The sequence below is a fragment of the Streptomyces blastmyceticus genome (genome assembly GCF_039521185.1).
GTDB lineage: Bacteria > Actinomycetota > Actinomycetes > Streptomycetales > Streptomycetaceae > Streptomyces > Streptomyces blastmyceticus.
In genome coordinates this window covers 1-56642 of the sequence record NZ_BAAABW010000024.1, presented here as the reverse complement: position 1 = coordinate 56642, position 56642 = coordinate 1, and the positions used below count along the sequence as shown (strand labels likewise).

Sequence of the window (56642 nt, the reverse complement as noted above, 5' to 3'; positions counted from 1 at the left end):
CACGAAGCGCTACGGCGCCAAGACGGCCGTGCACAATCTGTCGTTCCAAGTGCGGCCCGGGACCGTCACCGGCTTCCTGGGTCCCAACGGATCCGGCAAGTCGACCACGATGCGCATGATCCTCGGCCTGGACGTGCCGACGTCCGGCAGTGTCACCATCGGCGGCTACCCCTTCGCCAAGCTGCCCAACGCGCCCCGCCAGGTCGGCGCCCTCCTCGACGCGAAGGCGGTGCACGGCGGGCGCAGCGCCCGGCTGCACCTGCTCTCGCTCGCCCAGCTCGCGGGCCTGCCCGCGCGCCGCGTGGACGAGGTGCTCGGCGTCGTCGGCCTCCAGGACGTGGCCCGCAAGCGCTCCAAGGGCTTCTCCCTGGGCATGGGCCAGCGCCTGGGCATCGCGGCCGCGCTGCTGGGCGACCCGCAGGTGCTGCTCTTCGACGAGCCGGTCAACGGCCTCGACCCCGAGGGCATCCTGTGGGTCCGCAACCTGATGAAGCAGCTCGCGGCGGAGGGCCGTACGGTCTTCGTCTCCTCGCACCTGATGAGCGAGATGGCCCTCACCGCCGAGCACCTGATCGTCATCGGCCGCGGCCAGTTGCTCGCCGACATGAGCGTCAAGGACTTCATCTCCGCGAACTCCGCGGACTTCGCGCGCGTGCGGACCGCGGACACCGAGCCCGAGGGCCGCGAGAAGCTGACGGCCGCGCTGGTCGAGGCGGGCGGCCAGGTGCTGGCCGAGCCGGGCGGCGCCCTGCGCGTCACCGGTGTGCCGCTCCCCCGGATCAGCGACCTCGCGCACGACGCGGACGTCCGCCTCTGGGAGCTCTCCCCGCACCAGGCGTCCCTGGAGGAGGCGTACATGCGGATGACCCAGGGCGCGGTCGACTACCGCTCGACCGCCGACCAGCGCGCGGGTCTGCTGCAGGCCGACCCGTACGCCCAGGGGTACGGATACGGCGCGACGCCCCCGCAGGGCCAGGGCTGGGGCCAGCCCGCGCAGGGCTGGAACCAGCCGGGCCAGGGCCAGGGCTGGGGTCAGCCGGCGCAGGGCAACCCCTACCCCGCGCTGACGGGCGAGCAGCCGAATCCGTACGCCCCGCCGCAGCCCGCCCAGGCCCCGGCGGCGCCGCCCGCCGAGCCTTCCGCGCCCGCCACCGCCCCCGCCGACCTGACCAAGCGTGACAGCGAGGACGCCCGATGACCGCCCCCCAGCACCCGCAGCCGCCCGCGCCGCAGGCACCGGCCTTCGCGCCGGAGGCACCTCAGTGGACCGGCGGGTACCTCTCCCCGATCCCGGTGCGGAAGGCGACCCTCGCCGACGCGCTCGCCTCCGAGTGGACCAAGATCCGCTCCCTGCGGTCCACGATGTGGACGCTGGGCGTCATGGTCGTGCTCGTCTTCGGCATCGGCTGCGCGATCGCGGCGGCGGCCACCACCGTCGACAACAACGGCAGCGAGCGGGACATGTCGGCGCTGAGCTTCGGCGTCTTCGGCGTGCTGCTCGGCGTCATCTGCGTCATCACGCTCGGCGTGCTGACGATCACCTCCGAGTTCGGCACGGGGATGATCCGCACCACGCTGACCGCCTGCCCGAACCGCGCCCGCGTGCTGACGGCGAAGGCGATCGTCTTCTTCCTGCTGGTGTTCACGATCACCCTGGTGTCGACGACGCTGGTCGGCATGGTCGCCGAGTCGATGCTCCAGGGGCAGTGGACCGACCGCACGACGGGCGAGATGTGGCTGCGCGCGACGGTCGGCGTCAGCCTGTTCGTGGCGCTGATCGGGCTGCTGGCGCTGGCCGTGGGCACGCTCGTGCGGCACTCCGCGGGCGCGATCACGGCGATGCTCGGCCTGATGCTGCTGCCGCTGGTCATGTCGATGTTCATGTACGCGAGCGCGCTGTCGGAGATCAAGAAGTACCTGATCCAGTACTCGATCCCGTACGAGCTGTTCGTGCTCTTCGCGTCGGGTTCCGACGGGCCCGACTCCTCGGGCCCCATGGGCTGGGACCCGGTCTGGATCATGATGGGTGTGGTGGCGGTCGCCATGGGCGGCGCGTACGCGGCCCTGATGAAGCGCGACGCGTAGAACCGGGCCGACCGCGAGCAGCGACCGCCTCAATACCTGGGTGCATTACGGGACCGCTGGAGCCGCGCGCTCCGGCGGTCCTTCGCGTTCCAGCACGCCTTGTGCCAGTGCCGCCGGTCCTCCACGCCGCCGCCGTACAGCGGCCACGCGACGAGGTGCGGGACGCCGGGCGGGATCTCCTGGTCGCACCCCGGGCACCGGTAGTGCTTCGCCGCCGCGCCGCCGCCGACCGTGCGGACGGCCCAGTCCTCGCCCTGCCAGCTCTCGCTGCGCTCCAGGCCGTAGCGGTCGCCGACGAACTCGCGCGGGGCGTCGGCTTGATGGTCTGCGCCGCCTCGCGGGCGGTTTCGGCGCGGGGACACGGGGCACCTCGGAGGTCTGGGGAGCTACGGGCCGTAACCAGGTTACGCGTCACCGTCACCGTCCCGGGCGGGCATCTCCCAAGCACCACCCGAGCGCTCTCCGATCATCGTTAAAACTTAACGCGAGGCCGTGCCCATGGCACGTGTCAGCCGTTGATTCCGGTGGGGGATGCCGCGTCGGTCGCCAGCAAGGAGATTGAGAGCGATGCGCGTTGGAGCATTCGTCCTGGCCGCGCAGTTCCCCGGCCAGGGGCATGGGGAGGCACTGCACCGGGCCGTCCGGACGGCGGTGGTCGCCGAGGAGGCCGGGCTCGACGCGGTCTGGCTCGCGGAGCACCACTTCATTCCGTACGGGGTCTGTCCGTCGGCGGTGACGCTGGCCGGGCTGATGCTGGGGCGCACCCGGCGGATCGAGGTGGGCACGGCGGTCAGCGTGCTGCCCACCGTGCACCCCGTGGCGCTGGGCGAGCAGGCGGCGCTGCTGCACCTCGCCTCCGAGGGCCGGTTCACGCTGGGGGTGGGCCGCGGCGGCCCCTGGGTCGACCTGGAGGTCTTCGGCACCGGCCTGGAGGCGTACGAGGAGGGGTTCCCCGAGTCGCTCGACCTGCTGATGCGGTGGCTGCGCACGCCCCGGGTGAGCGCGTCCGGGCCCCGCTTCCACTTCCGCGAAGTGCCCGTCGTGCCCCGCCCGGACGATCTGGAGGATCGTTCCGGCCCGCCGGTGCTCCTCGCCTGCACCTCGCCCGCGAGCGTCCGGCTGGCGGCCGCGCACGGGCTGCCGATGCTGCTCGGGATGCACAGCGCCGACGAGGAGAAGGCGGAGATGGTCGCCTTCTGGCGCAAGTGCGCACTGGAGGCCGGGAGTTCACCCGAGGAGGTGGCGGCGGCCGCCCATGTGTCGGCCGGTGTCGCCCAGGTCGGGGACCGGCGGCAGGAGGCGGCGGAGACCCTCGCCAAGGCCATGCCGGGCTGGTTCCACCACGGGCTCGCCGCCTATGAGACGGTCGACGGCAGGCCGCGTCGGATGCGCGACCCGCTCGCGTACACCCAGCGGCTCTGCGAGCTCCACCCCGTGGGCCCGCCGCGGCTGTGCGCGGACCGTCTCGCGGCCACCTCCGAGCGCACGGGCATCACCCGCTTCGCCCTGCTGGCCGAGGGCTCCGGCGACCTAGCCGCCACCGAGGAGAACCTCCGCCGCCTCGGCTCCGAAGTACTCCCACTGCTCACCTGACCGCCCGGCCGGGCTTTGCCGGCAGTGAACCCGCACCAGGCGACGCACCGTCCCCAGAGCTGCCGCCCGGCACTGATCGCACCTCCCGCGTGCGGAGCGGCAGCACGGATGCGTCAGCAGTCCCGGAGGAGCGGGGACTGATTCAGCAGCTGGCCGCGGATCGAGGTGAAGCGGGCGAGGCGGTCGTCGGCCGACGGGTCGAGCGGGAAGACCGCCACCCGGTGGCAGTTCTGGAACGCCAGGCGCACGCCGAAGTGCCGCTCAAGCGCACCGCGGATCGCGTCACTCGCCAGGGCCCGCAGCAGCTGGCCGCGGGCCTGCTCGTCCGGCGGAGGCGTCTGGTTGTCGGCGAACTCGCCACCGTCGATCTTGAGCCGGGCCACCAGGGAGCTGATCATCTCCCACGCGTACGGCAGGGAGGTCCGGACGCAGTCGACGAATTCCGCTTCGTCGACCTCGCCTCGCTCGGCCTGTTCAAGGAGGGCCGGTGAGACGTCGAGCGACATGAGTTCTCCTCTCGCGACCCCGCGAGCGGGGTCTCAGGGATGGGCGAGCGGACGACGACGCCCTGTGCCCGTACGACGACCGCCCGCTTCAACGGTAAATCGGCCACTGCGGGGGCACCAGGAGAACGGCACAACAACCGGCCACGGCCCAGGGCGTTCGGCGGTACCGCCGAAGGGGTTCAACAAGGGCGAATCGCGCCGAGGGGCGGGTGTCGAGTAGCGTGACTCACCATGCGTCTCGTCATCGCCCGTTGCTCCGTGGACTACGCGGGCCGGCTCACCGCCCACCTCCCCTCCGCCCCGCGACTGATCCTCGTCAAGGCGGACGGCAGTGTCTCCATCCACGCGGACGACAGGGCCTACAAACCCCTCAACTGGATGTCCCCGCCGTGCACCCTCAAGGAGGGGGACGGCTCGGTATGGACGGTGGTCAACAAGGCGGGCGAGAAGCTGATCATCACGATGGAGGAAGTGCTGCACGATTCCTCCCACGAACTCGGCGTCGACCCCGGCCTGATCAAGGACGGCGTGGAAGCGCACCTCCAGGAGCTGCTGGCCGACCGGATCGAGACGCTCGGCGAGGGCTACACCCTGATCCGCCGGGAGTACCCGACGGCGATCGGCCCCGTGGACATCCTCTGCCGCGACGCGGACGGCGCGACGGTGGCCGTGGAGCTGAAGCGGCGCGGCGACATCGATGGTGTGGAACAGCTCACGCGCTATCTGGAGCTGCTCAACCGCGACCCGCATCTCGCGCCCGTCCGGGGCGTCTTCGCCGCACAGGAGATCAAGCCGCAGGCCCGCGTCCTGGCGACGGACCGCGGCATCGGCTGCCTCGTCCTCGACTACGACGCGATGCGCGGCATCGAGGACGACAAGCTTCGTCTGTTCTGACCTGGGGGCATTGCCCTCAGGTGCCGACGGGCTCGGTGGTACGGAACGTGATCCGTACCACCGAGCCCGTCCGGCGTTCAACGGCTACGCCGACGGGCTGCCCGCGCCCCCGTCCGACGGCCGGCTGCCCGAAGAGCCCGAGTGCCCACCGGTCGGCGCCCCGGCCACCGAGCTCGACCCGCCCCCACCCGTCGGCGGCTGCGACGGAGTCACCGGCGGAGAGGTGGGGCCCTTCGTCGGATCCTTCGTCGGATCCTTGGACGGAACGGGCGGCGTGGTCGGGTCCTTCGTGGGCTGCTTGGAAGGCGACTCCGACGGAGTCGAAGGCTGCGACGGCCCACCGGACGGCTTGCCGCCGCCGCTCGGCCCCGTGCTCGGAGCGGAGCTTCCGGACGCGCCGGGGGACGCGCTGCCCGACGCCCCCGGGGAGGCCGACTGGCCGGGCTTCCCCGGCTGTCCCGGCACCTGCGCGTGCCCCGCCTCGCCCGGCCCCGGCCGATCCGCGGTGAGGCCGCTGTCGCCGTCCTGCTGCGACGCGGACCGGTCGGGCGTCACCTTGCCGTCGGAGGCGTCCCCGTCGTGGCTGCGGGACGTGGCGCCGAGCGTCACGACGGTGCCGAGCACGGCGGCGAGGAGCGCCCCGGCGCCCGCCGCGGCGAGGTTGCGCCGGGTGCCGCTCACCATCAGCTTCCTCGCCCACGGCTGGGACGGCAGGCGCTTGCCCGCGCCGCCGCCCGAACCCGCGCCCGCGCCCAGCCTGTTGATGGCCTCGGTCGTGACGCGGTCCTGGTCGACGGGCGTGGCGAACGGCGCGGCGAAGGGCGCCGCCGGCATCGCGGAGGGCGGCGTGGCCGACTCCTCGCGGCGCGCGTCGGGGATCTCCTCACCGGCGGTCGGCCGGGCCGCCGGTGGCACCGGCGGCGGGAAGGCGGGGGTCGGCGCGGACGGCACGGCTGCCGCCGGGGTCGCACCGGGCTCGGTCCGTGGCGCCGCGGGCCCGTTCGGCGTCCGACCGGAGCGGTCGGCGACGAGGGCGAGGGCGCGACGGCCCGCTATGGCACCGCGTTTGTCCGCCAGCACCCCGCGCATCCCGACGGACGCCTCCAGCTCGGCGCGCGCCCGGTCGATGTTGCCGGTGCACAGGGCCAGCACGCCCAACTCGTGGTGGAAGTACGCCTCTTCGCCGACGTCACCGGTCCGCCGGGCCGCGGCCTGACCGTGCCGCAGGCAGCGCTCCCAGGCGCTCCAGTGCAGGGCCGCCGCGAAGGCGGGTGCGGCCGTGCGGGCCAGCCGCACCGCCGCTTCCGCATGCGCGGCCTCGCCGTCGGCGGCCGGGGCCGCCAGCGCGGCGAGGATCGCGTCGGCCTCCTGGGCGGCCCGCTCGGGGGTGACGGAGGGGTGCCCGGTCCACCAGGCGTAGTGCTGGGCGGCGGAGTGCGCGAGGTCGGCGGAGTCCCGTCCGTACCCCTCGGCGAGCAGCTGGTCGGCGACGCCCGCCGCCAGCCGGTAGTGCGCGCCGGTGGCGGTGATCAGCCCGGCGGCGAGGAGTTCGCCGAGGGCGGCGTCGGCGTGGGTGTCGCCCACGAGGGCGGGCAGGTGCGCCTGGTGCGGGACCTCGCCGCCGAGGGCGACGGCGAAGCGCAGGGTGTCGCGGGCGGCCTCGCCGAGCCGGGAGGCGAGCCGGGGTGCAGGGGCCGTGGCCGAGGCGAGGGCGGGCAGCGGCACGTCGGACCGGTCGGCCGCGGCGGCGGGCTCCGGTTCGGCGGTCTCGGCGGCGGCGACGTAGGGCCGCTCGGCGACGACGCCGAACTCGTCGGCCGCGGCGGCCTCCGCGCCCGGCGGGTTGTCGCGCTGCCGCAGCAGCGCCCCGGCCTGGACGAAGCGCAGCGGCAGACCCTCGGACGCGAACCACAGGTCCGCGGCCCAGTCGGCCTCCTCGTCGGTGAGCGGGCGGCCGACGGCGTGCTCCAGCAGTTCCAGGCAGCCGGTGCGGTCGAGCCCGCCGAGGAAGACCTCTTCGAGGTGCGAGTCGGCGGAGGGCGCGGCGATCTCGGGCGTGGCCGAGAGGAGGAACGCGCACTCGGGGGTGGCGTCGAGGAGCTCGTCGAGCGCACTGCCGCCGAATTCGAGGTCGTCCAGGACGACGACCGCGCCGATCTCGTGGACCAGCGCCAGGAGTTCGGCCCGGTCGGGCCGGTGCAGCGGCGCGTCGTGGACGGCGGCGAAGAGCTCGTACAGCAGGTCGGTGGTGGTGCGGTGGTGGCCGCTGAGGCGTACGACACCGTCCGGCGCGAGGTCCGCGCAGTCCGCGGCGACGGCGTCGAGCAGGGCACTGCGGCCGGAGCCGGACGGTCCCGTCAGGCGTACCGAGCGGCCGCGCGAGAGCAGCCGGACGAGCCGCTCGCGCTCCTCCTGCCGTTCCAGCAGGGGGAGTTCGGGGCCGGCCGCGCGGGCGGGCGGCGGCGGGCCCGCGGCGCGGAGCCGCTCGGCACGCTCGGCGGGGCCGTGCTTGCCGGGGCGGCCGGGCCGCTGTCCGGGCAGGCAGGGTTCGATCTCGCTGCCGTCGACCGGGTTGACGGTGAGGACGTAGTCGCCGGCGACGAGCCGGACGACGCGGACGGGCGCGGGCCCCTGCCCGCCGCTCTCCTGACCCGGCGTCTCCCGCGCCGGGCCGCCGTCGGTGGCGGGCTCGTGGGCGCCGTCGCCGAATTCCTCGGATCGGTTCGTCGGGTCCATGGTGAAAGCCCCCAAATGCGTGGCGTGCCGTCGTGCCCTCCCGGCCTGTCCGCACTCCCTCGACTTCGGCCGGGTGCCGCCCGGCCGGCGCTCAGGGTCCGGTGCCCGCCGTGTGGGCATGGTTGTACGGCCTTATGCGGCGGGAAAACCGAACCTCAGACCTCCGCACAGTATCCATGAATCCGGTGGGGCCCCGCCGCCCGGGGGACGTCACAGTCTCATGAGGATCGGCGGACGAAGCGGGCGAAAGCCGGAGCGGGGCACGGACGCCCCAACGGCCCCGGGCCGGGCCCTTCCTCGCAATTCCCCCGCTTCCCCCACGCGCCCCTGCGGCGTCTCACACCCTGGGCAGGGACTCGGCCTCGATGCCGCCCTCGATGGCGAGGATGCGGTGCAGCCGGGTGGCGACCAGCAGCCGCTGCATCCGGTCGGGCACTCCGCGCAGGACCAGCCGCCGGCCGGTGCGCCCGGCGCGGCGGTGGGCGCCCATGATGACGCCCAGCCCCGTGGCGTCCCAGGAGTCCAGCTCGGTGAGGTCGAGCACCAGGTCACCGCGGCCCGCGTCGAGCGCGGAGTGCAGGACCGTACGGGCGTCCGCCGCACTGCGGACGTCGAGGCGCCCCCCGACGACCAGTTCGGCGTGGTCGCCCCTGATGTGCATATGCGCTCCCGGGAGTGGTGCGTGATGTGGATGAGGTTCTAAAGAACTGACTGCCTCTCACACGACAAGGTTGCCGCTTATTGGCGAACCGATACCTAATTCACCCTGGCGGGTGAACCGGATAGCGGATGTCCCGTCAGTGCTGGTAGAAGCCCTGACCGCTCTTGCGGCCGAGGTCTCCCGCGTCGACCATGCGGCGCATGATCTCCGGCGGCGCGAACTTCTCGTCCTGGCACTCGGCGTAGATGTTCCCGGTGGCGTGCGTCAGGATGTCGACGCCGGTCAGGTCGGCGGTGGCCAGCGGGCCCATCGCGTGGCCGAAGCCCAGCTTGCAGGCGATGTCGATGTCCTCGGCGGTGGCCACGCCCGACTCGTAGAGCTTCGCCGCCTCGACGACGAGCGCCGAGATCAGGCGGGTGGTGACGAAGCCCGCGACGTCGCGGTTGACGACGATGCACGTCTTGCCGACGCCCTCCGCGAACTCCCGTGCGGTGGCGAGGGTTTCGTCGCTGGTCTTGTGGCCGCGGACCAGCTCGCAGAGCTGCATCATGGGCACCGGCGAGAAGAAGTGCGTGCCGACGACCCGCTCGGGCCGCCGCGTGGCGGCGGCGATCTTGGTGATCGGGATGGCGGAGGTGTTGGAGGCGAGGACCGTCTCGTCCTTCACCAGGCCGTCCAGGGTGCGGAAGATGTCCCGCTTGGTGTCGACGTCCTCGAAGACCGCCTCGACGACGATGTCCGCGTCGGCGGCAGCGTCGAGGTCGGTTGTGGTGGTGATCCGGGAGAGGGCCAGCCCGGCCGCGTCCGCGTCGAGCCTGCCCTTGGCGACGAACCGGTCGTACGACGCCTTGATGCCGTCCGTGCCCCGCTGCAGCGCCGCGTCGGTGACGTCCCGCAGGACGACGTCCCAGCCGGCCTGGGCGGAGACCTGGGCGATGCCCGATCCCATCAGTCCGGCACCGATGACGGCGAGCTTCTTGGCCACGGTTGTCCCCTTACTCCCTGTGCACAACGCTGTTCTGTTCCGTACGCACTCTCTCGGCGGACATTAGCGCCCGTGGGGGCCGCTTTGGGCGGTTAGAGATGCGCGTCACGTCCCACATGACGGACATCACATCGAGACGGCTACGAGCCGCGCCCCACGCAGCAGTTGAGCCCCTCGCGCACCACCGATCACATGTCGCGCGCCATGGCGGGGCTCTGCCCGGAACCTCCGCGCGGCGCATACGCTCGTCCCCATGGTCAATCTGACGCGCATCTACACCCGCACCGGAGACAGTGGCACCACCGCCCTCGGCGACATGAGCCGCACGGTGAAGACCGACACCCGGATCGCCGCCTACGCCGACGCCAACGAGGCCAACGCCGCCATCGGCGTCGCCATCGCGCTCGGGCAGCTGCCGGAGGAGGTCGTCAAGGTGCTCGTCCGCATCCAGAACGACCTCTTCGACGTGGGCGCGGACCTGGCGACCCCGGTGGCGGAGAACCCCAAGTACCCACCGCTGCGCGTCGAGCAGTCCTACATCGACAAGCTGGAGGCGGACTGCGACCGCTTCCTTGAGGACCTGGAGAAGCTCCGCAGCTTCATCCTCCCCGGCGGCACCCCGGGCGCGGCCCTCCTCCACCAGGCCTGCACGGTGGTCCGCCGCGCGGAGCGCTCCACCTGGGCGGCGATGGAGCTCCACGCCGACATCATGAACCCGCTGGCGGCGACCTACCTCAACCGCCTCTCGGACCTGCTCTTCATCCTGGCGCGCACGGCGAACAAGGAGCTGGGCGACATCCTCTGGGTGCCGGGCGAGAACCGTTGAGGTGAGGCCCGGTCAGAGCTTCTCGTACGTCCGGGGCGACTCCTCCACCGCCCCGGGCTTCGGCTGCTTGGGCCAGATCGTGTAGCTCACCGCGATCACCACGTTGACGCCGATCACCAGCAGCATCTTCGTCTGCCACGCCCGCAGCGAGCTGGTGTCGCCGGAGTCCCCGACGTACCAGGTCGCGATCTGCAGCAGCCCCGCGGCGACGGCCGCCGCCAGGCACCACCGCGCCGCCGTCTTCCACTCGTGCAGCGTGCGCGCGCGCCCGTACTTCGGCGGCTTGACCGGGGGCGGGCCGCCCGCGAAGCGGTGGGCGAAGCGCTGGTCGGCCCAGGTGATGGTGGAGTGGCCGAGGCCGACCGAGAAGCCGATGTAGACCGCGGCCAGGCCGTGCTTCCAGTCGGCCTGGGCGCCGTTCTTCAGGTCGATCGCGGTGACCACCAGCAGGACCAGCTCCAGCACGGGCTCCAGCAGCAGCACCGCGAGGCCCGCGCGCGGCTTCCGGGCCAGGTAGCGCAGGCTCAGCCCGACGGCCAGCAGCACCCAGAAGCCGACCTCACACGCGACGATCAACGCGACGATCACGGGGGCCTCCCTTCCCTCCCCACCAGCGTCACCCGCGCCCGCGCCCGTTTCCTCGTCGGCGGCGACGATCCTCCACTGCATCCTTCGATGTACCGCGGCCGCCCGCACCACCCCCGGCAAGGGACGCCCGCACCCTCTCCGACGTGCTGTGATGGATCCATGGCCCGACCCCACCGCGAAGAAGCGCTCATCGCCGCCGCCGGGCTGCTCGGCGGAGCCGCGCTGTACGCGCTGGGGCTGAGCAGCTCGCCGGCCTCGGCGCTGCCCCGGCAGCTCGCGCTGGTGGCGCTGGCCGTGATGGCGGGCGCCGAGCTGCTGCGCCGCAGGGCCCCGCTGACGGGCCTCGCCATCGGGGTGGCCGCCCTGACGCTCGACGTGCTCTCTGGCAGCCTCATGGCGAACGTCGCGATGTTCACCGACCTCGTCTACGCGGCGGTGCTCTACGGCTCCCCGGCCGCGTACCGCCTCATCCCGCGCGCCACCGAGGTGCTCACCGTCGCCGGGACGCTGCTGGCCGTCGCACTGATCCGCGAGCCGCCGGCACTCCTGGTCGGCATCGGGCTCGGCGTGATCACCATCGTCCCCGCGTGGACCGGGGTGGGGGTCCGGGTGCACCGGGACGCCGCCCAGGCGGCCCGGCTGGAGGCCGAGCGGACCGCGCTGCTGGCCGAGTTGGACCGCCGGGAGGCGGTCGGCGCGGAGCGCGCCCGGATGGCGCGGGAGCTGCACGACGTGGTGGCCGGGCACCTGTCCGCCATCGCGATCCACTCCACGGCCGCACTGTCGATCGGCGATCCGAAGGCGTCCGACGAGGCGCTGGCCGTCATCCGGGAGAACAGCGTGCAGGGCCTCGCCGAGATGCGCCGTCTCATCGGCATCCTGCGGGACGCGGGCGCGGCGGACGAGCCCGCGGCCGTGCCCCGGCTGGACGGCGTCGAGGCGCTGCTCGCCCACGCCCGCGGGGCGGTGCGGGAGGACGGCTTCGCCTTCGTCCTGCACGACGAGCGGGGCCCGGGGCCGCTGCCCGCGCCGGTCGAGCTCGCGGCGTACCGCATCGTCCAGGAGTCGCTGACCAACGCGGTGAAACACGCGGGACGGGGTCCGGTGACGGTCGAACTGACGCGCCCCGGGCGGCGCCCCGGCCCGCTCGTCGTCCGGGTGACCAGCAGGCTGGACGACCGCCGCGGTCCTCGCGTCCCGGGCGCCGGCGCGGGGCTCATCGGCATGCGCGAACGCGTCGCCCTGGTGGGCGGGCGGCTGACGGCCGGACCGGTGCCCGGCCCGGAGCGCGGCGCGACGGTCTGGGAGGTACGGGCCGAACTGCCCGTGGCAGGCCCAGAGGAAGACGCGGAGAGCGTGGAGAGCGAGGACAGCGCATGACCAGTCGGAACGAGAACCGCCCACTGGCCGCGGGCGGCACCCACCCGTTGCCGGGTGCCACGGGGGACACCGCGCCACCCCGCGAGGGGATTCGCGTGGTCGTCGCCGAGGACCAGGCCGCCGTGCGGTCCGGGCTCGTGCTCATCCTGCGCTCGGCGCCCGGCGTCGAGGTCGTGGGCGAGGCCGCCGACGGCGAGGAGGCCGTGCGCCTGGCCCGGGAGCTGGAGCCGGACCTGGTGCTGATGGATGTGCAGATGCCGCGCCTGGACGGGGTGTCGGCCACCCGCGTCATCACCGGGGAGCGGCTCGCGGACGTACTGGTGCTGACCACCTTCGACCTGGACGAGTACGTCTTCGGGGCGCTGCGCGCGGGGGCCTCCGGGTTCCTGCTCAAGGACAGCGAGGCCGCCGATCTGATCGCGGCGGTGCGGACGGTGGCGCGGGGCGAGGGCCTGATCTCCCCGGCGGTGACGCGGCGGCTGATCGCGGAGTTCGCGCGGCCCGCGCCCGTACGGCCGGCGGGCGCGCCGGACCCGGGGGTCCTGGAGGCGCTCACCCGCCGTGAGCGCGAGGTGCTGGCGTGTCTGGGCGAGGGGCTGTCCAACGCGGAGATCTCCGGGCGGCTGACGATGGCGGAGGCGACGGTGAAGACGCACGTCAGCCGACTGCTGGGCAAGCTGGGGCTGCGCAGCCGGGTGCAAGCGGCCGTGCTGGCACAGGAATTGGGGCTGGTCCAGACCTCTTGACCATTGGTACGGACCTTTTTACTCTCCCCTCCACAGTCGCGGCGCACATGTCCGGATAGCGCACGCTCACCGGTCGCACCACGGCTCCCCACACCCATCCCCCACCACCAAGGCCCCACTCGAGGAGCTCCCTTGAGCACAGGATCCTTACGACGCAGCAGACACCCCCTCTCCAAAGCCGTCGCGGCGCTGTCCGCGCTGCTCCTTCCGGCCGCCGCGGTCGTCGGTCTGGCCTCCTCCCCCTCGCACGCCTCCCCCGCCCCGAAGGCCGCATCGGTCACCGCCGCCTTCGCCAAGACCTCGGACTGGGGCACGGGCTTCCAGGGCGAGTGGACGGTCAAGAACACCGGCACCACCGCCGTCAACGGCTGGACCGTGGAGTGGGACTTCCCCGCCACCACCACGGTCGGCTCCTTCTGGGACGCCCTGATCACCAGCTCGGGCACCCACTTCACGGCCAAGAACCGGGAGTACAACGGCACCATCGCGCCCGGCGCCGCCGTCACCTTCGGCTTCGTCGCCGCCGGTGACGGCTCCCCCGGCGGCTGCAAGGTCAACGGCGGCTCCTGCGACGGCGGCACGCCCCCCGGCGACAACCCGCCGTCCGCGCCCGGCACCCCGCAGGCAACGGCCGTGACGGACACCTCCGTCTCCCTGAAGTGGCCCGCGGCCACGGCCGACAAGGGCATCAAGAACTACGACGTCTACCGCGGCACGGCGAAGGTCACCACCGTCGCCAAGCTCGCCTACACCGACACCGGCCTGACGCCGGGCACCGACTACACCTACACCGTCGTCGCCCGCGACAGCGTCGACCGGACCGGCAAGGCGAGCCCGCCGCTGACCGTGCGCACCACGGGCGGCGGCACGAAGCCGCCGGCCGCCGGCTACGCCCGGGTCGGGTACTTCGTGCAGTGGGGCATCTACGGGCGCGCGTACACCGTGAAGTCGCTGGAGGACTCCGGCGCGGCCGCGAAGCTCACGAACCTCAACTACGCGTTCTCCAACATCGACCCGACCAACCTCACCTGTCTCAACGGCGTCACCAAGGCCACCACACCCAACCCCGAGGACCCCAGTCAGGGCGACGGCGCGGGCGACTCCTGGGCGGACTACGAGAAGGGGTTCGCGGCCGGTGAGTCGGTCGACGGCGTCGGGGACACCTGGGACCAGCCGCTGGCGGGCAACTTCAACCAGCTGAAGAAGCTCAAGGCCAAGCACCCCGACCTCAAGATCAATATCTCGGTGGGCGGCTGGACCTACAGCAAGTACTTCTCCGACGTCGCGAAGACCGACGCCTCCCGGCAGAAGTTCGTGAAGTCCTGCATCGACATGTACATCAAGGGCAATCTGCCGGTCAGCAACGGGCGCGGCGGCGACGGCACGGCCGCCGGGATCTTCGACGGCTTCGACATCGACTGGGAGTGGCCGGGCTCCGACGGCCACCCGGGCAACCACGTGTCGAAGGACGACAAGGCCAACAACACCCTGCTGTTCGCGGAGTTCCGCAGGCAGCTCGACGCGCTGTCCGCCACCACCGGGAAGAAGTACCTGCTCACGGCCTTCACCCCGGCCGACCCCGCCAAGATCGACGCGGGCTGGGACATCACCACCAAGGACGGCACGCCCAGCGTCCTCGACTCCATGGACTACGCGAACGTCCAGGGCTACGACTTCCACGGCTCCGGCAGCGACAACAGCTGGGAGCCCAACCTCACCGGGCACCAGGGCAATCTCTACGCCGACCCCAAGGACCCGTACACCACGAAGTTCAGCGTGGACAAGGCCGTGCAGACCTATCTCGACGCGGGCGTCGACCCGCGCAAGGTGATGCTCGGCCTGGCCTTCTACGGGCGCGGCTGGCAGCAGGTCACCGACGGCGGCGCGCACGGCGCGTGGCAGAAGGCGAACGGGGCGGCCCCCGGCCAGTTCCCCGAGGAGGCGGGCACGCGCGGCTACGACAACCTCATCGCGTCCGTGCCCAACCTGACCGTCTACCACGACGAGCAGACCGTCGCCACGTACGGCTACACCGGTGACAACGGCCAGTGGTGGTCGTTCGACGACGCGTGGTCCATCGGCAAGAAGGCGGCCTGGCTGCGCGGCAAGGGGCTGGGCGGCGTGATGATCTGGGAGATGTCCGGGGACAGCGGCACGCTGATGTCGGCCGTCGACGGCGGACTCAAGTGATCACGCGAGGACGCCCGCTCAGGCCACGTTGACTCGCTGCCCTGGAGGCGCCGCCTCCAGCCAGGCGAGAAAACCGGTGAGGGCGTCCTCGCTCATCGCCAGCTCCAGGCGCGTGCCCTGGTGCGAACAGATCAGCACGACCGCGTCGGAGAGGAGGGCGAGCTCCTCGTCACCGAAGGGCGGGCGCCGTTCGAGTACCTCGATCGACGCCCGCTCCAGCAGCCGGCGCGGCCGGTACGCGTAGGAGAAGACCCGGAACCACTCGATCCGGTCACTGTTGTAGCGGGCGACCCCGTAGACCCACCCCTTGCCGTCCAGCGGCACGTCCTCCGGTACGTTCCACCGCAGGCTGCAGTCGAACGTACCGCCCGACCGCTGGATGAGCCGCCTGCGCAGCCCGAAGACAAAGAGTCCGATCAACACCAGCAAGACGACGACGCCGCTCACGAGCAGAGCGAGGACCATCTCCACCGACCTCCTCGCATCATCTAGAGCAACCGCACCTGTATTGCCTCAGCCGCGGACCGCCCTGGAGTGATCCAGTGCGGTCCGCGGCTGAGGGACGATCTCTGTGGGTCGCGGGCTAGTGAACGCCCGTGACCGCACGCAGCCGGACATCCGCGCGACGCTCGGCGGCCGCGTCGGCCTCCGACTTCGCGCGCTCCAGCGCCCGCTCGGCGCGCTGGACATCGATCTCGTCGGCGAGCTCCGCGATCTCGGCGACCAGCGAGAGCTTGTCGTCCGCGAACGAGATGAACCCGCCGTGCACCGCGGCGACGACATTGCCGTCGGCGGTCTTGATGGTCACCGGGCCGGACTCCAGCACACCGAGCAGCGGCTGGTGGCCGGGCATGACGCCGATGTCACCCGATGTGGTACGCGCGATGACCAGCGTGGCCTCGCCGGACCAGACGCTTCGGTCCGCCGCGACCAGCTCGACGTGCAGCTCAGCAGCCAACGTGGCTCCTCGGGTCTGTCACCTGCCGGATCCGGCAGGTGTTGGGTCAAAGAATAGGGGACGTGACGACCGGGGGCGGGAGCGCCCCACCCCCGGCCGTGAGCACGGGGCTCAGGAGACGCCCAGCTCCTTGGCGTTGGCCTTGAGGTCCTCGATGCCACCGCACATGAAGAACGCCTGCTCGGGGAAGTGGTCGTAGTCACCGTCGCAGATCGCGTTGAACGCGGTGATCGACTCGTCGAGCGAGACGTCCGAACCGTCCACGCCGGTGAACTGCTTCGCCACGTGGGTGTTCTGCGACAGGAAGCGCTCGACGCGACGGGCACGGTGGACGACGAGCTTGTCCTCCTCGCCCAGCTCGTCGATACCGAGGATCGCGATGATGTCCTGGAGGTCCTTGTACTTCTGCAGGATCGTCTTGACGCGCATGGCGCAGTCGTAGTGCTCCTGCGCGATGTAGCGCGGGTCCAGGATGCGGGACGTCGAGTCCAGCGGGTCGACCGCCGGGTAGATGCCCTTCTCCGAGATCGGACGCGACAGAACGGTCGTCGCGTCCAGGTGGGCGAAGGTGGTGGCCGGCGCCGGGTCGGTCAGGTCGTCCGCGGGGACGTAGATCGCCTGCATCGAGGTGATCGAGTGACCGCGGGTCGAGGTGATGCGCTCCTGCAGCAGACCCATCTCGTCAGCCAGGTTCGGCTGGTAACCCACCGCGGACGGCATACGGCCGAGCAGGGTGGACACCTCGGAACCGGCCTGGGTGTAACGGAAGATGTTGTCGATGAAGAAGAGCACGTCCTGCTTCTGCACATCGCGGAAGTACTCCGCCATGGTCAGACCGGCCAGGGCGACGCGCAGACGGGTGCCCGGGGGCTCGTCCATCTGGCCGAAGACGAGCGCCGTCTTGTCGATGACGCCCGAGTCGGTCATTTCCTCGATGAGGTCGTTGCCCTCACGGGTGCGCTCACCGACACCGGCGAACACCGACACACCGTCGTGGTTGTTGGCCACGCGGTAGATCATTTCCTGGATCAGCACGGTCTTGCCGACACCGGCACCACCGAACAGACCGATCTTGCCGCCCTTGACGTACGGGGTCAGCAGGTCGATGACCTTGACGCCGGTCTCGAACATCTCGGTCTTGGACTCGAGCTGGTCGAAGTTCGGCGCCTTGCGGTGGATCGCCCAGCGCTCGGTGACCTCGGACTCGGCCTCCGGCTTGTTCAGGATCTCACCGAGGGTGTTGAACACCTTGCCCTTGGTGACGTCGCCGACGGGGACGGTGATGCCCGTGCCCGTGTCGGTGACGGCGGCCTGGCGGACCAGACCGTCGGTGGGCTGCATCGAGATGGCGCGGACCAGGCCCTCGCCCAGGTGCTGCGCGACCTCGAGGGTCAGCGTCTTGAGCTTGCCGTCCTCGGCCGGGTCGGCGACCTGGACGTGCAGCGCGTTGTAGATCTCCGGCATCGCGTCGACGGGGAACTCCACGTCGACGACCGGGCCGATGACCCGCGCGACGCGGCCGGTGGCCGTGGCGGTTTCAACAGTCGTGGTCATAGTGGTCAGTCACTCCCCGCGTTAGCGTCGGCCAGGGCACTGGAGCCACCGACGATCTCGCTGATTTCCTGGGTGATTTCGGCCTGGCGGGCCGCATTGGCAAGCCGCGACAGCGACTTGATGAGTTCGCCGGCGTTGTCGGTCGCCGACTTCATCGCGCGGCGGCGGGCGGCGTGCTCGGAAGCGGCCGACTGCAGCAGCGCGTTGTAGATCCGGCTCTCGACGTACCGCGGCAGCAGCGCGTCGAGGACGTCCTCGGCCGAAGGCTCGAAGTCGAAGAGCGGAAGGATCTTGCCCTTCGCGGCCTCCTCGGGCTCCTCCGTCTTGTCGAGGGTGAGCGGCAGCAGCCGCTTCTCGACGGGCGACTGCGTCATCATCGAGACGAACTCGGTGAAGACGATGTGCAGCTCGTCGACGCCACCCTCGGCGGTGTCCAGCTGGACGGCCTCGATCAGCGGACCCGCGACGCGCTTGGCGTCCGCGTACGTCGGGCTGTCGGTGAAGCCGGTCCACGACTCCGCCACCGGGCGCTCCCGGAAGCCGTAGTACGCAACGCCCTTGCGGCCGATGATGTACGTGACGACGTCCTTGCCCTCCGAGCGCAGGCGCTCGGTGAGGCGGTCCGCGGCCTTGATGGCGTTGGAGGAGTAGCCGCCGGCCAGACCGCGGTCGCTCGTGACGAGCAGGACCGCGGCCCGGACCGGGCGCTCGACCTCGGTGGTCAGCGCGTGCTTGGTGTTCGAACCGGTCGCAACCGCCGTCACCGCGCGGGTGAGTTCACTCGCGTACGGCGTCGATGCCGCCACCTGGCGCTGCGCCTTGACGATGCGCGAGGCGGCGATCATCTCCATCGCCTTGGTGATCTTCTTGGTCGCGGTGACGGAGCGGATGCGACGCTTGTAGACCCGGAGCTGGGCTCCCATGGATCAGGTCCCTTCCGTCGTCGTCACTTCGCGGAGCCGGCCGTGGCGTCGTCACCGAGAAGCTTGCCGTCCGAGGTCTCGAACTGCTTCTTGAAGGTGGCGATGGCGTCGGCGAGCGCCTGGAGGGTGTCGTCGGACATCTTGCCGCCCTCGACGATGCTGGTCATCAGGCCCTTGTGCTCGCGGCCCAGGTAGTCGAGCATCTCGCGCTCGAAGCGCTGGATGTCCACGACCGGCACGTCGTCCATCTTGCCGGTGGTGCCGGCCCAGACGGAGACGACCTGGTCCTCGACCGAGTACGGGGCGTACTGGCCCTGCTTCAGCAGCTCGACCATGCGCTTGCCGCGCTCCAGCTGCGACTTCGAGGCCGCGTCCAGGTCGGAACCGAAGGCGGCGAACGCCTCCAGCTCGCGGTACTGGGCGAGGTCCACGCGAAGCCGGCCGGAGACCTGCTTCATGGCCTTGTGCTGGGCGGAGCCACCGACGCGGGAGACCGAGATACCGACGTTCAGCGCCGGGCGCTGGCCCGCGTTGAACAGGTCGGACTCCAGGAAGCACTGGCCGTCGGTGATGGAGATGACGTTGGTCGGGATGAACGCCGAGACGTCGTTGGCCTTGGTCTCGACGATCGGCAGACCGGTCATCGAGCCGGCACCCATCTCGTCGGAGAGCTTGGCGCAGCGCTCCAGCAGACGCGAGTGCAGGTAGAAGACGTCACCCGGGTAGGCCTCACGGCCCGGCGGGCGGCGCAGCAGCAGCGACACGGCGCGGTAGGCGTCGGCCTGCTTCGACAGGTCGTCGAAGACGATCAGGACGTGCTTGCCCTGGTACATCCAGTGCTGGCCGATGGCCGAGCCGGTGTACGGGGCGAGGTACTTGAAGCCGGCCGGGTCGGACGCGGGAGCGGCGACGATCGTCGTGTACTCCAGGGCGCCCGCCTCCTCCAGCGCGCCGCGCACGGACGCGATGGTGGAGCCCTTCTGGCCGATGGCGACGTAGATGCAGCGGACCTGCTTCTTCGGGTCGCCGGAGCGCCAGTTGTCGCGCTGGTTGATGATCGTGTCGACGGCCAGCGCGGTCTTGCCGGTCTGGCGGTCGCCGATGATCAGCTGTCGCTGGCCACGGCCGATCGGCACCATGGCGTCGACGGCCTTGAGGCCGGTCTGCATCGGCTCGTGGACCGACTTGCGGACCATGACGCCCGGGGCCTGCAGCTCCAGGGCGCGGCGACCTTCGGTCGCGATCTCGCCGAGGCCGTCGATCGGGTTGCCCAGCGGGTCGACGACGCGGCCGAGGTAGCCCTCGCCGACCGCGACGGAGAGCACCTCACCGGTGCGCTGCACCGGCTGGCCCTCCTCGATGCCGCTGAACTCGCCGAGGACAACGGCACCGATCTCGCGCTCCTCGAGGTTGAGGGCGAGACCGAGGGTTCCGTCCTCGAACCGCAGCAGCTCGTTCGCCATGGCCGAGGGAAGACCCTCGACCTTAGCGATGCCGTCGCCGGCAACGCTGACCGTACCGACCTCCTCGCGCGAGGCCGCGTCCGGCTTGTACGCCTGGACAAAGTTCTCCAGCGCGTCCCGGATCTCCTCCGGCCGGATCGTGAGCTCCGCCATCTGGGTTCCCTGCTCTCCTTGTTGGGCCCGAAGTATTTCTTCTCCGGGGGCCGGTTTCCGCAGCGGTCCTGCTGCGGGCCCCCGGAGGACACCGTCGGCCCAACTCGGGCCGTCAGTCATGCTCTTGAGTTGGTGGCTGGTCAGCCGGCCATCCGCCGCTCCGCCTCGGCGAGGCGGTCGGCGATGCTGCCGTTGATGACCTCGTCGCCGATCCGCACCTGGACGCCGCCGAGGATCTCGGGGTCGACGTCCATGTTGAGGTGGACCCGGCGCCCGTACAGCTTGGCCAGCGAGTCGCCGAGGCGCTGCTTCTGCGCATCGCTCAGCGGCACCGCGGAGGTGACCACCGCGACCATCCGGTCCCGGCGGTCGGCGGCCAGCTTGGACAGGGCGTTCAGCCCTGCCTCCAGGCTACGGCCACGCGGCTGACCCACCAGGCGGATCACGAGGCGCTCGGTGACCGGGTTGGCCCGGCCGCCCAGCAGCTCGCTCACCAGTCCGGTCTTGGCCGTGCGGTTCGCGACCTTGTCCGTCAGCGCGGAGCGCAGCTCGGGGCTGCCGCTCACGATCCGGCCGAAGCGGAACAGCTCGTCCTCGACATCGTCCAGGACACCGGTCCGCTCGGCGGCGACGAGGTCGGCACCGGAGGCCAGTTCCTCGAGCGCGTCCACCAGGTCGCGCGAGCGCGACCAGCGGGAGCGGACCATGCCGGCCACCAGGTCGGCGGTCTCGCCGCCCACCTGGGTGCCGAGCAGGCGCCGGGCCAGCTCGGCCTTGGCCTCGCCGGACTGCGCCGGGTCGGTCAGGACCCGACGCAGCGACACCTCGCGGTCGAGCAGCCCGGTGACGGCGGCCAGCTCTTCGGCGAGCTGCGCCGCGGCCGTTACGGACGATGGGGTCTCCCCAGCGAAGCGAGGGGAATTGTCCGCCAGTGCGTCGAGGCGCTCACGTGCGGAGGCCAGGGCCTCCCGGCTCGCTCCGCTCATCGGGTGGCCTCGACCTTCGTCACGTCGCCCGCCTTGACCTCGAGGTCGTCGAGGAAGCGGTCGATGGTGCGGCTCTGCCGGGCGTGGTCCGTGAGGGACTCGCCGACGATCCTGCCTGCCAGGTCGGTGGCGAGCTTGCCCACGTCCTGGCGGAGCGAGGCCGAGGCGGCCTTGCGGTCGGCCTCGATCTGGGCGTGGCCGGCAGCGATGATCTCCTCGCGCTGACGCTGTCCCTCGGACCGCATCTCGGCGATCACCGCGACACCCTGCTCCTGCGCCTCCTGGCGCATCCGAGCGGCCTCGTGGCGGGCGTCGGCAAGCTGGGCCCGGTAGTCCTCGAGCACCTGCTGGGCCTCGGCCTGGGCGGCCTCGGCCTTCTCCATACCGCCTTCGATGGCCGCCCGACGCTCGTCCAGAGTCTTGTTGATGATCGGGAGGAGCTTCTTGGCCAGGAAGATGAAGACGATGGCGAAGGCGATCAGACCGATGACGAGCTCTGGGATCGGCGGGAGGAGGGGGTTCTCCACTTCCTCCGCCAATGTCAGGGCGTTCACATCAATGCCTTCCGTCGAAAACAGTGGTCGTCAGGCTGCGGATCAGGCAGACGGGTAGACGAACGGCATGACCAGACCGATCAGGGCGAGCGCCTCACAGAAGGCGAAGCCGAGGATCTGGTTGGCGCGGATCAGGCCGGCGGCCTCGGGCTGACGGGCCAGCGCCTGGGTGCCGTTACCGAAGACGATGCCGACGCCGACGCCGGGGCCGATCGCGGCGAGGCCGTAGCCGATCGAGCCCAGGTTGCCCTTGATCTCGACACCAGCGGCGATGGTCTGGAGAGCAGCAGACATGCTCGTTCTTCCTTCTCTTTCACGGACCGGTGGGGGTTGGCCACCGGACGATTGTTGGTCTGGGGAGCGGGGGTGCTCAGTGGTGCTCGGCGAGCGCGCCCTGGACGTAGTTGGTGGCCAGCAGCACGAACACGTACGCCTGGACGGCCTGGATGAAGAGCTCGAACGCGGTCATGACGACGGTCATCACGAACGAGACGCCGGCGTAGGCGAAGCCGATGCCGTTCATCAGGTACCAGCTGGCGATGGTGAACATCAGGATCAGCACGTGACCCGCGAACATGTTCGCGAAGAGTCGCACCGCGTGGGTGAAGGGCCGCACCAGGACGTTCGAGAAGAACTCGATGGTCATGGCGAGCGGCAGCACCGGGCCGAGGGACTTGTCGTAGCCGGTGATGTTCTTCAGACCGCCGACGAAGCCGTGCTTCTTGAAGGTCAGGTACATCCAGAGGACGTAGACGATCAGAGCGAGGGCCGCCGGGAAGGCGATGATCGACGTCACGGGGAACTGGGCGACCGGAATGATCGACCACAGGTTCATGATCCATACGAAGAAGAACAGCGAGACCATGAGGGGGACGTACTTCTCCCCCTCCTTCTTGCCGAGCGCCTCGTAGACGATTCCGCGGCGGACGAAGTCGTAACCCGCCTCACCGACCATCTGAAGCTTGCCGGGGACCACCTTGGCCCGGCCGAACGCCGCCCAGAAGAAACCGATGACGATGACCGTGGTGAGCACGGCCAGCAGCATGGGCTTGTTGAAGTCGTAGCCGCCGACAGTGAAGAGCGGTTCAAACAAGAACGAGTGGAGCCCTGGGGCTGGGAAGCCGCACCCATCGAAGATGTGGCAATCGGTCTCGAAGGCGAGCATCTGGTCAGCACTCACCGCGAGCTCCTTCAGCGTGGCGCATAGGTACGGCAACCTCGTTGTGTCGGCGCGGCGCACAGCCGCGGAACGGCACTGGACTGGTCTTGCGGATGGGGGGGCAGGTGATCGGCGCGGGGCCGGTCGGGGTATTCGGCATCAGCTGCATGGACTGCCGATTCCGTCCCGGGAAACTCGGGTGTTCAGCTGCCTGCGCCCACTGTGCCTCAGATGGCACCGGACGATAGCAGGTGAGCGCCGGCACCTTTATCGCGGCCCTACCGGTCACGTCGGGGACCCGGCGGGCGCGGACTTCTTCGCCTCGACGGATTCCGGATCGACATAAAGGATCTTGGCCTTCAGGTAGGCGCGGGTCTGGGCGGCGGTCCACACGAGGACCGCGCCGAGCAGCGCGAAGGCGAAGGCCCGGGTGTTGAACAGTGTGGTGTCGCGGAAGACCGCCAGCACGACGGCGGCGATCAGGAACTGCGTCACGTAGAGCACCAGACCCATGGCCTGGAACAAGTGCGGGAACGACTTGGCGGTGCGCTGGAGAACGTAGAGACCCATGCCCATCACGCCGCCCGCGACCAAGGTGCCGACAGCGGCACCGATCGCACCGTGACCGCCGGCCAGCACACCGCTGACGGCGACCGCGACCACGCCTGCGGCGGCGGTCGGGACGGCGCACTGAAGGAGTGTTCGGGCGTCGTTGGACTGCATGAAGGGTTTCTCCGGCGATCGGTCGGAAGCAACGATTCGTCGTGAACGAGCGTATCCCCGGGAGTGAGACATGACTCTCGACGAAGGGCCGCCGCACTACGGTCCTTCGGCTCTAGCACCGGGTTTCGTGAACGGTATCACAAACTATTTGATGAGGTCTTTACCTACATCGTGTGCCGGACGTCACACGTACGTGTCAAGCCGCTGGTCATTGAGCTGACGCGGCCACATTTCCTCTGCTAATGCGCGCCTCAGCGCCGGTTGGTGATCTTCCTGGCGTGGTGGAAACGGGAGCGGTCGCCGATGGCGGTCGCCCCGTGGATCCCGGCCGGCACGGGCTCGCGCTCGCGCTCCTCGGGGGCGCCCGCGAGCGCCGGGGTCGCGGCGTGCGCGACGGCCGCGGCGGCGGTCTCCGGGGCGCCGGTCGCGCGACCCTTGCGCCGGTAGCGCGGCGGAACGAATGCCTCCGCCCAACGCGGGGCGCGCGGCTTGAAGCGCGGCAGCAGCAACAGCACCAGCCCGACGGCGCTGAGCGCCACGATGAGGAGCACGATCCACCCACTGGCCGAGTGCACGGAGTACGCCACCGTGCCGAAGCCGATGAGCGCCGACCAGAAGTACATGATCAGCACGGCACGGCTGTGCGAGTGCCCCAGCTCCAGCAGCCGGTGGTGCAGGTGACCGCGGTCGGCCGCGAACGGCGACTGGCCGTTCCAGGTGCGCCGCACGATCGCCAGCAGCAGGTCGGCCACCGGCACGGCGATGACCGTCAGCGGCAGCAGCAGCGGGATGTAGACCGGCACCATCGCCTGGATGGCCTGCCGCTCGCCGCCCACCTGCTGGTAGAGCAGGTCCGGGTCGACCTGGCCGGTGATGGAGATGGCGCCCGCGGCCAGCACGAGGCCGATGAGCATGGAGCCGGAGTCGCCCATGAAGATGCGGGCGGGGTGCATGTTGTGCGGCAGGAAGCCCAGGCACATGCCCATCAGCACGGCGGCGAAGAGCGTCGCGGGCGCGGCCGCCTCGATGTTGTGTCCGTACCAGAGGCGGTAGGCGTAGAGGAAGAACGCCGCGGCGGCGATGCAGACCATGCCCGAGGCGAGGCCGTCCAGGCCGTCGACGAAGTTCACCGCGTTGATGGTGATCACGACGAGGGCGACCGTCAGCAGGGTGCCCTGCATGGAGGTGAGCGCGACCGTCCCCACACCGGGCACCGGGATCCACAGGATCGTCAGGCCCTGGAGCACCATCACACCGGCGGCGATCATCTGGCCGCCGAGCTTCACCAGCGCGTCGACGCCCCACTTGTCGTCCAGCACGCCGAGCAGCCAGATCAGCCCGGCGCCGGAGAGCAGGGCGCGTGGCTCGTTGCCGAGCTCGAAGACCTTCCCGAGGTTCGACAGGTGCGCGGCGACGAGCAGGCCCGCGCACAGCCCGCCGAACATGGCGATGCCGCCGAGCCGCGGTGTGGGCTCACGGTGCACGTCCCGCGCGCGGATCTCCGGCATGGCACCGGCCACGATCGCGAACTTCCGCACCGGTCCCGTGAGCAGGTAGGTGACCGCCGCGGTGACGCACAACGTCAGGAGGTATTCACGCACGGGCCGCCCCAGAGGTCGCGCTGGTCATCACAGCCCCACACCATATTCGCGTCCGCCCCCGATGCGTGAATACAACTGTAGACGTACGGCCATCCCGCGATGGTTGCAGCCGTCAGATGTGGGCGGGATAAGGAGGGAAGGCCCGCACGAGCTCGGTGACCGCCGCGCGTGGCCCGCCGTCGGGGCCGTCGCCTCGGAGCGCCGCGCCCAGCAGGACGGCGATCCGGGCCATCTCCGGCTCGCGCATGCCCTGGGTGGTGACCGCGGCGGTGCCGAGCCGCAGGCCGTGGGCGGTGCCGTGGGGCAGGCCGCAGATGTCGAGGACGATGCCCGCCGCGGCGAGCCGGGCGCGGGCCGTGACGGCGTCCAGGGCGAGCGCGGAGACGTCGCCGGTGACAATGTGCGTGTCGGTGCCGCCCGTGGTCACAGCGACGCCCTCAGCGGCCAGGGCGGCGGCAAGGAGGCGAGCGTTGGCCACGACTTGATGGGCGTACGCGGTGAAGGCGGGGGTCGCGGCCTCGCCGAAGGCCACGGCCTTGGCCGCGACGGTGTGCATCTGCGCGCCGCCCTGGGTGAAGGGGAAGACCGCGCGGTCGACGCGGCCCGCGAGCGCGGCGCGGCACAGGATCAGCCCGCCGCGCGGCCCGCGCAGCACCTTGTGGGTGGTCGCGCAGACGACGTCGGCGTACGGCACGGGGCTGGGGGCCGCTCCCCCGGCGATCAGGCCGATGGGGTGGGCGGCGTCGGCGATGAGGTACGCGCCCACGTCGTCGGCGATGTCCCGGAAGGCGGCGTAGTCGGGGTGGCGGGGGTAGGAGATCGAGCCGCAGACGATCGCCTGCGGCCGGTGTTCCCCGGCGAGGGCGCGCACCTGGTCGTAGTCGATCAGGCCGGTGTCGCGGCGCACCCCGTAGCCGACGAAGTCGAACCAGCGACCCGAGAAGTTCGCCGGGGAGCCGTGGGTGAGGTGGCCGCCCTGCGGGAGGGCCATGGCGAGCACGGTGTCGCCGGGGCGCAGCAGGGCCGCGTAGGCGGCGAGGACGGCGGAGGAGCCGGAGTGCGGCTGGACGTTGGCGTGCTCGGCGCCGAAGAGCGCCTTGGCGCGTTCGACGGCGGTGCGCTCGGCGAGGTCGACCACTTCGCAGCCGCCGTGGTGGCGGGCGCCGGGGTAGCCCTCGGCGTATTTGTTGGCGAGCGGGGAGCCGAGGGCGGCGAGGACTGCGGGTGAGGTGAAGTTCTCGGCGGCGATCAGCTGGAGGCCCCTGGCCTGCCGGTCGGCCTCGGCGAGGAGGAGGCCGGCGATCTCCGGGTCCTGCCGCGTCAGCGCGTCCAGGCCGTGGGCCCAGTCGCCGCGTGGCCGGTCCGGTGCCGCGGCGCCGGTGGCTGCGGCGGCACTGACGCCCTGGGTGGGCAGAGGGGTGGACATCGCGGACTCCGACCTGTGCGGTGCGATGGGTTCAGCACCAATGTAGGCCCGCGGTGTCCCGGATGCCCGGTTTTGCCGCTGATTATTTCCGCTTGTTGCCGCTTGTTTTCGCTTGTTCTCGCCGCGCGTCAGGGGCGGCCCGGTACCCCGGTGAGCGCGGTGAGGACCGGGTCGAGCGCCTGGTTGATCTCGTCGCCGATGGAGCGGAAGAAGGTGATGGGCGCGCCGTAGGGGTCGTGGACCTCGTCGGCCTCCGCGTTGGGCGCCAGCAGCCAGCCGCGCAGCGCGGCCGCGGCCTGCACCAGGGCGCGGGCGCGGTCGACCACCCCGCCGGCCCGCTCGGGGTCCGGGAGGGTCGCGGGGTCTATGGCCCGCACCAGCCGGGTGAACTCCTTCAGCGTGAAGGTGCGCAGGCCCGCGGAGTGGCCCATGGAGATGACCTGGGCGCGGTGGTCGCGGGTGGCGGTGAGCACCAGGTCGGCACGGATGACGTGCTCGTCAAGGAGCTCCCGGCCGATGAAGCCGTGCGGGTCGGCGCCGAGGTCGGCCAGGACGGTGGCGGCGTGCGCCTCCATCGGGGCGCCCTCGTGTCCCCAGGTGCCCGCGCTCTCCACCACCAGGCCGCCCGTGAAGGGGTCGCCGAGGCGGTCGGAGAGGGCATGGCGGGTCAGCCGCTCGGTGATGGGCGAGCGGCAGACGTTGCCGGTGCTGACGTGGAGGATGCGGAAGGTGTCGGTGGAACTGTCCGTGCCCGGTCCCGCTATGCCACGCCCCTGCGGGGCGATCAATTCGCCACCTCGAGGTCGGGCACTACCTCGCGGAGCTGCTCGGCGCTGATGGCACCGGCGCGCAGCAGGACGGGGACCTTGCCGGTGACGTCCACGATGGAGGACGGCACGTCGGCGGGGGTGGGCCCGCCGTCGAGGTAGACGGAGACGGAGTCGCCGAGCATGCCCTGGGCGGCGTCGCAGTCCTGCGGCGCCGGGTGGCCGGTGAGGTTGGCGCTGGAGACGGCCATCGGGCCGAACTCGGTGAGCAGCTCGATGGCGACCGGGTGCAGCGGCATCCGGACGGCGACGGTGCCGCGGGTCTCCCCCAGGTCCCAGGTGAGCGACGGCTGGTGGGTGGCGACGAGGGTGAGCGCGCCGGGCCAGAAGGCGTCGACGAGCTCCCAGGCCTGCTCGGAGAAGTCCGTGACGAGCCCGTGCAGGGTGTTCGGGGAGCCGACCAGGACGGGCGAGGGCATGCCCCGGCCGCGGCCCTTGGCCTCCAGGAGGTCGCCCACGGCGTCCCGGCTGAAGGCGTCCGCACCGATGCCGTACACGGTGTCGGTGGGCAGCACGACCAGCTCGCCGCGGCGCACCGCGGCGACGGCCTCGCGCAGACCGGTCCTGCGGTCGGTCGCGTCGCTGCAGTCGTATCGCCGTGCCATCTAACGGACCTCCTCGTACGGGGCAAACAGGGCAGTTGTCCGGAGTGCCGTGCTCACGGCGTCGCCTTCCGGGCGGTGGCGAACCGGGGCCGGTTGTTGAGGTCGGGGTGGTCGGCCGCGTCGGCCCAGCCCCGCTCCTCGGTGAAGATCCACGGCACCTGGCCGCCCTGGGTGTCGGCGTGCTCGATGACGACGACGCCGCCCGGGCGGAGCAGCCGGTGGGCGGTGCGCTCGATGCCGCGGATGGTGTCGAGGCCGTCCTCGCCGGAGAACAGCGCGAGCTCGGGGTCGTGGTCGCGGGCCTCGGGGGCGACGTACTCCCACTCGGTGAGCGGGATGTACGGCGGGTTGGAGATCACCAGGTCGACCTGGCCGTCGAGCTCGGGGAGCGCGGTGAGGGCGTTGCCGTGGTGCAGATTGACGCGCGAGCCCTCGACGTTCTTGCGGGCCCAGCCGAGGGCGCCCTCGTCGAGCTCGACGGCGTGCACACGCGAGCGCGGCACTTCCTGGGCGAGGGCGAGGGCGATGGCCCCGGAGCCCGTGCACAGGTCGACGATGAGCGGTTCGACGACGTCCATGGCGCGCACGGCGTCTATGGCCCAGCCGACGACCGACTCGGTCTCGGGGCGGGGCACGAAGACGCCGGGGCCCACCTGGAGCTCCAGGTAGCGGAAGAAGGCACGGCCGGTGATGTGCTGGAGCGGTTCGCGGGCCTCGCGGCGGGCGACGGCCTCCCAGTAGCGGGCGTCGAAGTCGGCGTCCGCCACGTTGTGCAGCTCACCCCGCTTGACGCCGTGCACAAAGGCGGCGAGCTCCTCCGCGTCGAAGCGCGGAGAAGGTACGCCGGCGTCGGCCAGCCGCTGAGTGGCTTGCGCCACCTCGGCGAGCAGCAGATTCACAGTGGTCCTCTCGCGCGTTCGTTCGGTCGTTCCGTCGTCGGTGGGCCCGTTGCCGGGCCCGTCCGGCGATCGATGACGGGTCTGTCCTCGGGTCAGCTCGCGTCGGCGAGCTTGGCCGCCGAGTCCGCGTCGACGCAAGCCTGGATCACCGCGTCCAGTTCGCCGTCGAGCACCTGGTCCAAGTTGTACGCCTTGAAGCCGACCCGGTGGTCCGAGATGCGGTTTTCAGGGAAGTTGTACGTCCGGATCTTTTCGGAGCGGTCCACGGTGCGGACCTGGCTGCGGCGGGCGTCCGCGGCGTTCTTCTCGGCCTCTTCCTGGGCGGCGGCGAGCAGCCGGGACCGCAGGATGCGCAGGGCCTGCTCCTTGTTCTGGAGCTGGCTCTTCTCGTTCTGGCAGGAGGCGACGATGCCGGTCGGCAGGTGGGTGATGCGGACGGCCGAGTCGGTGGTGTTGACGGACTGGCCGCCGGGGCCCGACGAGCGGTAGACGTCGATGCGCAGGTCGTTGGCGTGGATCTCGACGTCGATCTCCTCGGCCTCGGGCGTGACGAGCACGCCGGCGGCGGAGGTGTGGATCCGGCCCTGGGACTCGGTCGCGGGCACGCGCTGGACGCGGTGCACCCCGCCCTCGTACTTCAGCCGGGCCCAGACGCCCTGGCCGGGCTCGGTGGCGCCCTGGCCGCCCTTGGTCTTCACGGCGACCTGGACGTCCTTGTAGCCGCCCAGCTCCGACTCGGTGGAGTCGATGATCTCGGTCTTCCAGCCGACGCGCTCGGCGTAGCGGAGGTACATCCGCAGCAGGTCGCCGGCGAAGAGCGCGGACTCGTCGCCGCCCGCGCCCGCCTTGACCTCGAGGATGACGTCCTTGTCGTCGCTGGGGTCGCGCGGGACGAGCAGCAGGCGGAGCTTCTCGGTGAGCTGCTCGCGCTGCTTCTCCAGCTCCTTGACCTCGGCGGCGAAGTCGGGGTCGTCGGCCACGAACTCGCGCGCGGTCGTGATGTCCTCGCCGGTCTGCTTCCAGGAGCGGTACGTCCCGACGATCGGGGTCAGCTCGGCGTAACGCTTGTTGAGCTTTCGGGCGTTGGCCTGGTCCGCGTGCACGGCGGGGTCGGCGAGCCGCTTCTCGAGGTCGGCGTGCTCACCGATCAGTTCCTCGACTGCCTCGAACATCAAGATTCCCTAGCTGGAAGTGACGGGCCTGCTGGACGACAAAGCGCCGGTCCGGTCACCCCTCGCACGCGAAGGGCGACCGAGAACCGGCGCCTGCGGGTCGCTACTTCTTGGCCGCAGCGGCCTTGCCGAAGCGGGCCTCGAACCGCGCCACACGGCCACCGGTGTCGAGGATCTTCTGCTTGCCCGTGTAGAACGGGTGGCACTCGGAGCACACGTCGGCACGGATGTTGCCGCCGGCGACGGTGCTACGCGTGGTGAACGAGGCGCCACAGGTGCAGCTGACCTGGGTCTCGACGTAATCCGGGTGGATTTCGCGCTTCAAGGGATCTCCTAGGTTCGGGAGGGCTCCGGGTCGCAGGGCGGGATTGCCTTACGTGAACCGGGGCCGACGTACCAGTTTGCCAGCACTGGCCGTATCCCCCAAAACGAGAGGTGGCGGCCGGTTATTCCAGCGGGCCCCGAGGGGCCGCCGGGGCCCTATTTCACGACGTCGTCGGCGCCGGTCTTCGCTCCCGCGCCGTCCTTGACGGCGGAGTCCGGGATGGGCTTGTCCTCCCGGAGGGCGTCCCAGAGCTGCTTGGACTGCTCGGGCATCGGGGCGACGCGGTTGGCGTCGATGGGGTCGTCGCCGACCGGAAGCGTCACCATGTGCATGTCGCCGGAGCCGATGCCCTTGAGCCCGTCGGCGAAGGAGGAGAGCTTCTCCAGGGAGCCCAGCTCGCTGTCGGTGGTGAGCGTCTTGGTGGCGGTGTCGGCGATCCCGTAGAGCTTGGTGGGGCTGGTGAACAGGCCGATGTGCTTGACCTGGTCGAGCAGGGCCTTGATGAACGCCTGCTGGAGCTTGATCCGCCCGAGGTCGCTGCCGTCGCCGACGCCGTGCCGGGTGCGGACGAGCCCGAGGGACTGCTCGCCGTTGAGCGTGTGGGTGCCCGGGTCCAGGTCGAGGTGGCTCCACTTGTCGCGGATCGGCTTGGTGGTGGTGACCTGCACCCCGCCGAGCTTGTCGATCAGCTTCTGGAAGCCGGCGAAGTCGACCTCCATGTAGTGATCCATGCGGATGTTGGTCATCTGCTCGACGGTGGCGACCGCGCAGGCCGCGCCGCCCACCGTGTACGCCTCGTTGAACTGCGCGCGCTTGACGGCCGGGCTGGTCTTGCCGTCGGGCGCCTTGCACGCGGGGCGGGGGACCATCGTGTCGCGCGGGATGCTGACGACGCTGGCCTTCTTGTGACCCGCGTAGACGTGCACGATCATCGCCGTGTCGGAGCGGGAGCTGCCCTCGTCCTTGCCGTACTTGCCGTTGTCACCGGCGCGGGAGTCGGAGCCGAGGACGAGGATGTCCTGGGAGCCGTTGTCGATGTTGGCCGGGCGGTTCTTGCCCAGGGCCGCGTTGATGTCGACGCTGGTGAGGTTGCCGTTGAACTTGAAGTAGAGGAAACCGGCGCCGACGCCTCCGGCGACGACCACCCCGGCCGTCGTCCACGCGGCTATTCGCCAGCCCTTGCGACGGGCCCGGACCTTGCGCCGCCGGCCACGCCCACCGCCGGCACGGCGGCGGTGCGAACCCGTCGGCGTACCCATGCTGTCGTCGCCCATGCGCTCCTCAGTCCTTCGCTGTCTGTCTGCCCCCTGCTGGTTGACGGGGAAGTCTGCGTCAGGGTTGCACAGCGGAATCTGAGGACCTTCTTAGAAAAGCCCCGGCCAGTGGCCCGTACAGCTACCCGTTCCGCCCGCCGTCACCTGCGGTTTCGGCCATCCGCGAGGCACCGGTTCCGGCCAGCTCCGGATGGCCGTCCCGTGACGCAGATCTCAGAAGATCACAAGCGGATAACGAAGCACGGGACCTCCCCGCCGGGCGGCGGGGAGGTCCCGTGTCGTGCGTGCTGACGGATCAGTCGTTGCCGTTGCCCGAGGAGGGCGTGGTCTTCGCGATCTGCATCAGGAACTCGGCGTTGGACTTCGTCTGCTTCATCTTGTCGAGAAGCAGCTCGATGGCCTGCTGCGAGTCGAGCGCGTGCAGCACCCGGCGGAGCTTCCAGACGATGGCCAGCTCCTCGCCACCCAGGAGGATCTCCTCCTTGCGGGTGCCGGAGGCGTCCACGTCCACGGCCGGGAAGATGCGCTTGTCGGCGAGCTTCCGGTCGAGCTTGAGCTCCATGTTGCCGGTGCCCTTGAACTCCTCGAAGATCACCTCGTCCATGCGCGAGCCGGTCTCGACCAGCGCGGTGGCCAGGATGGTCAGCGAGCCGCCGTCCTCGATGTTGCGCGCGGCGCCGAAGAACTTCTTCGGCGGGTAGAGCGCGGTCGAGTCGACACCACCGGACAGGATGCGGCCCGAGGCCGGGGCGGCCAGGTTGTAGGCGCGGCCCAGACGGGTGATCGAGTCCAGCAGGACCACCACGTCGTGACCCAGCTCCACCAGGCGCTTGGCGCGCTCGATGGCCAGCTCGGCGACCGTGGTGTGGTCCTCGGCCGGGCGGTCGAAGGTCGAGGAGATGACCTCGCCCTTGACCGACCGCTGCATGTCGGTGACCTCTTCCGGACGCTCGTCGACCAGGACGACCATCAGGTGGCACTCGGGGTTGTTGATGGTGATCGCGTTGGCGATCGCCTGCATGATCATGGTCTTGCCGGTCTTCGGCGGGGCCACGATCAGACCGCGCTGGCCCTTGCCGATCGGCGCGACCAGGTCGATGATCCGGGTCGTCAGCACGCCCGGGTCCGACTCCAACCGCAGGCGGTCCTGCGGGTAGAGCGGGGTGAGCTTGCCGAACTCCGGCCGACCGCGCCCGGTTTCGGGCGCCATGCCGTTCACCGAGTCCAGGCGGACGAGGGCGTTGAACTTCTCGCGCCGCTCGCCGTCCTTCGGCTGCCGGACCGCGCCGGTGACGTGGTCACCCTTGCGCAGGCCGTTCTTGCGGACCTGGGCGAGGGAGACATAGACGTCGTTCGGGCCCGGGAGGTAGCCGGACGTCCGGATGAACGCGTAGTTGTCGAGGATGTCCAGAATGCCCGCGACGGGGATCAGGACGTCGTCGTCCGAGACCTGCGGCTCGTTGCCGAAGCCCTCGTCACGGCCGCGACGGCCACGGCGGTCGCGGTAGCGGCCGCGGCGGCCGCGGCGGCCACCCTCGAAGTCGTCCTCGTCCTGCGGGCCGCCCTGGGGCGCCTGCGGCGCGCCACGGTTGTCGCGCTGCTGGCGGTTGCCGCCCTGCTGGCCGGCGTCCTCGCCGCGGTTGCCCCGGCGGTCGCGGTCGCCGCGCTCGCGGTCACCACGCTCGCCGCGGTCCCCGCGCTCGCCCCGCTGGCCGCGCTCGCCGCGGTCACGGCGCTCGCCCTTCTGGCCACGGTCGCGCTCGCCGGCCTTGGCGGCCCGGCCCTCGGCGCTGTCCGCCGCGGACTCGGCCCGCTCCTCGGTGCGCGCCTCGGCCTTGGCCTCGACGGCCGGCTCGGGGCTGCCCGAGGGCGCGGTCGCCCGGCGGCGACGGCGCTCGCCGGCCGGCTGCTCATCGCTGCTCGGCTGGCCCGGGATCTCGATCTGCTGCTGCGTAGCGGCCTTCTCGGCCGGCTTCTCGGCCTTTTCTGCGGCCGCCTCACCCGTACGCGCCTTGGAGGTGGCGCGCCGCTTGGGCTTGGTCTCGGTGTCGGACGCCGCCTTGGCGGGCTCGGCGCTCGTGGCCTTGGCGGGCGCGGCGGAGCCGGCCTGCTTCTCCTTGATGACCTCGATCAGCTGGCCTTTGCGCATCCGCGCGGTGCCCTTGATGCCGAGGCTGGAGGCGAGCTGCTGGAGCTCTGCCAGGACCATGGCGTCGAGGCCCGTGCCCGAGCGTCGCCGCTTGGGGGCGGTGGCAGCACCGGTGGCAGGCGCGGCGGGAGCGTCCGTGGCGGGCGCGGAGGCATTGCCGGCGGCACTGTTGGCAGTGCCGGAGGCGGTCACGCCCATCAGATCGGTGGTGTCGCTCACGAAGGGGTCCTTCCCTGGAGCGGGCGTCGGCCTGTCTGGCTCGGCGACCGGTTGTGCTGTCCGGCTGCGGTCTGGCTTTGCGGACCGGGCCGGGGCGGTGGTCCGCCGGTACGGCGGAAGAATCAGTTCATTGGTTCCGGCGTGAAGAAATGAGGTGAAGACATGACGCATCAACTTCACTCATGTCGCCCACGCCGATTCCGGAGCGTGCTCGAATCTGCTCAGGCAGGCTGCTCAGGCAGTTTGGGAGGCTCCCGGAAGAAAAGCGGTCCCTGATCGGGACACAGAGCACCGAGCCGATGTGGCTTCGAGTGCAGACTTGAGGTTAACACTACCGGATCCCACAAACATTCCCCCTCTCAAAGACCGGCAACCGCTATTTTCGCGGGCCCCGGGGCCCGCGCTGGTCAGGCGAGCGGCAGCACGCTCGTCCCCCCGGCGTCGAGGGCCAGCCGGTTGGCCGCCCACCCCTCGCCCGCCAGCCGTGCGACCTGGGCGGCCGCACCGTTCTCGGCCAGCGCGAGCACCGTGGGGCCCGCGCCGGAGATGACCGCGGGGACGCCGTCCGCGCGCAGTCGGTTGACCAGGGCCACGCTCTCCGGCATCGCCGGAGCGCGGTACTCCTGGTGGAGCCGGTCCTCGGTGGCCGGCAGCAGCAGCTCGGGGCGCCTGGTCATCGCCTCGACGAGCAGCGCCGCGCGCCCGGCGTTGGCCGCGGCGTCCACATGGGGGACGCTGCGCGGCAGCAGCCCGCGCGCGGTCTCGGTCAGTACGGGTTTCGACGGCACGAAGACCACCGGAACGATGGAATCCGCAGGGTTCATCCGAATGGCCCGTGCCACGCCCGACTCCATCCACGCCAAGGTGAATCCGCCGAGCAGGCAGGCCGCGACATTGTCCGGGTGGCCCTCGATCTCCGTGGCGAGCTCCAGCAGCGCCGCGTCGTCGAGCTTCTCGGCCCCGCCTATGGTCACGGCGCGGGCGGCGACTATGCCCGCGCAGATGGCGGCCGAGGAGGAACCCAGGCCCCGGCCGTGCGGGATGCGGTTGGCACAGACGACCTCCAGGCCGCGCGGCTGGCCGCCGAGCAGGTCGAAGGCGGTGCGCAGGGCCCGTACGAGCAGGTGGCTCTCGTCGCGCGGCAGGGACTCGGCGCCCTCGCCCGCGATGTCGATGTGCAGCCCGGACTCGGCCACCCGGACCACGACGTCGTCGTAGAGCCCCAGCGACAGGCCCAGGGCGTCGAAGCCGGGGCCGAGGTTTGCGCTGGTGGCGGGGGTGCGCACGCGGACAGCGGCGGCGCGGAACGCGGGACCGGCCATCGCTCGATGACTCTCCTTGGTGTGGCCTCGGCAGGGCGTGCAACATCCGCAAGGGCCGCGACGAGATGCCGCACGGTGACGGCGGGGGTCTGCGACGGGGCGGAGTGAGTACAGCCTATCGAAGGAAGGTTCAGCGGCGACATAGGGCACGGGAGGCGCGTCGCCTGCGCCGGACGGGCTCTCCCTCGTTCGGGAGCCGGCCCGTCCGGCGGTTTCGGGACCGGTCCGGGGCGTGGCCCCGGTTTCTGACGTCAGGCCAGGCCGAGCTCGCGGGCCGCGGCCTTCGCGTCCACCGGCACGGTGAGCGGCTGCGGGGCGCCCGCGACCGCCCAGTCCGGGTCCTTGAGGCCGTTGCCCGTGACCGTGCAGACGATGCGCTGGCCCGGGTCGACCAGGCCCTGTTCCGCGGCCTTGAGCAGGCCGGCGACGCTCGCGGCCGAGGCCGGCTCGACGAAGACGCCCTCCTGCGAGGCCAACAGGCGGTAGGCGGCCAGGATCTGTCGGTCGGTCACCTCGTCGATGAGGCCGCCCGATTCGTCGCGCGCCTCCTCGGCGAACCGCCACGAGGCGGGGTTGCCGATGCGGATCGCGGTGGCGATGGTGTGCGGGTCCTTCACCGGCTCGCCGCGCACGATGGGCGCGGAACCGGACGCCTGGAATCCCCACATCCGGGGCCTGCGGGTGGAAATCCCGTCCGTGGCGTACTCGCGGTAACCGCGCCAGTAGGCCGTGATGTTGCCCGCGTTGCCGACCGGCAGGACATGGATGTCCGGCGCGTCGCCGAGCGCGTCCACGATCTCGAAGGCGGCGGTCTTCTGACCCTCGATCCGCACCGGGTTCACGGAGTTGACCAGCGCGACGGGGTACTCCTCGGACAGCCCGCGCGCCAGCGTCAGGCAGTCGTCGAAGTTGCCGTCGACCTGGAGGATGCGCGCGCCGTGGACCAGCGCCTGGCCCATCTTGCCGAGCGCGATCTTGCCCTGCGGCACCAGGACGGCGCAGACCATCCCGGCGCGTACGGCGTAGGCGGCGGCCGAGGCGGAGGTGTTGCCGGTGGAGGCGCAGATGACGGCCTTGGCGCCCTCCTCCTTGGCCCGGGTGATGGCCATGGTCATCCCGCGGTCCTTGAAGGACCCGGTCGGGTTCGCGCCCTCGACCTTGAGGTGGACCTCACATCCGGTGCGCTCCGAGAGCACCTGCGCGGGGACGAGCGGCGTGCCGCCCTCGCGCAGGGTGACGACCGGCGTGTCGGCCGAGACGGGGAGCCGGTCGCGGTACTCCTCGATGATGCCGCGCCACTGGTGGGTGCCGGAGGTCCGGAGACCGTTGTTGGCAGACATTGCTTCCTTGCTCCCCTTATTCGCCTTCGACCCGCATGATGCTCGCGACACCGCGGACCGTGTCCAGCTTGCGCAGCGCCCCGACGGTCGCCGAGAGGGCGGCGTCGGGGGCGCGGTGCGTGACGACGACGAGGGACGCCTCGCCGTCCTTGCCCTTCTGGCGGACCGTGTCGATCGACACGCCGTGCGCGGCGAAGACCGTGGCGACCTGCGCCAGGACACCGGGCTTGTCGGCCACGTCGAGGCTGATGTGGTAGCGGGTGACCACCTCGCCCATCGGGCTCACGGGCAGCCGGGTGTAAGCGGATTCGCCGGGTCCGGTGGTCTCCGCCACCTTGTTGCGGCAGACGGCGACGAGGTCGCCGAGTACCGCGGACGCGGTGGGCGAACCGCCGGCCCCGGGCCCGTAGAACATCAGCTGACCGGCCGCCTCGGCCTCCACGAACACCGCGTTGTACGCCTCGCGCACCGACGCCAGCGGGTGGCTCAGCGGGATCATCGCCGGGTGCACGCGGGCGGTGACCGACCGGCCGTCGGCGGCGCGCTCGCAGATGGCGAGCAGCTTGATGGTGCAGCCCATCTGCTTCGCGGACGCGAAGTCCGCGGCGGTGACCTCCGTCATGCCCTCGCGATAGACGTCGTCGAGGCGCACCCGCGTGTGGAACGCGATGCCGGCCAGGATCGCGGCCTTCGCGGCGGCGTCGAAGCCCTCGACGTCGGCGGTCGGGTCGGCCTCCGCGTAACCGAGCGCGGTGGCCTCGTCCAGGGCTTCGGAGTAGCCCGCTCCGCTGGTGTCCATCTTGTCGAGGATGAAGTTGGTCGTGCCGTTGACGATGCCGAGCACCCGGTTGACCTTGTCGCCGGCCAGCGACTCGCGCAGCGGCCGTACGAGCGGGATGGCGCCGGCGACGGCGGCCTCGTAGTAGAGGTCCGCGCCCCGGGCCTCGGCCGCGGCGTGCAGGGCCGCGCCGTCCCCGGCGAGCAGCGCCTTGTTGGCGGACACGACGCTCGCGCCGTGCTCGAAGGCCGTGGTGATCAGGGTGCGGGCCGGCTCGATGCCGCCGATGACCTCGACTACCACGTCGATGTCACCGCGTTTGACGAGCGCGGTGGCGTCGGTGGTGATCAGCTCCTCCGGCACCCCCGCCCGCACCCGGCCCGGACGGCGCACGGCGATACCGGCGAGCTCGACGGGTGCGCCGATGCGCGCCGTGAGGTCGTCCGCGTGCGTCGTCATGATGCGCGCCACCTCTGAGCCGACCACTCCACAGCCCAGCAGCGCCACTTTCAGCGGACGCGTACGCATCATCCGACCTCGTTTCTGTACATCTTCGGTGGTACACCAGTCTCACTCACCGGACGGGGGTTTCCGTCCCCCGTCCAGTATCCGAGATTTTTACTTCCGCTTTTCCATCGGATTTCCCGGCGGATCAGCCGACGTCGAGGCGGAAGAGGTCCTCTTCCGTCTCCCGCCGGACGATCACCCGGGCCGCGCCGTCCTTGACCGCGACGACCGGCGGGCGCAGCGCGTGGTTGTAGTTGCTGGCCATGGAGCGGCAGTACGCGCCGGTCGCCGGCACGGCCAGCAGGTCGCCGGGGGCCAGGTCGGCGGGGAGGAAGGCGTCGCGCACGACGATGTCGCCGGACTCGCAGTGCTTGCCGACGACGCGCGAGAGCATCGGCTCGGCGGTGGAGGTCCGGGAGACCAGCGCGACGCTGTACTCCGCGTCGTAGAGCGCGGTGCGGATGTTGTCCGACATGCCACCGTCCACGCTCACGTACGTCCGCAGGCCCGGCAGTTCCTTGACGGTGCCGATCTCGTAGAGCGTGAAGGCGGTCGGTCCGGCGATGGCGCGCCCCGGCTCCACGGACAGCCGCGGCACCGCGAGACCCGCGGCCGCGCACTCGCGGGTGACGATGTCGCCGAGCGCCTTGGCGATCTCGTGCGGCTCGCGCGGGTCGTCGTCGGAGGTGTAGGCGATGCCGAGGCCGCCGCCGAGGTCGATCTCGGGCAGCTCGACGCCGTGCTCGTCGCGGATCTCCTTCAGCAGGCCGACGACGCGGTGCGCGGCCACCTCGAAGCCCGAGGTGTCGAAGATCTGCGACCCGATGTGGGAGTGGATGCCGATGAGCTCCAGGCCGTCGAGCTTGAGCGCGCGGCGGACGGCCTCGGCGGCCTGTCCCCCGGCGAGCGCGAGCCCGAACTTCTGGTCCTCGTGCGCGGTCGCGATGAACTCGTGGGTGTGCGCCTCGACGCCGACGGTCACCCGGATCTGCACGCGCTGGCGCCTGCCGAGCCGCTCGGCGACGCGCGCGACGCGGACGATCTCCTGGAAGGAGTCCAGGACGATCCGCCCGACGCCCGCCTCGACGGCGCGGGTGATCTCGCGGGTGGACTTGTTGTTGCCGTGCAGCGCGATGCGCTCGGCGGGCATCCCGGCGTCGAGGGCGGTGGCCAGCTCGCCCTCCGAGCAGACGTCGAGGTTGAGGCCCTCCTCGTGCAGCCAGCGGACGACGGCGCGGGAGAGGAACGCCTTGCCCGCGTAGAAGACGTCGGCCTCCGTGCCGAAGGCCTCGCGCCAGGCCCGGCAGCGCGCCCGGAAGTCCTCCTCGTCGAGGAAGAAGGCGGGCGTCCCGAACTCCTCGGCGAGGTCGGTGACCTTGATCCCGCCGACGGTGGCCACGCCGTCGGCGTCCCGCGAGACCGTACGGGCCCACACGCGCGGGTCCAGGGCGTTGAGGTCGGCGGGCGGGGCGGCGTAGTGCCCCTCGGGCAGGACGTCGGCGTAGCGGGGCCCGGCGGGGTGGGCGGAACGGCTCATGGCTCTGATCTCCTCAGAGGTGTGCGGGTGCGGTGATGCCGAGCTGGTGGAGGCCGTCGGCCAGCACCTTGCCCGTGGCCTCGGCGAGGGCCAGTCGGGCGCGGTGGACGGCCAAGGGTTTCTCGTCACCGCGCGGCAGCGTGGGACACGCCGCCTGCCAGCGGAGGAAGGCGTCGGCGAGACGCTCCAGGTGCCGGGCGAGCCGGTCGGGCGCGCGGGTGGCGCCGATGCGTGCGTGGTCCGCGAGGGCGGCGAGCACGGGGGCCGCGGTCGCGTCCGGGACGTCCCCCGGCTCGGGGCCGAAGCCCAGGTCATGGGCGTTGCGCAGCAGGGCCCGGCTGCGGGCGTGGGCGTACCGGACGCGGAAGAGGGGGTTGCTCTCGCGCTGCACCAGCAGCAGGTCGCGGTCGACGCCCGGGGGGCAGAGCAGGCTCCAGCGGGCGGCGTCGGCGCCGAGCCTGCGGATGAGGTCGGGCGGCGGGTCGGGCAGGTCCATCGGCCTGCTCGGCTCCCCCGCGGCGAGCACGTCCCGTACGAGCCGGACGTAGGAGGTGCCCTCGAGAGTGATGTTGAGGAACCCGGGCCCCGCGATCTCGACCGCCGCGATGCCGGGCTCGGCGGCGAGCCTGCGCCGCAGCACTTCGGCGATCTCGGGGGCCGGTCTGCCGCTCTCCTGCGCGAGCCGCAGGGCGACGTTGGTGGCGTAGTCCCCGCACCCCGGCCGGGGCGGGACCCGCACGGTGACCCGGTCGGGCACGACGGCGCTCAGCTCGTCGGCCTCGATGGCACGTCGCACCGTGTGCAGAACGGTGCGGGAGAGATCGGCGGGGGTCACGGGGCCAAGCCTAGGCGAGAAGGGGGGAGGCCTGGCGAGCAGGTTTCGACAGGTGGGACACGAACAGGCAAGTGGGACACGAACAGGTGGGACACGGTCGCCGCGGGCTAGTCGGCTCTCCTGGCGGATTCCGCACGGCAGATGGAACCCACGCCGTGGACGGAGCCGGTGTCCCCGGGGGCCGGGGCCCCCGGCAACCCGTCGTCGCCCTCTGCCTTGCGGTGCCGCATCAGCCTCCGGACGAGCCGGACCATTTCCGTCGGTTCGAAGGGCTTCGCCAGGAACGCGTCGACCCCGGCGGACCGCCCGCTGTCGACCTCCGGCTGGGTGCAGGCGCTGATGATCGCGATCGGTATGTCCCGGGTCCGTGCGTCGGCCCGCAGCCGCGCGGCCGTGAGCAACCCGTCGAGCCGGGGCATGACGACATCCAGGGTCACGACATCGGGACGCACGCGATGCACGATCTCCAGGCACTCGGCACCATCGGCCGCGGTCACGACCTCGAAGCCCTCCAGCTCGAGGTTGACCCTGATCAGCTGCCGGATGACCTTGTTGTCGTCGACGACAAGGACCCGGCCGGACAAGCCAGGCACACCCCGAGAGTAAGCGCGCCCGCCACGCTGCGTCCGGGTTTTCCCCACTTCCACCCCGTGCGGGCGACCTTCCCCGCCCCCACCTCCAACGACGTTGCGGGACACCCGTCCGGAGCTGGTAATGTTCTACCCGTCGCCGCAACAAGCGGCCGACACGCCCCCGTAGCTCAGGGGATAGAGCAACGGCCTCCGGAGCCGTGTGCGCAGGTTCGAATCCTGCCGGGGGCACTTCGCTTCAGTCGGCGCCGCAAGGCCGCTGACCAGCCGAAGTGCCGGACATCGAGAGCGGGATCCAGTCTCACTGGGTCCCGCTCTTTGTCGTTCCCGGAGAAGTCCGCGAGGAGCAAGGGGTATGGTGCGGCCGTCAAGTAGCCGTGTCCGCGTCATGTCCGTTGGGCCGGCGGTCACTTGACGTCGCATCAGGCACATACGGGGACCGGCGTCGGAGCGGGGATGGTGGCTGATGGGTGGGGGCCGGGGGCGGGGGCTGTGAGGGGGCGGCGGGGTGAGGGGCCGGGGCTGGACGCGCATCCCGCCCGGGACGACCTCGCTCTGCGCTCCGTGCTGGAGGACGCCTCGATGGGGCGGTGGGAGGGGCCCCGGGATCTGCTCGCGGCGACCGGAGGCGACTGGGACCGGCGCATCTTCCGGCTCCAGGTGCTGGCGCGGGCGGGGGCGCCGTTGCGGTTCGCGGACACCTGGGCGCGGGCCGAGCCCCGGTCGGCGGACGCGCTCGCGCTGCTGGCGCATGTGCAGGCGCTGCGGTCGATGATCAGTGGGGTGGACGCGGGCCGCGCGGAGATGGAGCGCTCCTGGGGCACGTGTCTGGCCGCCGCCGAGGCCGGGCCGGCGGACCCCTCCCCCTGGGTCGTGATGCTCGCCCTGATCCGGGTGCACGCCCCCGGCCGGGAGGTGCTGCGGCAGGTGTGGGCCGAGGTGGTGGCCCGCGATCCGTACAACCGGGAGGCGCATCACGAGGTCCTCACCTATCTCTTCGGCCGGAACCACGGTTCGGGCGCGGAGATGTTCCACTGGGCGCAGGAGCGGGCGGACACCGCGCCCAAGGGGCTGCCGATCGCGGTGCTGCCGCTGGTGGCGGTGGCGGAGTCGCACCGGCAGCGGATGCGGACCGAGGCGGGCAGCTACGGCCTGAGCATCCATCCCTGGATCGACTGCCCGCACATCGACCAGGTGCTGGAGAACTGGTGGCGCCACCGCCCGCCGCGCCCGCACGCGCAGTTCATGGACGACGCGAACTACCTGGCGCACGCGCTCGCCTTCGCCGGGCGCCACGCGGAGGCGTACGACGTCTTCCGGGCCATAGGGCCGTACGCCACGGATGTGCCCTGGGCCTACTGCGGGGACGCGCCGGAGCTGTTCCTCCGGCACCGGGGGTGGGCGGTCCGCGCCGTCCGGCCGCGCACCACGTAGGAAGAGAAGAAGCACCGCACAACCGAAGAGCGCATCGCACATTCCTTGACCGTCGTTCATCGCAACGATCACGAGAAAGAGAATCGCGTGCCACTCGACGTACCCAGCGTTTCCGACGAAGAGCGCCTGCGACAGCTCGGCTATACCCAGGTGCTGGCCCGGCGGATGTCCGGCTTCGCCAATTTCGCCGTTTCGTTCACGATCATTTCGGTCCTCTCCGGGTGCATGACGATGTACGGATTCGGAATGCGGACCGGCGGCCCGTCGATGCTGATGTGGGGCTGGGTCGGCGTCGGCGCCATGACGCTGGTCGTCGGGCTGGCGATGGCGGAGGTGTGCTCCTCCTATCCGACCTCGGCGGGGCTGTATTTCTGGGCGCACCGGATGGCGCCCGAGCGGTCGCGGGCGGCGTGGGCGTGGTTCACCGGGTGGTTCAACGTGCTGGGGCAGATCGCGTGCACGGCGGGCGTCGACTTCGGGGCGGCGTCCTTCCTCAATGCCTATCTGGACCTGCAGTTCGGCTTCGCGGCGACCCCCGGCCATACGATCGCCCTCTTCGGGGCCGTGCTCCTGCTCCATGCCCTGCTGAACACCTTCGGTGTCCGGCTGGTCGCCTTTCTCAATTCCGTGAGCGTGTGGTGGCATCTGCTCGGGGTGCTGCTGATCGTCGGCGCGCTGGCATTCGTGCCGGACAAACACCGGTCGACGTCCTTCGTCTTCACCCATTTCGTGAACGACACGGGCTGGGGTTCCGGCCTTTATGTGGGACTGCTGTCGTTGCTCGTGGCGCAGTACACCTTCACCGGTTACGACGCGTCCGCCCATATGACCGAGGAGACCAACGACGCCTCGGTGTCCGGGCCGCGGGGCATCGTGCGCTCGATCTGGGTGTCGTGGATCGCCGGCTTCGTGCTGCTGGCCGGGCTGACGTACGCGATCCAGGACTGGCCGGGCGCGGTGGGCACCGAGACCGGGGTGCCCCCGGCGCAGATCTTCATGGACGCGCTCGGCGCCTCGGCGGGGAAGCTGCTGCTGCTCGTGGTGATCGTCGCGCAGCTCTTCTGCGGGATGGCCTCGGTGACGGCCAACTCCCGGATGATCTACGCCTTCTCCCGGGACGGCGCGCTGCCCTTCTCCCGGATGTGGCACCGCATCAACCCGCAGACGCGCACGCCCACCAACGCGGTGTGGCTGGCCGCGGGCGGCGCCTTCCTCCTGGGGCTGCCCTATCTGGTGAACTCCACGGCGTACGCGGCGGTCACCTCGATCGCCACGATCGGGCTCTACCTCGCCTACGCCGCGCCGACGCTGCTGCGGCTGCGCAAGGGCGAGGCGTTCGAGCGGGGGCCGTGGCACCTGGGGCGGTGGTCGAAGCCGGTCGGGGTCACCGCCATCTCCTGGGTGGCCGTGATCACGGTGCTGTTCATGCTGCCGCAGTCGGGTCCCGTCACCGTCGACACCTTCAACTACGCGCCGATCGCGGTGGCCGCGGTCGGCGGCTTCGCGGGCGTGTGGTGGCTGGTGTCGGCCCGCCGCTGGTTCCTCGACCCGCGGCACCCGCGCAACCGGGCGGCGCCCGCCGAGGGCCCGGCCGCCCCGCCGTCGATGGACGCCTTCCGCTGGTGACCCCGCCCCCGTACTGCGGACGGCCCGGCCGCGTACCAATGCGGCGGGCCCGTCCGCAGGATCGGTTCCGCATGCGGGTGGCGGGATGTCAGACCTTCGGGTAGCCGAACGCGTAGCCCTGGCTCCTGAGCCAGGGGAGGATCTGGTCCAGGGCGGCCGCGGTCTGGCTGCGGTTCCCGCCTCCGTCGTGGAAGAGGATGGTGGGGCCCTCGTGGAGGTCCCGGTGGACCGCGTCGACGATCCGCTGGACGCCGGGGTTGGTCCAGTCGTGGGTGTCGACGTTCCAGCCGAGCGGGCGCATGCCGTGGGAGGCGGCGACCTCGCGGCTGTACGGGGTGAACGCGCCGCCGGGAGCGCGGTAGTAGAACACCCGGGCGTCCCGGCCGGCCGCGTCGAGGATCATCTTCCGGGCGTCGAGGATCTGTTGCTGCTGATAGGGCTCGGAGCGTTTGTCCATGGCGGTGTTGTGGTCCACGGAGTGGTCGCAGAGCCGGTGCCCGGCGGCGACGACCTTCTTGACGAGCTCCGGGTACTCCTTGGCGCGCGAGCCGATGATGCAGAAGGTGGCCTTCGCGTCGTACTTCTTCAGTACCTCCAGCACCTTCAGCGTCCAGATCGGTTCCGGACCGTCGTCGATGGTGAGGTTGACGGCCTTGCCCGGGGTCTCCGATTCGTGGGTGATCGAGTCCGACACGCGCCCCGGTGCGGCCGGTGCGGTCGCCGAGGGCGACCGCGACTGCGCGGAGGACGGCGACTGCATCGCGTTCCGCTTGCCGTCCTGGCGGTGTTCCGGGCTCCTCGGGTCCTCCGTGGCCATGGCCACACAGCCCGGTATCGTCGCGGCGAGCGCCAGAACCGATACCGCCGCCATCGCGAGGCGCCGCGTCCGGGCAGTGAGTCGCGCCATGAACTTCCCCTCCCTCGGTACGAGTTGTCCCGCAGGTGCACAGCAAAGACGCCCATAACGAAAAGAAGGTTCCAACCACGCACAAGGCCTACACACCGTGCTATCGGCACCTACATCCACCCCGAGCAAAGTGGACGAATGCCTTCCGGTTCACTCCCCGGCCGGCGCCCCCGCACCGTCGGCGATCACCGCCGCCACCTCCGCCCGCCGGGCCGCCTCCTCGGCGGCGAAGCGCCCCGCGTCGAGCTGCTCGGCGGCCTCCTCGTCCTGGGCCATGAGGAGGTCGAGGCTGCTGTCGCCGAGGTCGAGGACGCCCATGTCGACGTACGCGCGCTGGAGCCGCTCGCCCCACAGGCCGATGTCCCGCACACAGGGAACGATGCGGCTGAAGAGCAGTTTCCGGAACAGCCGCAGGAATTCCGACCGTTCACTGAGCTCGACGGCGTCGGCGGCCGGTATGCCGAAGTCGGTGAGCACCACCTCGCCGCGCAGCCGGTCGCGCATCAGGTAACAGCCCTCGATGACGAACTCCTCGCGCTCGCGCAGCTCGGCCCGGGTCAGCTGCCGGTAGTGGTCGCGCAGCGCCATGCGGCCGAAGGCGACGTGCCGGGCCTCGTCCTGCATGACGTAGGCGAGGATCTGCTTGGGCAGCGGCTTGTCGGTGGTGTCGCGCAGCATGCCGAAAGCGGCGAGGGCGAGGCCCTCGATGAGCACCTGCATCCCGAGGTAGGGCATGTCCCAGCGCGAGTCCCGCAGGGTGTCGCCCAGCAGCGAGCCGAGGTTGTCGTCGATGGGATAGACCAGCCCGACCTTCTCCCGCAGGAAGCGGCTGTAGATCTCCGCGTGCCGGGCCTCGTCCATGACCTGGGTCGCCGAGTAGAACTTCGCGTCCAGGTCCGGCACGGACTCCACGATGCGCGCCGCGCACACCATCGCGCCCTGCTCGCCGTGCAGGAACTGGCTGAACTGCCAGGACGCGTAACAGCGGTGCAGCTCGCGCCTGTCGGCCTCGCCCATCCGGTCCCAGTACGGGCTGTCGTGGACGGGGAGGTTCTGGTCCGGGACGCCGAGCGGGTCGTACGGGTCGACGGGCAGGTCCCAGTCGATGCGGGTGACGGCGTCCCACTGTTTGTCCTTGCCCTTCTGGTAGAGGGCGAGCAGCTTTTCCCTGCCGTCGCCGTAGCCCCAGGCGAAGCGGGCGGCGCCGGTCGCCGGCACCTCCCAGGTGGGGTCTCCGGGGTCGTGGGCGTAGAAATTCCGCGTCGTCATGACGCCTCCCGTCCCTCACTGGACCGCTGTGTCCCTTGCGCGGGTGGTCAGTTGGCAGGCTCACACGGTGGTTACCGCCGGGTCAATGACCGGGCGGGCGGTCCCGGCGGCCGGATGCCGGGAGCTTGCCCCGGGGGGATTGACGTCCTTGCTGACAGGCAGTCTCATAAGCAGGTGACCGCGGGTAACCCACAGACGAGGTGTCCTCAGCCATGACCACCGAGACCACAAGAGAGCCGCTCCGGGACGCGCTCGGCCTGCTCAAGGACCGCGAGAGAGTCGCAGAACGCCTGCTGGAGTCCTCGGCGAAGCACTCCTTCGACCCGGACACCGAACTGGACTGGGACGCGCCCCTCGACGAGGGCAAGTGGTTCTGGCCGCCCGAGCTGCTCTCCCTCTACGGCACCCCGATGTGGCGGCGGATGCCGGAGGAACAGCGCCTGGAACTCTCCCGGCACGAGGCCGCGTCCCTCGCCTCCCTCGGCATCTGGTTCGAGATCATCCTGATGCAGCTGCTGGTCCGGCACGTCTACGACAAGCCGGTCGGCAGCGCGCACGTCCGCTACGCGCTCACCGAGATAGCCGACGAGTGCCGGCACTCCCAGATGTTCGCCCGCATGATCGAGAAGTCGGGCGCCCCCACCTACCCGGTCTCCGGGCTGCACCACAACCTGGCCAGGGTCCTCAAGTCCGTCTCCACCACGCCCGGTTCCTTCGCCTGCACCCTCCTCGGCGAGGAGATCCTCGACTACATGCAGCGGCTGACCTTCCCGGACGACCGCGTGCAGACGATCGTCCGCGGCGTCACCCGCATCCACGTCGTGGAGGAGGCCCGCCACGTGCGGTACGCGCGCGAGGAGCTGCGCCGCCAGATGGTCACCTGCCCGCGCTGGGAGGCGGGCCTGACCCGGCTGAGCTCCGGCGAGGCGGCCCGCGTCTTCTCGCTCGCGTTCGTCAACCCCGCCGTCTATACGAACGTGGGGCTCGACCACCGCGAGGCCGTCGCCCAGGTCAGGGCGAGCGGCCACCGGCGGGAGGTCATGCAGGCGGGCGCGAAGCGGCTGACGGACTTCCTGGACGAGATCGGGGTGATGCGGGGCCTCGGGCGGCGGCTGTGGCAGAGCTCGGGGTTGCTGGCGAGGTGACCTGGATACGCTGCCGTGCATGAACGGCAGCGGAACCGCACCGACTCCGTCCCCCCGCACCACCTACCGCAGGCTCGGCGTCGAGGAGCGCCGCACCCAGCTGATCGCCGCCGCGCTGGCGCTCTTCGCGCACCGCGCGCCCGAGGACGTGTCCCTGGACGAGGTCGCGGCCGCCGCCGAGGTGTCACGGCCGCTCGTCTACCGCTACTTCCCCGGCGGCAAGCCCCAGTTGTACGAGGCCGCCCTGCGCAGCGCGGCCGACGATCTCCAACTGTGCTTCGCCGAACCGCAGACCGGCCCCCTCACCGGCCGGCTGTCCGCCGCCCTCGACCGCTACCTCGGCTTCGTCGACGAGCACGACGCGGGGTTCAGCGCCCTGCTCCAGGGCGGCAGCGTCGTCGAGACCTCCCGCACGGGCGCCATCGTGGACGGCGTCCGCCGCGCCGCCGCCGACCAGGTCCTCGCCCACCTGCGGGTACGCGAGCCCGGGCCCCGGCTGCGGATGACCGTCCGTACGTGGATCACGGCGGTCGAGGCGGCATCCCTGATCTGGCTGGACGAGGGCAAACAACCCCCGCTGCCGGAGCTGCGCGACTGGCTGGTCGACCAGTTCCTGGCCCTCCTGCTCGCCACGGGGGCGGGGGACGAACAGGTGTCGAAGGTGGTGCGGGCCGTGCTCTCCCTGGAAACACCGGAGGGACGGGCGGGGCTGCTGGCACGGCGGGTGACACCGATGCTCTCGGCGGCGGATCACTTGCTGTGAGGGCCGGGCCCGTCGAGCGGTACGAGCGATCCGGAGGCGTAGCTCCGCCGCCCCGTGCCGCTCGGTGAGCGCGGCCGGGCCGGGTGGGCCGGTCTACGGACGCGGGGTCCCGGGCAGGGCTGGCGCAGACTGGTGATGTGAGAAGCGAAAATACGCCCTTCGTGGGCGGTCCCCTGGACGGGCGCGTACTGCCGGTACTGCTCGGGCTCTCCGGGCACCCGCCGAAGACCTACGAGATCCCCGTGCCGGACGGGAACGGGGGGACCGAGGCCGTACACGTGTACAGGCGGGTCCAGGCTGGCACGACGCGGCGGCTGGGGCTGCACAAGGGCTGGAAGTACGAGTACGACCCGGAGGGCGAGCCCGGCGGCGGCCTCAAGTGGCCGTGGTCGCGCCCCGGCGCGTAGGGCGGGCCGGGGGCCGGTGACGAGCGCCCCTCCGAACGGGTGACGGGCGGGCGACCGGGGGGTGAGCGGGTTAGGCGGATTCGCCCACACCACTGCCGCAACCACGGCCACCATGGCACGATCCTCCTTGGGCAAACGATCACGCCCACTCATCGGAGGTGAGCCCGTGTCGGGACGGTTCGTGCGTTCTGTCTGCACGACGGCGCTGATAGCCGGCGCCGCGTCGCTCGTACTGCCCGCGCCCATGGCGTCGGCGGCACCCGCCGACCCGCCCGACCAGCCCGTGAGCTCCCTGCTCTCCCAGCTCCAGTCGCTCTACCGCAAGACCGAGGAAGCGACGGAGAAGTACAACGCGACCGAGGAGCGCCTGAAGAAGCAGCGCGACCAGGTCAGGAAGATAGACGAGGATCTCGCCGACGCGCGGATCGCGCTCACCGGCAGCCGGGATGCCGCCGGGCGGCTGGCCCGGGAGCAGTACCAGGGCAACAGCGGCACCCTCTCCCCGTACATGGGCTTCCTCTTCGGCTCCGACCCCCAGCAGGCCCTCGACCGGGGCCACCAGCTCCAGCGGGCCGCCGGGCAGCGCGCCGCCACCGTCGGCCGGCTCGCGGAGAACGAGAAGCGGGCCGCGGACCTCGCGGGCAAGGCGCAGGACGCCCTCAACGCGCAGCAGACGCTCGCCGCCCAGCAGAAGCAGCAGCGCGACGACGTGCGCAAGAGCCTCAACCAGGTCGAGAGGATGCTGGCCTCGCTGACCGGCGAGCAGCTCTCCGAACTGCGGAAACTGGAGCAGAAGGACATCGGCGAGGCCCAGCGCAAGCTGCTGGCCTCCGGGCGGCTGGGCAGATCGGCGATGCCGTCCGCGCTCGGCGGGAAGGCCCTGGAGTACGCGTACCAGCAGATAGGCAAGCCCTACGTGTGGGGCGCGGCCGGCCCGGACTCCTTCGACTGCTCCGGCCTCACGTCCCAGGCGTGGGCCCATGCGGGTGACGTCATCCCGCGGACGAGCCAGGAGCAGTGGAAGTCCCTGCCGAGGGTTCCGCTGGACGAGATCCGCCCCGGTGACCTGGTGATCTACTTCGAGGGGGCGACGCACGTCGCGATCTACATCGGCAACGGCCTCGTCATACAGGCGCCGCGGCCGGGGGCGACGGTGAAGGTCTCGCCGATCGCGGCGAACCCGCTGCTGGGGGTGGTGCGGCCGGACGCGACGGCGCCGGCGTTGCGTGCCTACGATCCGCCGTCTTTGCCGAGTGGTTCGGCCACGGGGTCCGACGCCGGCTACGGGCGCCCGGGCGCGCCCTCCTGAACCTCTGGGGCTCCGCCCCGGACCCCGAAGCACGCTCCGCGCGCTGTCCTCAAACGCCGGACGGGCTGAATTCGCTGGCTACGGTCCGCGGAACTCAGCCCACCACGCTCGACACGTACGTCTCCGCCCGCTCCGCGTCGTAGAAGAAGTCCTCGAAGTCCGACGGATCGTCGACGCCCCGCGCCAAGCGGTCGGCCACCGGCTGGTGAGTCGCCGCCGCGGCCATGAGGTCCAGGACGTGGCCCGGCAAAGAGCCGAGCATCGCGTTCGTCCACCGGGTCGTATGGCGCGCCGACTCCCAGTGCCGGTCGAAAGCGGCCCGCATCCACGTCTCGTCGAAGGGCCGCTCCCCCCGCTCCACGATCGAGGCGAGGTAGGACGCCGCGCACTTCGCGGCCGAGCCGGCGCCCTGGCCGGTGACGGGGTCGTCGGCGACGACCGTGTCGGCCACGCCGAGGACCAGGCCGCCGGAGGGCAGCCGGGCGACGGGGTGGCGGACGGTGGGGGCGTGGCGGCCGGCGGCCAGCGTGGCGTTGGCGTCGGTCAGCTCGACCTCCGTGGCCCGCGCGTACTCCCACGGGGCGAACCGTTCCAGCAGTTCCAGCGTCCGGGCCAGGTGCTCGCCGGGGCCCGTCGTCTCCCGGAAGACGTCCAGCGGGCCGTCGGGCAGGCCCGCCCAGAGCAGGAGGTCGGCGCGGCCGGTGAGGGTGAGGGTGGGGACGACGAAGAGCTCGCCGGCGCCGGGGACGAGGGTGCAGCGGACCGCGTCGAGGCCGGGGTGCTCGGGGCAGGGGCCGAGGCCGTGCACACAGGCGACGGCGAGGGCCCGCCGCGGGGCGGCGTGCGGCGGGGAGCGGTCCGCGTCGTGGCCGAACAGGGACGCCAGCTCGCCCCTGCCCACGGCGGCGAGCACCAGGTCGTAGCGCCCGGCGAGGGCGTCGAGGTCGGAGACGGTCGCGGCGTGGATGACGAGCCGGCCGCCGCGCTCGGCGAAGGTGTCCAGCCAGCCGGCCGTCTTCACCCGCCGGTCGACGGACTGGGCGCAGCCGTCGAGCCTGCCGAGCCAGTCGACGACGCGGGTGCGGCCGCCGGTGGCCGGCTCGGGGCCGGCCACGGAGACGCCGAGGCCCTCGATCCGCGGGGCGCGGGCCGTCCAGAAGTCGAGCCCGAGCTCGCGCTCGTGGCGCAGCGCGGTCGGGAAGAGGCACTGGGGTGCCATGATCCGGCCGGAGCGCACCTCGTCGGCGGTGCGGTGGGACATCAGGGTCACGTCGTACCCCTTGGCCTGGAGGCCGAGGGCCAGCTGGAGGCCGGACTGGCCCGCTCCGACGATGAGGATCCGGCGCATGGGTGTAGCTCCTTCGTACGGGCGTGGCGCCGCGCCGCACCGGGCGGGGTGTGGCAGTTGTCCAGGTCTATCCGGGTGTGGTGTCGAGGGCCCGGCCGACGAGGATCAGCAGGGTGTCGACGACCGCGACCCGCTGTCTGGCGTCCATCTGGACCATGGGCACCTGGCGGGGCAGGGCGAGGGCCTCGCGCACCTCGTCCGGATCGTGGCGCGCGGTGCCCTCGAACTGGTTGACGGCGACGATGTACGGCAGGCCCGCGCTGTCGAAGTAGTCGAGGGCGGGGAAGCAGTCGGCCAGGCGCCGGGTGTCGGCCATGACGACCGCGCCGATCGCGCCGCGCACCAGGTCGTCCCACATGAACCAGAAGCGTTTCTGGCCGGGGGTGCCGAAGAGGTAGAGCACCAGGTCGGTGTCGAGGGTGATGCGCCCGAAGTCCATGGCGACGGTGGTCGTCGTCTTGTCCGGGGTGGCGGTGCGGTCGTCGACGGCCTCGCCCGCGACCGTCATGACCGCCTCGGTCCGCAGCGGGGTGATCTCGGAGACGGAGCCGACGAAGGTCGTCTTGCCGACGCCGAAGCCGCCCGCCACGACGATCTTCGTGGCGTGCGGGGCGCGGCTGCGGTCGGTCTGCCAGCCGCGGGGGACGTCGAGTGCGGCGGGCGGTCCGCCGCGCGCGGGGTCCTCGCCCCGCACCGCGAGGGCCGCCCTCCGGGGATCGGCGTCAGAGCCTGTGAAGTCCACCCAGCACCCTTTCCAGCAGCGCGCGGTCGGGCCGGCCCGTGCCGTGGCCGGTGTCGAAGACGCGGATCCTGCCCTGGTCGGCCAGTTCGAGGAGCAGGACCCGCACCACCCCGAGGGGCATTTTCAGCAGTGCGGCGATCTCCGCGACCGAGCGCAGCCGGAAGCAGAGTTCGACGATGGCGCGGGCCTCGGGCACGGCCCGTACCTCCGGGACGGAGCGGGGCGGCAGCGGCTCGCTCCCGTCCGGCGGCGGGCCGGGCGGGCCGTCGCCCGGAGTGTCGCCCGTGGTGTCGAGCGCCGCCACGAAGGTCTCGACGAGGAGCACCCGGCACCGGCGCTGCCTGCCGCCGGTGAGGGAGTAGGGGCGTACGCGGGCCGGTTTGCGGCAGAGGACGGCCTGGCTCATTCGACCGCCTCCACCGACTGCCGCAGCTCTCTGCGGAGTTCGGGGGTGAGGACGTGCCCGGCCCGGCCGACGAAGAGCGCCATCTGATAGGCGACGACGCTCATGTCGCAGTCGGGGTCGGTGTGCACGCCCAGGAGCGAGCCATCGCTGATCGTCATCACGAACAGGCTCCCGTCTTCCATGGCGACCATCGTCTGCTTGACGACGCCGCCGTCCATCAGGCAGGCGGCTCCCGTCGTCAGGCTGCCCAGGCCCGCCACGATGGTGGCGAGGTCACCGGTGGAGCCGCGGGGGCCGGCGGGCCGGTCGAGGCCGGGCCTGGGGTCGTGCTCGGGGTCGGAGGAGAGCAGCAGCAGACCGTCGGAGGAGACGACGGCGACGGACCGTACGCCCGGCACCTCGTCGACGAGACCGGCCAGCAGCCAGTGCAGATTGCGGGCTTCGTGGCTCAGCCCGTACACGGCGGGGCCGACAGGGGTCACGGGAGTCGCCTCCCGGGGAAATGCAGTCAACCGCGTGCCTCCTCGACAGTGCCGCCCTGAGCCGGCGGCCCCGCTTGGTTCGAATCAGTGGTGCGCGCCGCGATCTCCGCCACGGCGTCGCGCCGCCCCTCGGCCGCGCCCCGCTGGAATCCCGCGAGCTTGCGCCGCAGGGCCTCCGCGTCGACGCCCTGCCGCACCTGGGGCTCCTCGGCGCGCTGCGGTACGGGCTGGGGGGTGCGGCGGGGCAGGCCGTTGCCGGTGACCTGGGCCGAGCCCTGGCCGGGGACGGCGGGCGCGGGGCCGGCCGGGGCGCCGAGCGCCGAGGGCCGGGCGTGCCGTCCCACGGGGACCGCGGGCGGCGGGCCGGTGGGCCGTATCCCGTCCGGGAGCTGCCCGGCGGGCGGATCCGCCGGGTGGACGGGCAGGGGGGACAGCGGCGGCAGGGGCGCGGGTGCGACGTGTGCGCGGTGCCGACTGCCGGGGATCGTGGGCGAGTTGGCCTCGGCGACGGAGCCGGGGAGGTGGATCGGGGGCGCGGCCGCGGCGCCCGGCACGGGCGGGAGGTCGCCGAGGCCGGTGACGGTGGGCGGCCCGTCGGCCAGGAGTGCCGCGGGCAGGACGACGACGGCCGCGATGCCGCCCGTGGTCTGCTCGCGCAGCTGGACGCGGATGCCGTGCCGGGCGGCGAGCCGCGCGACCACATAGAGACCGAGGCCCGGCGCCTGCCCGCCGTCGGCCGGGTGGGGGTCCGCGCCGCCCCCGGCTCGCACAGGGCCGTCCGGGTCGGGGGCGGCGAGCAGGGAGTTGAGCTCGGCGAGCCGGTCGGGGGCGATGCCGATGCCCTCGTCCTGGACGGACAGCGCGATGTCGCCGGTCTCCAGGAGCCAGCCGGAGAGCTGCACCTGGGCGTCGGGCGGGGAGAACGTCGTGGCGTTCTCCAGGAGTTCGGCGACGAGGTGGCTGACGTCCTCGGAGGCGTGGCCGAAGAGCCGGGCGTGCGGGGGCAGCGACTGGATCCGCACGCGTTGGTACCGCTCGATCTCCCCCGCCGAGGCCCGCAGGACGTCCAGCAGGGGCACGGGCTCGGGGCGCCCGGTGACGCTGTCGGTACCGGCGAGGACGAGCAGGTTCTCGCTGTTGCGGCGCATGCGGGTGGCGAGGTGGTCGAGCGTGAAGAGGGTCTCCAGGCGCTCGGGGTCGGTCTCGTGGGTCTCCATGCCCTCGATGACGGCGAGTTGGCGCTCGACGAGGCCGAGGGTGCGCAGGGAGAGCCCGACGAAGAGGCCGCGGGCCCGTTCGGCCGCGTCGCCGGGGTGCTCCGCCGTGCGGGCGGCCGCCTCCTGGGCCAGCTGCCCGGCGAGCTCCTCGTGCCGGTCGCGCAGGGCGTCGTGTTCCTCGGCGAGCAGGTGGCGGGCGGCGATGAGGCGGGTGCGCTCGCCTTCGAGGACGGCGATGCGCTCCTGCTGCCGGACGGCGGTCTCGTGGAGGACGTCGACGGCCCGCGCGGTCTCGGCGAACTCGTCGTCGCGGCCCTTGAAGCCGATGGGCTTCTCGGCGACGGGGTCGGAGCAGACGCGGCGGGCGCCGAGCCGCAGCGAGCTGAGCGGGCGGGTGATGGACCGGGCGGTCCGTACGCCGGTGAAGAGGGCGACGACCAGGCACAGCACGATCAGCCCGGCGCGCAGCTCCAGCGCGGTGAGCGCGGCGTGCCGCTGCGCTTCGAGGCGGTCGGTCTGGCCGGCGGCGAGGTCGGACTCGGCCTGGCGCATCAGATCGAGGCGGGAGCTGAGCGCCGAGCGCACCGGCTCGACGGGCTCGGCGGCCAGCTCCGCCGCGGTGACCTGGGGCCGGGTGAGGCGGGTGGTGTGGCCCGCGGCGGCGGTGACGTCGGGGCCGCTGACCGTACCGGCGTACGCGGCGCGGGACTTGGACGTGGCGAGCCGGTCGAAGTCGGCGAGCGCGTCCTTCTCGGCCGCGGCGCTGCGCCGGGCGGCGGAGATCAGGGTGGCATCGCCGTGCGCCGCGATGGCTCCGAGGAGCAGGGCACGGGTGGCGGAGTCCTCCTCGACGGCGTGGCCGAGGGCGGGGAGGGCCGCGGCGTCGCCCCCGGCGCCGCCGTCGCCGTGCAGGGCGGCGGTGTCGGCCACGTTGTGCAGCGCCTGGACGATGCCGGTGTAGGCGGTGAAGACGGCCATGGCGTCGTCGCTGTCGAGGGCCTGGTGGCGGGCGCCGGTGAGGGCGTCGAGCCGGTCGCGCACGGCCGCGGGGGCGCCGGTCCCGAAGTCCTCGATCTGCTGGTCTACGTGGGCGCGTTGGCTCTTGATGGCGGCCGCCGCCGCGGTGTCGGAGCGGCCGCCCGCCACGTACTGCGTCGCGGCGTCGCGCTCGTCCGCGAGGGAGTGGGCGAGGGCCAGGGCCGGTGCGTCGGTGTCGGCGAGGGCCGCGAGCCGCTGGGCGCGGCTGAGTTCATGGTCGGCGTCCACGGCGCCGAAGGCGCTCGCCGCGAGGACGGTGAGGGCGGTGACCGCGACGGAGGCGGTCAGCCGGTTACGCACGCGGGCGGTGCGCTCCCGCACCGCCGTGGACTGCCGCTCCCGCTCGCCGCCCCGCAGCCGCTTCTTCCGCACCGGTGCTCTCATTCTTCTCTCGCCTGCCCCACCCCTGGTACGGATTTGACCCTTTCAGCACCTCTGAGGAGAGGGTGCCCTTCGCCCGCCCGGCCACTCGAACGAGTGAACCTGACCGGGGAATTGACTCGCGGTGCTTCACTCATCGCATACGGGCCAGGTCAGCACGTCACCTGGAGAACGCGGCATGTGCCGACAGGATGCGCACCCGCACGCCTTGATTTCCGGCATCCGGCACACTGGCCCCATGCGCATCGAACTCGCCACCCAGCCGGGGGATCCCCACCACCCGAACGAGGACTTTGCGTCCGTCGCCCTGCCGGCCTCGGGGCGCGGTGGCGCGCTGGTGCTGCTCGACGGGGTGACCCCGCCGCCGTCCGGCGACACGGGCTGTACGCACGGCGTCCCCTGGTTCACCGCGCGGCTCGGCGGCGCCCTCCTGGAACTCGCCGTCGCACGGCCCGGCCTCACACTCGCCGACTGCCTCGCGGAGGCGATCTCCCGTACGGCGGACGCCCATCGCACCACGTGCGACCTCACCCACCGCCGCACGCCCCAGGCCACCGTCGTCGTGGCGCGCTGGGACGACGAGCGCGTGGAACACCTCGTCCTCTCCGACTCCGCCCTCCTCGTCGAAGCACCGGACGGCACGGTCACCGCCGTACTCGACGACCGCATCGACCGCCTGCGCGCACTAGGCCCCGTCACGGACGCGCAGCGCAACGCGGACGGCGGCTTCTTCACGGCCGCGGCATCCCCGTCCGTAGCCGGCCTGGCGGTGACGGGCGCGACCGCGCGCTCCTCGGTGCGAGCGCTTTCCGCGCTCACGGACGGGGCGGGGCGGTGGGTGGAGGTCTTCGGTCTGGGTGACTGGGCGGAGTGCTTCGCGCTGGTGGCCAAGAGCGGGCCGCAGGCGCTGATCGATGCGGTGCGCTGCGCGGAGGCGGATCCTGAACGGAGTTCGCTTGTGCGGGGCAAGGCGCACGACGATGCGGCGGTCGTGTACGCGGAGCTGTAGGTGGGGGCGGGGGCTTTTCCCCTACCCGCCCCTTCCCGAACTGGGGCTCCGCCCCAGACCCCGGTCCTCAAACGCCGGACGGGCTGGATT

General features: G+C 71.6%; 53 protein-coding genes and 1 tRNA gene (1 of these 54 running past the window's edge). 16 read left to right on the top strand and 38 right to left on the bottom strand.

Going from position 1 to position 56642, the window contains the following annotated elements; genetic code table 11:
* Positions 1-1198: the 3' portion of an ABC transporter ATP-binding protein gene (locus ABD269_RS20955; RefSeq protein ID WP_344119919.1), read on the top strand. The gene continues 20 nt to the left of window position 1, outside the view; 1198 of the gene's 1218 nt are visible here — the last part of the coding sequence; its start codon lies off the left edge, out of view; it ends in the stop codon at positions 1196-1198.
* The gene (locus ABD269_RS20950) at positions 1195-2085 is read left to right on the top strand and encodes an ABC transporter permease (protein WP_344119917.1); all 891 of its coding nucleotides are present in this window, start codon (positions 1195-1197) and stop codon (positions 2083-2085) included. The genes ABD269_RS20955 and ABD269_RS20950 overlap by 4 nt, the downstream gene beginning before the upstream one ends.
* Before the next feature lie 29 nt (positions 2086-2114).
* On the opposite strand, the gene ABD269_RS20945 is transcribed toward ABD269_RS20950, so the two are convergent.
* Complete coding sequence (locus ABD269_RS20945; protein WP_301892274.1) at positions 2115-2447, bottom strand: ATP/GTP-binding protein; 333 nt, start codon at positions 2445-2447, stop codon at positions 2115-2117.
* A 205-nt stretch (positions 2448-2652) separates the two neighbouring features.
* Here ABD269_RS20945 and ABD269_RS20940 point away from each other — a divergent pair, with 205 nt between their 5' ends.
* Positions 2653-3678 carry an LLM class flavin-dependent oxidoreductase gene (locus ABD269_RS20940; RefSeq protein WP_301892275.1) on the top strand — a complete coding sequence of 342 codons (1026 nt, stop codon included), beginning with the start codon at positions 2653-2655 and terminating at the stop codon, positions 3676-3678.
* A 113-nt stretch (positions 3679-3791) separates the two neighbouring features.
* Here ABD269_RS20940 and ABD269_RS20935 read toward each other — a convergent pair whose 3' ends face one another.
* Positions 3792-4184: an SCO5389 family protein gene (locus tag ABD269_RS20935; protein ID WP_301892276.1), complete on the bottom strand. Its 393-nt coding sequence runs from the start codon at positions 4182-4184 to the stop codon at positions 3792-3794.
* A gap of 231 nt (positions 4185-4415) precedes the next feature.
* Here ABD269_RS20935 and nucS point away from each other — a divergent pair, with 231 nt between their 5' ends.
* A complete protein-coding gene (nucS, locus tag ABD269_RS20930; RefSeq protein WP_116213924.1) occupies positions 4416-5078 on the top strand; it encodes an endonuclease NucS in 663 nt (220 codons plus the stop codon).
* Between the two features lie 84 nt (positions 5079-5162).
* On the opposite strand, the gene ABD269_RS20925 is transcribed toward nucS, so the two are convergent.
* The 3 genes from ABD269_RS20925 to ABD269_RS20915 all read right to left on the bottom strand — a co-directional run bounded on the left by ABD269_RS20925 (position 5163) and on the right by ABD269_RS20915 (position 9460).
* Positions 5163-7814: an ATP-binding protein gene (locus ABD269_RS20925; protein ID WP_344119912.1), complete on the bottom strand. Its 2652-nt coding sequence runs from the start codon at positions 7812-7814 to the stop codon at positions 5163-5165.
* A 337-nt stretch (positions 7815-8151) separates the two neighbouring features.
* Complete coding sequence (locus ABD269_RS20920; RefSeq protein WP_116213923.1) at positions 8152-8475, bottom strand: STAS domain-containing protein; 324 nt, start codon at positions 8473-8475, stop codon at positions 8152-8154.
* 136 nt (positions 8476-8611) lie between these two features.
* Complete coding sequence (locus ABD269_RS20915; RefSeq protein ID WP_344119910.1) at positions 8612-9460, bottom strand: 3-hydroxyacyl-CoA dehydrogenase family protein; 849 nt, start codon at positions 9458-9460, stop codon at positions 8612-8614.
* Positions 9461-9713: 253 nt separating this feature from the next.
* On the opposite strand from ABD269_RS20915, the gene ABD269_RS20910 reads away from it, so the two are divergent.
* Complete coding sequence (locus tag ABD269_RS20910) at positions 9714-10286, top strand: cob(I)yrinic acid a,c-diamide adenosyltransferase (RefSeq protein WP_116213921.1); 573 nt, start codon at positions 9714-9716, stop codon at positions 10284-10286.
* Between the two features lie 12 nt (positions 10287-10298).
* Here the strand turns inward: ABD269_RS20910 and ABD269_RS20905 are convergent, their stop codons facing one another.
* Complete coding sequence (locus ABD269_RS20905; protein ID WP_344119907.1) at positions 10299-10874, bottom strand: hypothetical protein; 576 nt, start codon at positions 10872-10874, stop codon at positions 10299-10301.
* Positions 10875-11033: 159 nt separating this feature from the next.
* Between ABD269_RS20905 and ABD269_RS20900 the strand changes: the two genes are divergently transcribed.
* The 3 genes from ABD269_RS20900 to ABD269_RS20890 all read left to right on the top strand — a co-directional run bounded on the left by ABD269_RS20900 (position 11034) and on the right by ABD269_RS20890 (position 15190).
* On the top strand, positions 11034-12254 hold the full coding sequence (locus ABD269_RS20900) for a sensor histidine kinase (protein ID WP_344119905.1): 1221 nt from the start codon (positions 11034-11036) through the stop codon (positions 12252-12254).
* The gene (locus ABD269_RS20895) at positions 12251-13000 is read left to right on the top strand and encodes a response regulator (RefSeq protein ID WP_344119903.1); all 750 of its coding nucleotides are present in this window, start codon (positions 12251-12253) and stop codon (positions 12998-13000) included. The genes ABD269_RS20900 and ABD269_RS20895 overlap by 4 nt, the downstream gene beginning before the upstream one ends.
* A gap of 132 nt (positions 13001-13132) precedes the next feature.
* A complete protein-coding gene (locus tag ABD269_RS20890; RefSeq protein ID WP_344119901.1) occupies positions 13133-15190 on the top strand; it encodes a glycosyl hydrolase family 18 protein in 2058 nt (685 codons plus the stop codon).
* Positions 15191-15208: 18 nt separating this feature from the next.
* On the opposite strand, the gene ABD269_RS20885 is transcribed toward ABD269_RS20890, so the two are convergent.
* The 25 genes from ABD269_RS20885 to ABD269_RS20765 form a co-directional block, all read right to left on the bottom strand.
* Positions 15209-15655, bottom strand: a complete 447-nt coding sequence (locus ABD269_RS20885) for a DUF2550 domain-containing protein (protein ID WP_116213916.1) — start codon at positions 15653-15655, stop codon at positions 15209-15211.
* Between the two features lie 118 nt (positions 15656-15773).
* Positions 15774-16148 (bottom strand): F0F1 ATP synthase subunit epsilon, encoded by a 375-nt coding sequence (locus tag ABD269_RS20880; protein ID WP_116213915.1) that lies wholly within the window; start codon positions 16146-16148, stop codon positions 15774-15776.
* Between the two features lie 111 nt (positions 16149-16259).
* A complete protein-coding gene (atpD, locus tag ABD269_RS20875; protein WP_116213914.1) occupies positions 16260-17702 on the bottom strand; it encodes a F0F1 ATP synthase subunit beta in 1443 nt (480 codons plus the stop codon).
* A 5-nt stretch (positions 17703-17707) separates the two neighbouring features.
* On the bottom strand, positions 17708-18625 hold the full coding sequence (locus ABD269_RS20870) for a F0F1 ATP synthase subunit gamma (protein WP_301892286.1): 918 nt from the start codon (positions 18623-18625) through the stop codon (positions 17708-17710).
* A gap of 23 nt (positions 18626-18648) precedes the next feature.
* The gene (atpA, locus tag ABD269_RS20865; RefSeq protein WP_344119896.1) at positions 18649-20241 is read right to left on the bottom strand and encodes a F0F1 ATP synthase subunit alpha; all 1593 of its coding nucleotides are present in this window, start codon (positions 20239-20241) and stop codon (positions 18649-18651) included.
* A gap of 140 nt (positions 20242-20381) precedes the next feature.
* Complete coding sequence (locus tag ABD269_RS20860) at positions 20382-21227, bottom strand: F0F1 ATP synthase subunit delta (RefSeq protein ID WP_344119894.1); 846 nt, start codon at positions 21225-21227, stop codon at positions 20382-20384.
* Complete coding sequence (locus ABD269_RS20855) at positions 21224-21781, bottom strand: F0F1 ATP synthase subunit B (RefSeq protein WP_344119892.1); 558 nt, start codon at positions 21779-21781, stop codon at positions 21224-21226. The genes ABD269_RS20860 and ABD269_RS20855 overlap by 4 nt, the downstream gene beginning before the upstream one ends.
* 42 nt (positions 21782-21823) lie before the next feature.
* Positions 21824-22075, bottom strand: a complete 252-nt coding sequence (gene atpE, locus ABD269_RS20850) for an ATP synthase F0 subunit C (RefSeq protein WP_087926250.1) — start codon at positions 22073-22075, stop codon at positions 21824-21826.
* Positions 22076-22151: 76 nt separating this feature from the next.
* Entirely contained in the window at positions 22152-22961 is an 810-nt protein-coding gene (gene atpB / locus ABD269_RS20845) for a F0F1 ATP synthase subunit A (RefSeq protein ID WP_301892291.1), read from the bottom strand.
* 264 nt (positions 22962-23225) lie between these two features.
* Entirely contained in the window at positions 23226-23663 is a 438-nt protein-coding gene (locus tag ABD269_RS20840; RefSeq protein ID WP_301892293.1) for a Cg1360 family ATP-synthase-associated protein, read from the bottom strand.
* Between the two features lie 251 nt (positions 23664-23914).
* Entirely contained in the window at positions 23915-25276 is a 1362-nt protein-coding gene (locus tag ABD269_RS20835; protein ID WP_344120285.1) for an MraY family glycosyltransferase, read from the bottom strand.
* 100 nt (positions 25277-25376) lie between these two features.
* Complete coding sequence (locus ABD269_RS20830; RefSeq protein WP_301892295.1) at positions 25377-26690, bottom strand: serine hydroxymethyltransferase; 1314 nt, start codon at positions 26688-26690, stop codon at positions 25377-25379.
* Between the two features lie 128 nt (positions 26691-26818).
* A complete protein-coding gene (locus tag ABD269_RS20825; RefSeq protein ID WP_301892296.1) occupies positions 26819-27478 on the bottom strand; it encodes an arsenate reductase/protein-tyrosine-phosphatase family protein in 660 nt (219 codons plus the stop codon).
* A complete protein-coding gene (locus tag ABD269_RS20820) occupies positions 27475-28122 on the bottom strand; it encodes an L-threonylcarbamoyladenylate synthase (protein WP_116213905.1) in 648 nt (215 codons plus the stop codon). Before ABD269_RS20820 ends, ABD269_RS20825 begins: the two co-directional genes overlap by 4 nt.
* Before the next feature lie 53 nt (positions 28123-28175).
* Positions 28176-29021 (bottom strand): peptide chain release factor N(5)-glutamine methyltransferase, encoded by an 846-nt coding sequence (gene prmC / locus ABD269_RS20815; protein ID WP_116213904.1) that lies wholly within the window; start codon positions 29019-29021, stop codon positions 28176-28178.
* A 92-nt stretch (positions 29022-29113) separates the two neighbouring features.
* Positions 29114-30193, bottom strand: a complete 1080-nt coding sequence (gene prfA, locus ABD269_RS20810; protein ID WP_344119883.1) for a peptide chain release factor 1 — start codon at positions 30191-30193, stop codon at positions 29114-29116.
* A gap of 103 nt (positions 30194-30296) precedes the next feature.
* A complete protein-coding gene (rpmE, locus tag ABD269_RS20805; protein ID WP_116213902.1) occupies positions 30297-30518 on the bottom strand; it encodes a 50S ribosomal protein L31 in 222 nt (73 codons plus the stop codon).
* A gap of 155 nt (positions 30519-30673) precedes the next feature.
* The gene (locus ABD269_RS20800) at positions 30674-31792 is read right to left on the bottom strand and encodes an LCP family protein (protein ID WP_425572946.1); all 1119 of its coding nucleotides are present in this window, start codon (positions 31790-31792) and stop codon (positions 30674-30676) included.
* Positions 31793-32087: 295 nt separating this feature from the next.
* Positions 32088-34160, bottom strand: coding sequence for a transcription termination factor Rho (rho, locus tag ABD269_RS20795; protein WP_344119880.1), 2073 nt, complete (start codon positions 34158-34160; stop codon positions 32088-32090).
* Between the two features lie 407 nt (positions 34161-34567).
* Positions 34568-35482, bottom strand: coding sequence for a homoserine kinase (thrB, locus tag ABD269_RS20790; protein ID WP_344119878.1), 915 nt, complete (start codon positions 35480-35482; stop codon positions 34568-34570).
* Positions 35483-35733: 251 nt separating this feature from the next.
* Complete coding sequence (gene thrC, locus ABD269_RS20785; RefSeq protein WP_344119876.1) at positions 35734-36822, bottom strand: threonine synthase; 1089 nt, start codon at positions 36820-36822, stop codon at positions 35734-35736.
* 16 nt (positions 36823-36838) lie between these two features.
* Positions 36839-38131 (bottom strand): homoserine dehydrogenase, encoded by a 1293-nt coding sequence (locus tag ABD269_RS20780; protein WP_344119874.1) that lies wholly within the window; start codon positions 38129-38131, stop codon positions 36839-36841.
* 121 nt (positions 38132-38252) lie between these two features.
* Positions 38253-39644 (bottom strand): diaminopimelate decarboxylase, encoded by a 1392-nt coding sequence (lysA, locus tag ABD269_RS20775; RefSeq protein ID WP_301892305.1) that lies wholly within the window; start codon positions 39642-39644, stop codon positions 38253-38255.
* A 13-nt stretch (positions 39645-39657) separates the two neighbouring features.
* Positions 39658-40479: an ArgS-related anticodon-binding protein NrtL gene (nrtL, locus tag ABD269_RS20770; protein WP_344119871.1), complete on the bottom strand. Its 822-nt coding sequence runs from the start codon at positions 40477-40479 to the stop codon at positions 39658-39660.
* A gap of 107 nt (positions 40480-40586) precedes the next feature.
* Positions 40587-41126, bottom strand: coding sequence for a response regulator (locus tag ABD269_RS20765; RefSeq protein ID WP_301892307.1), 540 nt, complete (start codon positions 41124-41126; stop codon positions 40587-40589).
* Between the two features lie 102 nt (positions 41127-41228).
* Here ABD269_RS20765 and ABD269_RS20760 point away from each other — a divergent pair.
* From ABD269_RS20760 to ABD269_RS20750, 3 genes are all read left to right on the top strand, one after another.
* Positions 41229-41300: transfer RNA gene (locus ABD269_RS20760), tRNA-Arg, on the top strand.
* A 261-nt stretch (positions 41301-41561) separates the two neighbouring features.
* Complete coding sequence (locus ABD269_RS20755; RefSeq protein ID WP_344119868.1) at positions 41562-42503, top strand: hypothetical protein; 942 nt, start codon at positions 41562-41564, stop codon at positions 42501-42503.
* A gap of 87 nt (positions 42504-42590) precedes the next feature.
* Positions 42591-44129, top strand: a complete 1539-nt coding sequence (locus ABD269_RS20750) for an amino acid permease (RefSeq protein ID WP_344119866.1) — start codon at positions 42591-42593, stop codon at positions 44127-44129.
* Between the two features lie 88 nt (positions 44130-44217).
* On the opposite strand, the gene ABD269_RS20745 is transcribed toward ABD269_RS20750, so the two are convergent.
* Together ABD269_RS20745 and ABD269_RS20740 are read right to left on the bottom strand one after the other, a co-directional pair.
* Entirely contained in the window at positions 44218-45036 is an 819-nt protein-coding gene (locus ABD269_RS20745) for a polysaccharide deacetylase family protein (protein ID WP_344119864.1), read from the bottom strand.
* A 150-nt stretch (positions 45037-45186) separates the two neighbouring features.
* The gene (locus ABD269_RS20740) at positions 45187-46305 is read right to left on the bottom strand and encodes a ferritin-like domain-containing protein (RefSeq protein ID WP_344119862.1); all 1119 of its coding nucleotides are present in this window, start codon (positions 46303-46305) and stop codon (positions 45187-45189) included.
* A gap of 212 nt (positions 46306-46517) precedes the next feature.
* Here ABD269_RS20740 and ABD269_RS20735 point away from each other — a divergent pair, with 212 nt between their 5' ends.
* The 4 genes from ABD269_RS20735 to ABD269_RS20720 all read left to right on the top strand — a co-directional run bounded on the left by ABD269_RS20735 (position 46518) and on the right by ABD269_RS20720 (position 49929).
* The gene (locus ABD269_RS20735; RefSeq protein ID WP_344119860.1) at positions 46518-47450 is read left to right on the top strand and encodes an AurF N-oxygenase family protein; all 933 of its coding nucleotides are present in this window, start codon (positions 46518-46520) and stop codon (positions 47448-47450) included.
* Between the two features lie 19 nt (positions 47451-47469).
* Positions 47470-48213, top strand: coding sequence for a TetR/AcrR family transcriptional regulator (locus ABD269_RS20730; RefSeq protein WP_344119858.1), 744 nt, complete (start codon positions 47470-47472; stop codon positions 48211-48213).
* A 137-nt stretch (positions 48214-48350) separates the two neighbouring features.
* Positions 48351-48620: a hypothetical protein gene (locus ABD269_RS20725; protein WP_301892316.1), complete on the top strand. Its 270-nt coding sequence runs from the start codon at positions 48351-48353 to the stop codon at positions 48618-48620.
* Positions 48621-48786: 166 nt separating this feature from the next.
* Entirely contained in the window at positions 48787-49929 is a 1143-nt protein-coding gene (locus ABD269_RS20720; RefSeq protein ID WP_344119855.1) for a C40 family peptidase, read from the top strand.
* A 94-nt stretch (positions 49930-50023) separates the two neighbouring features.
* Here the strand turns inward: ABD269_RS20720 and ABD269_RS20715 are convergent, their stop codons facing one another.
* The 5 genes from ABD269_RS20715 to ABD269_RS20695 all read right to left on the bottom strand — a co-directional run bounded on the left by ABD269_RS20715 (position 50024) and on the right by ABD269_RS20695 (position 55546).
* Positions 50024-51277, bottom strand: coding sequence for a styrene monooxygenase/indole monooxygenase family protein (locus tag ABD269_RS20715; protein WP_344119853.1), 1254 nt, complete (start codon positions 51275-51277; stop codon positions 50024-50026).
* A 67-nt stretch (positions 51278-51344) separates the two neighbouring features.
* A complete protein-coding gene (locus ABD269_RS20710) occupies positions 51345-52019 on the bottom strand; it encodes a GTP-binding protein (RefSeq protein ID WP_425572945.1) in 675 nt (224 codons plus the stop codon).
* The gene (locus ABD269_RS20705; protein WP_301892320.1) at positions 52000-52425 is read right to left on the bottom strand and encodes a DUF742 domain-containing protein; all 426 of its coding nucleotides are present in this window, start codon (positions 52423-52425) and stop codon (positions 52000-52002) included. The genes ABD269_RS20710 and ABD269_RS20705 overlap by 20 nt, the downstream gene beginning before the upstream one ends.
* Positions 52422-52907 (bottom strand): roadblock/LC7 domain-containing protein, encoded by a 486-nt coding sequence (locus ABD269_RS20700; RefSeq protein ID WP_301892322.1) that lies wholly within the window; start codon positions 52905-52907, stop codon positions 52422-52424. The genes ABD269_RS20705 and ABD269_RS20700 overlap by 4 nt, the downstream gene beginning before the upstream one ends.
* Positions 52908-52933: 26 nt before the next feature.
* A complete protein-coding gene (locus ABD269_RS20695) occupies positions 52934-55546 on the bottom strand; it encodes a sensor histidine kinase (RefSeq protein ID WP_344119848.1) in 2613 nt (870 codons plus the stop codon).
* 235 nt (positions 55547-55781) lie between these two features.
* On the opposite strand from ABD269_RS20695, the gene ABD269_RS20690 reads away from it, so the two are divergent.
* Positions 55782-56552, top strand: a complete 771-nt coding sequence (locus tag ABD269_RS20690) for a hypothetical protein (RefSeq protein WP_344119846.1) — start codon at positions 55782-55784, stop codon at positions 56550-56552.
* Positions 56553-56642: the final 90 nt, after the last annotated feature.

Coding starts and splice junctions, on each gene's coding strand:
- ABD269_RS20950 (WP_344119917.1), top strand. CDS start 1,195: ATGACCGCCCCCCAGCACCCGCAGCCGCCCGCGCCGCAGGCACCGGCC.
- ABD269_RS20940 (WP_301892275.1), top strand. CDS start 2,653: ATGCGCGTTGGAGCATTCGTCCTGGCCGCGCAGTTCCCCGGCCAGGGG.
- ABD269_RS20935 (WP_301892276.1), bottom strand. CDS start 4,184: ATGTCGCTCGACGTCTCACCGGCCCTCCTTGAACAGGCCGAGCGAGGC.
- nucS (WP_116213924.1), top strand. CDS start 4,416: ATGCGTCTCGTCATCGCCCGTTGCTCCGTGGACTACGCGGGCCGGCTC.
- ABD269_RS20925 (WP_344119912.1), bottom strand. CDS start 7,814: ATGGACCCGACGAACCGATCCGAGGAATTCGGCGACGGCGCCCACGAG.
- ABD269_RS20920 (WP_116213923.1), bottom strand. CDS start 8,475: ATGCACATCAGGGGCGACCACGCCGAACTGGTCGTCGGGGGGCGCCTC.
- ABD269_RS20910 (WP_116213921.1), top strand. CDS start 9,714: ATGGTCAATCTGACGCGCATCTACACCCGCACCGGAGACAGTGGCACC.
- ABD269_RS20900 (WP_344119905.1), top strand. CDS start 11,034: ATGGCCCGACCCCACCGCGAAGAAGCGCTCATCGCCGCCGCCGGGCTG.
- ABD269_RS20895 (WP_344119903.1), top strand. CDS start 12,251: ATGACCAGTCGGAACGAGAACCGCCCACTGGCCGCGGGCGGCACCCAC.
- ABD269_RS20885 (WP_116213916.1), bottom strand. CDS start 15,655: ATGGTCCTCGCTCTGCTCGTGAGCGGCGTCGTCGTCTTGCTGGTGTTG.
- atpD (WP_116213914.1), bottom strand. CDS start 17,702: ATGACCACGACTGTTGAAACCGCCACGGCCACCGGCCGCGTCGCGCGG.
- ABD269_RS20870 (WP_301892286.1), bottom strand. CDS start 18,625: ATGGGAGCCCAGCTCCGGGTCTACAAGCGTCGCATCCGCTCCGTCACC.
- atpA (WP_344119896.1), bottom strand. CDS start 20,241: ATGGCGGAGCTCACGATCCGGCCGGAGGAGATCCGGGACGCGCTGGAG.
- ABD269_RS20860 (WP_344119894.1), bottom strand. CDS start 21,227: ATGAGCGGAGCGAGCCGGGAGGCCCTGGCCTCCGCACGTGAGCGCCTC.
- atpE (WP_087926250.1), bottom strand. CDS start 22,075: ATGTCTGCTGCTCTCCAGACCATCGCCGCTGGTGTCGAGATCAAGGGC.
- ABD269_RS20840 (WP_301892293.1), bottom strand. CDS start 23,663: ATGCAGTCCAACGACGCCCGAACACTCCTTCAGTGCGCCGTCCCGACC.
- ABD269_RS20830 (WP_301892295.1), bottom strand. CDS start 26,690: ATGTCCACCCCTCTGCCCACCCAGGGCGTCAGTGCCGCCGCAGCCACC.
- ABD269_RS20820 (WP_116213905.1), bottom strand. CDS start 28,122: ATGGCACGGCGATACGACTGCAGCGACGCGACCGACCGCAGGACCGGT.
- prfA (WP_344119883.1), bottom strand. CDS start 30,193: ATGTTCGAGGCAGTCGAGGAACTGATCGGTGAGCACGCCGACCTCGAG.
- ABD269_RS20800 (WP_425572946.1), bottom strand. CDS start 31,792: ATGGGCGACGACAGCATGGGTACGCCGACGGGTTCGCACCGCCGCCGT.
- thrB (WP_344119878.1), bottom strand. CDS start 35,482: ATGGCCGGTCCCGCGTTCCGCGCCGCCGCTGTCCGCGTGCGCACCCCC.
- thrC (WP_344119876.1), bottom strand. CDS start 36,822: ATGTCTGCCAACAACGGTCTCCGGACCTCCGGCACCCACCAGTGGCGC.
- ABD269_RS20780 (WP_344119874.1), bottom strand. CDS start 38,131: ATGATGCGTACGCGTCCGCTGAAAGTGGCGCTGCTGGGCTGTGGAGTG.
- lysA (WP_301892305.1), bottom strand. CDS start 39,644: ATGAGCCGTTCCGCCCACCCCGCCGGGCCCCGCTACGCCGACGTCCTG.
- ABD269_RS20745 (WP_344119864.1), bottom strand. CDS start 45,036: ATGGCGCGACTCACTGCCCGGACGCGGCGCCTCGCGATGGCGGCGGTA.
- ABD269_RS20740 (WP_344119862.1), bottom strand. CDS start 46,305: ATGACGACGCGGAATTTCTACGCCCACGACCCCGGAGACCCCACCTGG.
- ABD269_RS20735 (WP_344119860.1), top strand. CDS start 46,518: ATGACCACCGAGACCACAAGAGAGCCGCTCCGGGACGCGCTCGGCCTG.
- ABD269_RS20730 (WP_344119858.1), top strand. CDS start 47,470: ATGAACGGCAGCGGAACCGCACCGACTCCGTCCCCCCGCACCACCTAC.
- ABD269_RS20715 (WP_344119853.1), bottom strand. CDS start 51,277: ATGCGCCGGATCCTCATCGTCGGAGCGGGCCAGTCCGGCCTCCAGCTG.
- ABD269_RS20705 (WP_301892320.1), bottom strand. CDS start 52,425: ATGAGCCAGGCCGTCCTCTGCCGCAAACCGGCCCGCGTACGCCCCTAC.
- ABD269_RS20695 (WP_344119848.1), bottom strand. CDS start 55,546: ATGAGAGCACCGGTGCGGAAGAAGCGGCTGCGGGGCGGCGAGCGGGAG.
- ABD269_RS20690 (WP_344119846.1), top strand. CDS start 55,782: ATGCGCATCGAACTCGCCACCCAGCCGGGGGATCCCCACCACCCGAAC.